General features: G+C 39.8%; 52 protein-coding genes and 2 riboswitches (2 of these 54 cut by a window edge). Of the genes, 15 read left to right on the top strand and 37 right to left on the bottom strand.

The genetic code is table 11. The annotated features are described in order from the left end of the window. The 3 genes from CSV63_RS10595 to CSV63_RS10585 form a co-directional block, all read right to left on the bottom strand. Nucleotides 1-129: the beginning of a DEAD/DEAH box helicase gene (locus CSV63_RS10595; protein WP_099695765.1), read on the bottom strand. 1,404 nt of this gene lie to the left of the window's left edge; only the first 129 of its 1,533 coding nucleotides appear in the window; its start codon is at nt 127-129; its stop codon lies off the left edge, out of view. Between the two features lie 112 nt (nt 130-241). Beyond that, a complete protein-coding gene (locus CSV63_RS10590) occupies nt 242-1,684 on the bottom strand; it encodes a VWA domain-containing protein (RefSeq protein ID WP_099695764.1) in 1,443 nt (480 codons plus the stop codon). Nucleotides 1,685-1,698: 14 nt separating this feature from the next. Then, nucleotides 1,699-2,883 carry an AAA family ATPase gene (locus tag CSV63_RS10585; RefSeq protein WP_099695763.1) on the bottom strand — a complete coding sequence of 395 codons (1,185 nt, stop codon included), beginning with the start codon at nt 2,881-2,883 and terminating at the stop codon, nt 1,699-1,701. A 406-nt stretch (nt 2,884-3,289) separates the two neighbouring features. On the opposite strand from CSV63_RS10585, the gene CSV63_RS10580 reads away from it, so the two are divergent. After that, entirely contained in the window at nt 3,290-3,484 is a 195-nt protein-coding gene (locus tag CSV63_RS10580) for a hypothetical protein (RefSeq protein WP_099695762.1), read from the top strand. A 367-nt stretch (nt 3,485-3,851) separates the two neighbouring features. Here the strand turns inward: CSV63_RS10580 and CSV63_RS10575 are convergent, their stop codons facing one another. Further along, complete coding sequence (locus tag CSV63_RS10575) at nt 3,852-4,130, bottom strand: RNA polymerase alpha subunit C-terminal domain-containing protein (protein ID WP_199203644.1); 279 nt, start codon at nt 4,128-4,130, stop codon at nt 3,852-3,854. 498 nt (nt 4,131-4,628) lie between these two features. Beyond that, complete coding sequence (gene nadX / locus CSV63_RS10565) at nt 4,629-5,411, bottom strand: aspartate dehydrogenase (RefSeq protein ID WP_099695759.1); 783 nt, start codon at nt 5,409-5,411, stop codon at nt 4,629-4,631. 144 nt (nt 5,412-5,555) lie between these two features. On the opposite strand from nadX, the gene CSV63_RS10560 reads away from it, so the two are divergent. Both CSV63_RS10560 and CSV63_RS17035 read left to right on the top strand, forming a co-directional pair. Beyond that, a complete protein-coding gene (locus tag CSV63_RS10560) occupies nt 5,556-6,332 on the top strand; it encodes a DUF2935 domain-containing protein (protein ID WP_099695758.1) in 777 nt (258 codons plus the stop codon). Nucleotides 6,333-6,516: 184 nt separating this feature from the next. Next, the gene (locus CSV63_RS17035; RefSeq protein ID WP_099695757.1) at nt 6,517-6,672 is read left to right on the top strand and encodes a sigma factor; all 156 of its coding nucleotides are present in this window, start codon (nt 6,517-6,519) and stop codon (nt 6,670-6,672) included. A gap of 252 nt (nt 6,673-6,924) precedes the next feature. Here CSV63_RS17035 and CSV63_RS10550 read toward each other — a convergent pair whose 3' ends face one another. Continuing rightward, nucleotides 6,925-7,338, bottom strand: a complete 414-nt coding sequence (locus CSV63_RS10550) for a universal stress protein (RefSeq protein WP_099695756.1) — start codon at nt 7,336-7,338, stop codon at nt 6,925-6,927. A 13-nt stretch (nt 7,339-7,351) separates the two neighbouring features. Further along, entirely contained in the window at nt 7,352-8,761 is a 1,410-nt protein-coding gene (locus CSV63_RS10545) for a SulP family inorganic anion transporter (protein WP_099695755.1), read from the bottom strand. A gap of 570 nt (nt 8,762-9,331) precedes the next feature. Here CSV63_RS10545 and CSV63_RS10540 point away from each other — a divergent pair. Continuing rightward, a complete protein-coding gene (locus CSV63_RS10540; protein WP_099695754.1) occupies nt 9,332-11,017 on the top strand; it encodes a methyl-accepting chemotaxis protein in 1,686 nt (561 codons plus the stop codon). A 116-nt stretch (nt 11,018-11,133) separates the two neighbouring features. On the opposite strand, the gene CSV63_RS10535 is transcribed toward CSV63_RS10540, so the two are convergent. After that, a complete protein-coding gene (locus CSV63_RS10535; protein ID WP_099695753.1) occupies nt 11,134-12,006 on the bottom strand; it encodes a YitT family protein in 873 nt (290 codons plus the stop codon). 228 nt (nt 12,007-12,234) lie between these two features. Further along, complete coding sequence (locus CSV63_RS10530) at nt 12,235-12,807, bottom strand: exonuclease domain-containing protein (protein ID WP_158233948.1); 573 nt, start codon at nt 12,805-12,807, stop codon at nt 12,235-12,237. A gap of 186 nt (nt 12,808-12,993) precedes the next feature. Further along, a riboswitch (TPP riboswitch) is annotated at nt 12,994-13,105 on the top strand. Nucleotides 13,106-13,185: 80 nt separating this feature from the next. Between CSV63_RS10530 and CSV63_RS10525 the strand changes: the two genes are divergently transcribed. From CSV63_RS10525 to CSV63_RS10515, 3 genes are read left to right on the top strand one after another with little or no spacing between them, the layout of a single operon-like run. After that, nucleotides 13,186-13,755: an ECF transporter S component gene (locus CSV63_RS10525; RefSeq protein ID WP_255408931.1), complete on the top strand. Its 570-nt coding sequence runs from the start codon at nt 13,186-13,188 to the stop codon at nt 13,753-13,755. A gap of 21 nt (nt 13,756-13,776) precedes the next feature. Continuing rightward, nucleotides 13,777-15,243 (top strand): ABC transporter ATP-binding protein, encoded by a 1,467-nt coding sequence (locus CSV63_RS10520; RefSeq protein ID WP_099695751.1) that lies wholly within the window; start codon nt 13,777-13,779, stop codon nt 15,241-15,243. Then, on the top strand, nt 15,221-15,991 hold the full coding sequence (locus CSV63_RS10515; protein ID WP_099695750.1) for an energy-coupling factor transporter transmembrane component T family protein: 771 nt from the start codon (nt 15,221-15,223) through the stop codon (nt 15,989-15,991). The genes CSV63_RS10520 and CSV63_RS10515 overlap by 23 nt, the downstream gene beginning before the upstream one ends. 442 nt (nt 15,992-16,433) lie before the next feature. On the opposite strand, the gene CSV63_RS10510 is transcribed toward CSV63_RS10515, so the two are convergent. The 13 genes from CSV63_RS10510 to CSV63_RS10450 form a co-directional block, all read right to left on the bottom strand. Next, nucleotides 16,434-16,844: a universal stress protein gene (locus CSV63_RS10510; protein WP_099695749.1), complete on the bottom strand. Its 411-nt coding sequence runs from the start codon at nt 16,842-16,844 to the stop codon at nt 16,434-16,436. A gap of 251 nt (nt 16,845-17,095) precedes the next feature. After that, a complete protein-coding gene (locus CSV63_RS10505; RefSeq protein WP_099695748.1) occupies nt 17,096-17,509 on the bottom strand; it encodes a universal stress protein in 414 nt (137 codons plus the stop codon). A 165-nt stretch (nt 17,510-17,674) separates the two neighbouring features. After that, nucleotides 17,675-18,226, bottom strand: a complete 552-nt coding sequence (locus tag CSV63_RS10500) for a biotin transporter BioY (protein WP_099695747.1) — start codon at nt 18,224-18,226, stop codon at nt 17,675-17,677. Between the two features lie 135 nt (nt 18,227-18,361). Next, complete coding sequence (acnA, locus tag CSV63_RS10495; RefSeq protein ID WP_099695746.1) at nt 18,362-21,034, bottom strand: aconitate hydratase AcnA; 2,673 nt, start codon at nt 21,032-21,034, stop codon at nt 18,362-18,364. 41 nt (nt 21,035-21,075) lie between these two features. Then, the gene (locus CSV63_RS10490; protein ID WP_099695745.1) at nt 21,076-22,218 is read right to left on the bottom strand and encodes a PrpF domain-containing protein; all 1,143 of its coding nucleotides are present in this window, start codon (nt 22,216-22,218) and stop codon (nt 21,076-21,078) included. Nucleotides 22,219-22,232: 14 nt separating this feature from the next. Further along, the gene (gene prpB, locus CSV63_RS10485; RefSeq protein WP_099695744.1) at nt 22,233-23,135 is read right to left on the bottom strand and encodes a methylisocitrate lyase; all 903 of its coding nucleotides are present in this window, start codon (nt 23,133-23,135) and stop codon (nt 22,233-22,235) included. Nucleotides 23,136-23,154: 19 nt separating this feature from the next. Continuing rightward, on the bottom strand, nt 23,155-24,528 hold the full coding sequence (locus tag CSV63_RS10480; RefSeq protein WP_099695824.1) for an SLC13 family permease: 1,374 nt from the start codon (nt 24,526-24,528) through the stop codon (nt 23,155-23,157). A gap of 26 nt (nt 24,529-24,554) precedes the next feature. Then, nucleotides 24,555-26,069, bottom strand: a complete 1,515-nt coding sequence (locus tag CSV63_RS10475; RefSeq protein WP_099695743.1) for a tripartite tricarboxylate transporter permease — start codon at nt 26,067-26,069, stop codon at nt 24,555-24,557. A 13-nt stretch (nt 26,070-26,082) separates the two neighbouring features. Then, on the bottom strand, nt 26,083-26,526 hold the full coding sequence (locus tag CSV63_RS10470; RefSeq protein WP_099695742.1) for a tripartite tricarboxylate transporter TctB family protein: 444 nt from the start codon (nt 26,524-26,526) through the stop codon (nt 26,083-26,085). Nucleotides 26,527-26,601: 75 nt separating this feature from the next. Beyond that, entirely contained in the window at nt 26,602-27,588 is a 987-nt protein-coding gene (locus CSV63_RS10465; RefSeq protein WP_099695741.1) for a tripartite tricarboxylate transporter substrate binding protein, read from the bottom strand. Between the two features lie 284 nt (nt 27,589-27,872). After that, on the bottom strand, nt 27,873-28,547 hold the full coding sequence (locus tag CSV63_RS10460) for a response regulator (RefSeq protein WP_099695740.1): 675 nt from the start codon (nt 28,545-28,547) through the stop codon (nt 27,873-27,875). Further along, complete coding sequence (locus CSV63_RS10455; protein ID WP_099695739.1) at nt 28,544-30,151, bottom strand: sensor histidine kinase; 1,608 nt, start codon at nt 30,149-30,151, stop codon at nt 28,544-28,546. The genes CSV63_RS10460 and CSV63_RS10455 overlap by 4 nt, the downstream gene beginning before the upstream one ends. 304 nt (nt 30,152-30,455) lie before the next feature. Further along, nucleotides 30,456-31,055, bottom strand: coding sequence for a TetR/AcrR family transcriptional regulator (locus tag CSV63_RS10450; RefSeq protein ID WP_158233947.1), 600 nt, complete (start codon nt 31,053-31,055; stop codon nt 30,456-30,458). Nucleotides 31,056-31,523: 468 nt separating this feature from the next. Here CSV63_RS10450 and CSV63_RS10445 point away from each other — a divergent pair, with 468 nt between their 5' ends. After that, entirely contained in the window at nt 31,524-32,777 is a 1,254-nt protein-coding gene (locus CSV63_RS10445) for a dicarboxylate/amino acid:cation symporter (protein WP_099695737.1), read from the top strand. Between the two features lie 248 nt (nt 32,778-33,025). Next, complete coding sequence (locus CSV63_RS10440) at nt 33,026-33,682, top strand: reverse transcriptase-like protein (protein ID WP_099695736.1); 657 nt, start codon at nt 33,026-33,028, stop codon at nt 33,680-33,682. A 159-nt stretch (nt 33,683-33,841) separates the two neighbouring features. On the opposite strand, the gene CSV63_RS10435 is transcribed toward CSV63_RS10440, so the two are convergent. Next, the gene (locus CSV63_RS10435; protein ID WP_099695735.1) at nt 33,842-34,477 is read right to left on the bottom strand and encodes a GGDEF domain-containing protein; all 636 of its coding nucleotides are present in this window, start codon (nt 34,475-34,477) and stop codon (nt 33,842-33,844) included. A 107-nt stretch (nt 34,478-34,584) separates the two neighbouring features. After that, nucleotides 34,585-35,151, bottom strand: a complete 567-nt coding sequence (locus CSV63_RS10430) for a DUF4256 domain-containing protein (RefSeq protein WP_099695734.1) — start codon at nt 35,149-35,151, stop codon at nt 34,585-34,587. Between the two features lie 298 nt (nt 35,152-35,449). On the opposite strand from CSV63_RS10430, the gene CSV63_RS10425 reads away from it, so the two are divergent. Continuing rightward, complete coding sequence (locus CSV63_RS10425) at nt 35,450-35,887, top strand: universal stress protein (protein WP_099695733.1); 438 nt, start codon at nt 35,450-35,452, stop codon at nt 35,885-35,887. A 56-nt stretch (nt 35,888-35,943) separates the two neighbouring features. On the opposite strand, the gene CSV63_RS10420 is transcribed toward CSV63_RS10425, so the two are convergent. Next, complete coding sequence (locus tag CSV63_RS10420; RefSeq protein WP_099695732.1) at nt 35,944-36,429, bottom strand: STAS domain-containing protein; 486 nt, start codon at nt 36,427-36,429, stop codon at nt 35,944-35,946. A gap of 426 nt (nt 36,430-36,855) precedes the next feature. Here CSV63_RS10420 and sdaAA point away from each other — a divergent pair, with 426 nt between their 5' ends. Continuing rightward, nucleotides 36,856-38,433 carry an L-serine ammonia-lyase, iron-sulfur-dependent, subunit alpha gene (sdaAA, locus tag CSV63_RS10415; RefSeq protein ID WP_099695731.1) on the top strand — a complete coding sequence of 526 codons (1,578 nt, stop codon included), beginning with the start codon at nt 36,856-36,858 and terminating at the stop codon, nt 38,431-38,433. Between the two features lie 83 nt (nt 38,434-38,516). On the opposite strand, the gene CSV63_RS10410 is transcribed toward sdaAA, so the two are convergent. From CSV63_RS10410 to CSV63_RS10400, 3 genes are read right to left on the bottom strand one after another with little or no spacing between them, the layout of a single operon-like run. Continuing rightward, nucleotides 38,517-39,344, bottom strand: coding sequence for a MetQ/NlpA family ABC transporter substrate-binding protein (locus CSV63_RS10410; protein ID WP_099695730.1), 828 nt, complete (start codon nt 39,342-39,344; stop codon nt 38,517-38,519). Between the two features lie 17 nt (nt 39,345-39,361). Continuing rightward, nucleotides 39,362-40,030 carry a methionine ABC transporter permease gene (locus tag CSV63_RS10405; RefSeq protein WP_099695729.1) on the bottom strand — a complete coding sequence of 223 codons (669 nt, stop codon included), beginning with the start codon at nt 40,028-40,030 and terminating at the stop codon, nt 39,362-39,364. Beyond that, nucleotides 40,023-41,036 (bottom strand): methionine ABC transporter ATP-binding protein, encoded by a 1,014-nt coding sequence (locus CSV63_RS10400; RefSeq protein ID WP_099695728.1) that lies wholly within the window; start codon nt 41,034-41,036, stop codon nt 40,023-40,025. Before CSV63_RS10400 ends, CSV63_RS10405 begins: the two co-directional genes overlap by 8 nt. Nucleotides 41,037-41,151: 115 nt before the next feature. Further along, a riboswitch (SAM riboswitch) is annotated at nt 41,152-41,263 on the bottom strand. Between the two features lie 229 nt (nt 41,264-41,492). On the opposite strand from CSV63_RS10400, the gene CSV63_RS10395 reads away from it, so the two are divergent. Beyond that, on the top strand, nt 41,493-42,659 hold the full coding sequence (locus tag CSV63_RS10395; protein WP_099695727.1) for a pyridoxal phosphate-dependent aminotransferase: 1,167 nt from the start codon (nt 41,493-41,495) through the stop codon (nt 42,657-42,659). Between the two features lie 126 nt (nt 42,660-42,785). On the opposite strand, the gene CSV63_RS10390 is transcribed toward CSV63_RS10395, so the two are convergent. From CSV63_RS10390 to CSV63_RS10380, 3 genes are all read right to left on the bottom strand, one after another. Continuing rightward, nucleotides 42,786-43,748 (bottom strand): tRNA dihydrouridine synthase, encoded by a 963-nt coding sequence (locus tag CSV63_RS10390; protein ID WP_099695726.1) that lies wholly within the window; start codon nt 43,746-43,748, stop codon nt 42,786-42,788. Nucleotides 43,749-43,958: 210 nt separating this feature from the next. Further along, nucleotides 43,959-44,606 (bottom strand): 5,6-dimethylbenzimidazole synthase, encoded by a 648-nt coding sequence (gene bluB, locus CSV63_RS10385; RefSeq protein ID WP_099695725.1) that lies wholly within the window; start codon nt 44,604-44,606, stop codon nt 43,959-43,961. Nucleotides 44,607-44,871: 265 nt separating this feature from the next. Then, entirely contained in the window at nt 44,872-45,285 is a 414-nt protein-coding gene (locus tag CSV63_RS10380; protein WP_099631831.1) for a carboxymuconolactone decarboxylase family protein, read from the bottom strand. Between the two features lie 232 nt (nt 45,286-45,517). On the opposite strand from CSV63_RS10380, the gene CSV63_RS10375 reads away from it, so the two are divergent. Beyond that, complete coding sequence (locus CSV63_RS10375) at nt 45,518-45,814, top strand: hypothetical protein (RefSeq protein ID WP_099695724.1); 297 nt, start codon at nt 45,518-45,520, stop codon at nt 45,812-45,814. A 64-nt stretch (nt 45,815-45,878) separates the two neighbouring features. Here CSV63_RS10375 and CSV63_RS10370 read toward each other — a convergent pair whose 3' ends face one another. Next, complete coding sequence (locus CSV63_RS10370; RefSeq protein ID WP_099695723.1) at nt 45,879-46,817, bottom strand: DMT family transporter; 939 nt, start codon at nt 46,815-46,817, stop codon at nt 45,879-45,881. Between the two features lie 439 nt (nt 46,818-47,256). Here CSV63_RS10370 and CSV63_RS10365 point away from each other — a divergent pair, with 439 nt between their 5' ends. Both CSV63_RS10365 and CSV63_RS10360 read left to right on the top strand, forming a co-directional pair. Continuing rightward, nucleotides 47,257-48,576 (top strand): LLM class flavin-dependent oxidoreductase, encoded by a 1,320-nt coding sequence (locus CSV63_RS10365; protein ID WP_199203643.1) that lies wholly within the window; start codon nt 47,257-47,259, stop codon nt 48,574-48,576. Nucleotides 48,577-48,694: 118 nt separating this feature from the next. Further along, the gene (locus tag CSV63_RS10360; protein WP_099695722.1) at nt 48,695-49,426 is read left to right on the top strand and encodes a hypothetical protein; all 732 of its coding nucleotides are present in this window, start codon (nt 48,695-48,697) and stop codon (nt 49,424-49,426) included. A 49-nt stretch (nt 49,427-49,475) separates the two neighbouring features. Here CSV63_RS10360 and CSV63_RS10355 read toward each other — a convergent pair whose 3' ends face one another. The 5 genes from CSV63_RS10355 to hutH form a co-directional block, all read right to left on the bottom strand. Further along, nucleotides 49,476-51,113, bottom strand: coding sequence for a thiamine pyrophosphate-binding protein (locus CSV63_RS10355; RefSeq protein ID WP_099695721.1), 1,638 nt, complete (start codon nt 51,111-51,113; stop codon nt 49,476-49,478). After that, the gene (locus CSV63_RS10350; RefSeq protein ID WP_099695720.1) at nt 51,110-53,869 is read right to left on the bottom strand and encodes an EAL domain-containing protein; all 2,760 of its coding nucleotides are present in this window, start codon (nt 53,867-53,869) and stop codon (nt 51,110-51,112) included. Before CSV63_RS10350 ends, CSV63_RS10355 begins: the two co-directional genes overlap by 4 nt. Nucleotides 53,870-54,287: 418 nt before the next feature. Next, complete coding sequence (locus CSV63_RS10345; protein WP_085427290.1) at nt 54,288-55,085, bottom strand: histidine racemase CntK family protein; 798 nt, start codon at nt 55,083-55,085, stop codon at nt 54,288-54,290. Nucleotides 55,086-55,182: 97 nt separating this feature from the next. Beyond that, entirely contained in the window at nt 55,183-56,493 is a 1,311-nt protein-coding gene (locus CSV63_RS10340) for a Na+/H+ antiporter family protein (RefSeq protein WP_099695719.1), read from the bottom strand. Nucleotides 56,494-56,640: 147 nt separating this feature from the next. Continuing rightward, nucleotides 56,641-57,671, bottom strand: the 3' portion of a protein-coding gene (hutH, locus tag CSV63_RS10335) for a histidine ammonia-lyase (RefSeq protein ID WP_085427292.1). The gene runs 478 nt beyond the window's last position; only the last 1,031 of its 1,509 coding nucleotides appear in the window; its start codon lies off the right edge, out of view — the gene reads right to left on this strand; it ends in the stop codon at nt 56,641-56,643.

The raw sequence follows: 57,671 nt of genomic DNA, 5'->3' as shown, positions 1-57,671 counted from the left end.
GTCAGTAATTAAGTTGTTTTTCGTGATGTCATAACTCATGTTATACAGCACTGCATTATTCCATGGTTCTTGGTTTTCAAGTCGTTGAATAAATCCTTCTTTCCAAGAAGACGATCTTTCAATTAGCATTCCAATCACCTCAACTAGCTTGTATGTTTTGATTAGAATACCCTGAAAAAATATTATTATGATAAACAAAAAAGACCCTTCGCGTACTGAAGGGCTTTAGGACTTGCATCGATTAGACTTCAAAAGCGATAAAACTTCCTTCGTCATCAAAATCGGTTATATGAAGGACACGGTCTGAGAATAATTCGGCGACAGCTGTATCTTTCCCTATGGTTAAGGTAAGTACTTTGAACTCCTTTTGTTTTTTCCTATCGTTAAATTCCTTTAGAAAACTTTCGCTAATCTCATCTTCTCCGTCGCTAACAAAAATAATATCTGCATGGTTAAATGTACTGTCTTCTATTACTTCAAGGGCGCCTTGCAGTGAAAGTGTAAAATCTGTTCCCCCACCCAAAAAAGTTCTGGCCAGTCGTGCAAGTTCAGTTGATGTGATCTTCCCTTTAGTGAATACTTCTTTTTGAATAGTCGTAGAAAATAATAGAACACATAAATCCCGACGTTGTCTCTTGGCGATGGATAGAAGTGCCAAGACGAATCCTTTTGACTGAGTGTCAAGCAATTTCATACTTCCCGATTGGTCAAGACAAAATACAATTGGACCTTTGCCAAGATCCTCACGCTTCTTCTGTTCAAACTGCATGGTGTTTCCTTCAGCAAAACGCCGCAGAAAATCTTTTCTCGTCGAGTCACTTGAATAGAGTCCTAATTCCATCGGCACAAGACGTTCTATTTCACTTCCAATAGTTACACCACGCCTCTCTATTGCCTCCACATAGTTCGTTTTCTGCTTTTCCCGCGCCACTTTTTGAAAACGCCCCGCCCACTCTGCAATTTCCTGAATTTTGGGATCCATCGCTAGTTGATCTGCTATTGCCAGTTGTTCACGTAATGGCACTTTCTTTAACTCAGCGTCTCCTTTACCCGCACTGCTGCCCCCCATAAGGGAAATCAGGCTGTCTTTTACTTTAATCGATTCTTTAACCGCTTCATCGATCGCTTGCAAAAATCGTTCGCCATTTGTTTCGAGTGTAAATTCAAGCTGATCATTTAATTTATCAGTAGCATCAGCTAGTTCTTGGACAGGTCCATCTTCTATTTCTTCCGGTTGTTGATCCAAATGTTCAATCGGCACATCATCTTGTAGCGCTTCTACAGCTTCCATTTTCTTTAGCAATTCTTCATCCATCGCTTTTGCTTCTGCGAGCCATAGATTAATTTTCTCAACCAACTTTACCGTACAGACAGTTGCGGCCAGATCGTCCAATCGAGTGAAATTCCTATATTCCTCAAAATTTCCATCTTTCATTAGCTTTTCTATAATGGTCTTATTTGTTTTCAGTGCTGAATCCATTTGCTCATGTAAAATTCGTGGTTTCATTTTATATAACGATGCCCAGACATCGCCAAGCAACGCTTCCGTAGTAGGTAATTGTCCTTCTTCCCTGACCTTTTGCAAACCGTCTGACATCTCAAATAGTTCTTTAAAGCGTCTTTTATCAAATGTATCTGTATTCACTACGGAGCGATCATCTCGAATTATTTTACTTCTTTTCATAGAATATCACTCCTTTACATTCTGAAGAAGACACCACGCTGCTCACCATTTCCATCTTTCTTTTCGTTCGTTTCACCGTAGTAAGCAGTATCCATCCGACTACTTTCAATTTCATTTTTCAATAAAATCATTTGTTTTTGTAAATGATCTACTTCAGTGGTACGGCTACTATTTTGCTCTTTTAAAGTATTTAACTCTGTTGATAAAGCAGATATTTTCTGAACTGCTTCCATACCCGCCTCTGTTGACTGGTCACGCACTGCACAATCATAGATCTCATTCGCTTCCTGTTCAATTGCCGAAAGCCTTTGTGCTAAACTATCTTGCGAATGTCTACGTACAATGTGGCAAACAGTCTCTTTTTGATCCAAAGTCTCCCAGAGTGCATTCTCAAGAATCACCATATCCTCCACCTGGACGGATTCTCTTTGATGGATCAAAGCTCTCGCTTGCAAGATACTCAACGATTGTTTGAATCGACGATCCGACGGCTGTATTCCTTCGTCATGGAGTTCTCTTCGAATTGTAGACAATGTATCATATACTTCATCTGAAATATGGACCATATTCGTCATGTTTTGAAGTTCTACTAAGTCATCCAAATGCAGAGTCGGAATTTCGACATGTTCGCCTTCATCTTTCATCATCGATACAAAGTTAGATTCATCCTCGATAAAATTAATTTCAAAACGTAATAGGAAGCGGTCAAATAAAGCTTCAAGTCCTTCGCCTTCTTCAGGATATTCGTTGGAAGCACCAATGACTGACATTAATGGTACTTCAATAGGTTGTCCATCATTATAAAATAGTCTTTCGTTGATTAAAGTCAATAAACTGTTTAATATGGCAGAGTTTGCTTTAAAAATCTCATCCAAAAACACCAAATGTGCTTCCGGCATTTTACCAGCAGTATTACGCTTATATACACCTTCTTCTAAATCTTTTAATGACAATGGTCCAAATACTTCTTCGGGAGTACTGAATCTTGTCAGTAACCATTGAAAATAAGATGTACCGTTCACGATTTTTGCTAGCTCTATTGAAAGTGCAGATTTCGCTGTTCCAGCTGGCCCAATCATTAACATATGTTGTTTGGATAGGAGAGCTACTAAAATTCCTTCTACTTCGTTTTCACGTTCAAAGAACTTTGTATTCAATGCCTTTTTTATTTCATGTAACTTCGTTATATTCGTATCCATATAGACATCTCCTCAATTCTTAATAACGAATCATTGTTTTCTTTATGTAACAGTGTGACTGTAATAGCATGATTTTAATCGCTCAATCCATAATTCCTTCATGAATTATAGTCTGATCCACCTTAATTTCTTGTCCAACCTTTAATATATGGTTAGAGTTCTGAACTACTCATTTTACAGTAGCCTGTCTACATCTATTACCCCTTTTATCTCCTATCAACTCGTCCCGTAAGTACTTTTCTAAATATATTTTCTTGATACTATACAAGGGTTAGACGACTACTAACGTACTTAGGGTATTGCAGATAGTACACGATCGGGTGATGCAATATTTCCTTTCTTAGAGTTTTTTAATCTTGGAAACGTGTATAATAACGGTTGATAATAACTAGAATGGATGAGCAACATGAACACAAAAACAGTACCATTAAAAGTTGGTATCATTCTCTTGAGTGCCTTTCAAGTTTATACAATCTTTACTAGATGGGGAGAAGATACACTTGGAACAATTATTGCCGGTGTAATTTTAGTAGGATGTATAGTATTACTGATGGCAGGCATGTTCTTTAGAAGCGATAAACACAGCAACCATTTAAAATAATCGCAACGCTCCTCACGCAGTGTAAAAAACACCTCTTAAGCTAGACTCTATGAAAAAGTCTAGCTTAAGGGGTGTTAATTTTTAGTAAGATTTATCTCATGAAATTCTTTGATAAAATGCCTCAAAGCCTTCCTTAGATTGGTGTACAGCAAAGGCGTTCTGCATTACACGTCCTCATTCGTCGACAATACATTAGTCATGGATGCTTTTAGCGATCCATGATTAATGTGTTTTCAATGACTCAATCAAGTTTCTCATTCCATTTAGAATTCATAGATAGAGTCCTCCTGCTGGTTGATGGATCAATTCAACGTTGACATCCAGCATTATCTATCCAACCAAGTATAATTTATAAGAAAATACAGTATTATTCTTTAAATGATAAACTCTCTTCCTCTAAAAATGTTCTCATAATTGGTAAGGAAGCGGGACCAATGCCATGGATTTTCAGAATTTCTTTTTCGGTGTATTTTGATAGTTTTTGTAAAGTATCAATACCATTATGGACTAAGGCATTTCTGGCAGGTGAGCTTAATTTCGATAGGAATCCACTTGTTGGTTTATTCTCTTTATCACAAGTAGGGCAACTTGTGCAGTCACTACTTTTGTAAAAAGTATGCCCTTTTTCACAAACCTTTACATTCATTTTTGCTTTCAATAGTAACACTCCCGCTAATTTCTAAATTCAATATAACACACTTCCAATAATTGCTTTTTACATTTTCGATATGACAATACAAACCAAAATAAAGAATGCTTTCAAAACGTAGTAGGGACTATTTGTTAACAAAGCAACAAATAGCTCACCTATTATAGTCCCATCCCCTGAACTTGTTTTTTTACTATTCTTTTCATGGTATTCCTTTGAGTAAAGAATTCCAAATATCAGTGTAAATATTGCTATAGATCCTGCAAGAAATTCTCCCCATCCCCAAATCAAAACGTTTTCCTGCTTTCTTAATTTTAATTACCCCTACTCAACTAACCTATCACTTTAATTGAACTAGAAAAAAGAGTCGTTTAATTAGCTCAATGTTCCAATCAACTAAAACAGATATTCTACCAAGCGACAGGGTGTCATCTGTTGATTTCACATAGAACTTCTTATTTTTGTCTCCATACATATGAAACATCTCCACTTCAATCAGCTTCCTACAGTAATCGCGTTCCCTTTATTTTGTAAAGTAGAAACTATACTTAATGCTGCCAGATAGCTTGTTTTAGGATTGTTTGGCATTGGCTCATTTTCGATTAGTAAATTCATTTTGCCAAAATCACCTTTCGCTTCAATAAGATGGGTGTTTCGCTGAATTTTCGGATCTGCTATAACGCGTACAATCGTTTTATCCGCACCCAGTCCTGCAATGGATAATAGTAATGCAACATTGACGTTTTTAGGGAATTTTTCAATTGCCTCCAATGCCACGCCATCAAATATGCATTCTTCTACAGGCTTCACATCTAGTCCTAGTGACGGATAGGACTTTCTAGTCGTAATGCGTACTTCCTTTAATCCACCTAGTGAATTTGCTGATTGTAGGAGGTCCAGTCCACCAATTGCTCCTGAAGGCAGATAAATATGTTGCTGATTCTTCCGCGCCACTTCTTTCATTTCATTCAAATATGCAACATCTTTAAATGCACCGATACTACTCAGTATCATGTCTTTCTTATTCACCAGCACTACTTCCATATGCTCCATCGCTACTTCAATCGTTGCAGCTTCCACGACTACGTCCATAGGAGATTGAATAAACTCCTGAAAGTCTGTATAGAACGTGGCACTGTACTGTGATTCTAGTACTGGCCCCACCTCTTGGTTTCGACCAAATATAGAAATAATTTCACCGTCCACTTTGCTGTTCCCGTTAATACTTTCTAAAAGATACTGCGCAATATTGCCAGTCCCAATTATGCCGATTTTCATTTTACAACACCTCTTCCTTCAGTATATACACTTCTTCCAGAAATAGATTACTTTCTATTTCAATACCCTCTCTATACATAAACAACACAAGGTACGAATAGGATGATATGGATAACAGATAGATAAATTAGGGGGTATGTATGAGTGGCTGGTTATACAGATAATTATGAACGGGATACGTATGGCATTATCGACTTTTGGGTGCGCAATAATTTTGAACATGGTGAGTTTTTCGATAGAGAAATCAGTCACCATGAGTTAGAGTTAGCACGTGCCAATCAGCAAATGATCGACCGCATGGGGAAAATTTTTAAAAAGACTGAATCCAAAACCGGCGACATCGGATTAATTATCGATGAAGCAAAGAGCTCTACAAAAGAGTTTGCTGATTTACTGCTGCATACGATGGATCGTGCGTTACATTGTGATGTAATTATTTCTACCCCTACTTCCCTTCTTGATCATATGATTCGAGAAGCTGAGGAAGCAGAGCGTGTGTTCAAATTAATTGAAACGAATTCTTACATCACACCAGCGGATGCAACACTACATGAGAGCAACTTCTGGCTTCGTCAAATGCTTGACCACTTACTATTCATCAGCCATTACGTGGATCCTTCTAACTACGAATTACACGATCAAGTGCGCGCGATGACTAGGAAGTTTGAAAACCTTCTACTTCAAGCGCAAGCATTGAAGACAATCATTCGCAGACCACGCAATGAAGTATCACCTGTGTTGAATACATTCAATCAAATGGTGATAAAGGAAGCAAAAGCACTCGAAGCTTTCAAGCTAGAATTAAGTGACCTAATCAAAGCCTGTGCCGCAGTTACGACGGCTCCGCCTGATTTGCTAGAACATATTGCGAGAGAAGCCCACCATCTGTGGAAGAACCTCGAAGATCAGGTTGTAAACTAATTTTCATGAAAACATGACGGGAATTTCCCCGTCGTGTTTTTTTATATATTTAAGCTTCGCTACAGTAGTAGAGGGACGGTAATGGCAATGACTTTGGCAGAACTGGAGCACTTTGTAGATAAGTAGGGAAAACATTTAATGAAGATGGCATACTGTTTTACGTGACCATGAAATGGCGTAGGATATCGTTCAGGAAGTCCTTATTTCTTTTTATGTGAAGTTGAACTACAAAGAACAAGGAAAGTTACGTACTTACTTAACCCAACTAACTGTCGATCTTTGTAAAGATCATTTACGAAGATGGTCATTTCGTGCTCTGGGTCCTAAAAAGATCAGATAGAAATCATACACACTGAACAGGATCAATTGATCATACAAGAAGAACAATCCATCATTGCTATCGCTGTATAAACATTACCTGTGAAGTATCGCAAAATTATTTTCTTCTATTTGCACATACTCGCAGATATACCAACGAATCCAACAAGCTACAACTTAATGCTATAGAAGATAAAACAACTCTTAGTAAAACCGCCTTCCTTTGAATCAATTCATAGGAAGGCGGTTTATTATTTGTTAATGAAGTATACCTTTATTTCACAACGGTCACAGGGCACACAACATGCTTCATTACCTTATGGCTGACGCTACCTAAAACCATTTCTTGAAATGAATTTAACCCACGGCTACCAATGACTAGTTTGTCAATTTTCTTTTCGTTTACATAGTTGATGATTTCCTCGCTAGGATTCCCTCTGAGTATAATCACTTTCGCTTCCACCGCCGCTTCCTTTGCCATAGCTAAAATCGGCTGCATTTTTTGTTCGCGTTTCAGTGCTAAGCTTTCAGAGCTTTGCTCTAACAGTCTTTCATCCTTTGCCTTGCTAAAATCCTGCACATAGATAATTTCTAACGTAACTCTAGGCAAATATTCTGCTAGCATAATCGCATGTTTTGCGGCACGCATCGCATTTTCAGACCCATCAATCGCTACAGCAATTTTCATATGGTTCACTCCCTCACAATAATTTTTCATATAATTGTTCACTTGAAGTATTTAGTCCACGAATCGTGACCGTCGTCCCTTTACTTTCCAGTTTAGTCACCACTTTTAGAATGGCACCCACTGCAGATTCATCCCATAGCTGACTATTTTCAAAATCAATAACAATCTGTTTTTCATTAATATTATCAAATGCCTGGATAAATCTCGTCGTAGAAGCAAAAAACAATGGACCTTGCACTTTATAGATACCCGCTTTATTCGTTACCGAGACACGCGATATCTTCGCAACAAAGAATAACGCACTTAGAACAACCCCGATCACTACGCCAATTGCCAAGTTGTGCGTGTATAAAATAATCGCCACTGTAATCAGCATAACAATAGATTCTGATCGCGGTGCAGACCGAAGAAACTTAAACGATCCCCAGTTGAAAGTCGTAGCCGCCACCATAACCATGACACCTGCAAGAACAGGCATCGGAATTTTGACGACCAAATCTCCTAATACAATAATCAAAAACATTAAAAATGCTCCAGCAGTCAATGTCGATAATCGACCCCTGCCACCTGATTTGACATTTATGACGGATTGCCCAATCAATGCGCAGCCTGCCATTCCACCAAAGAATCCAGTGATGAAGTTAGCAATACCCTGTCCGCGTGCTTCACGGTTTTTATTGCTCGGTGTATCTGTCATGTCATCAAGTACCTGCGAAGTCAGTAACGACTCTAGTAACCCGACAATCGATAGTGCCAATGAATATGGTAAAATAATTTTCAAGGTTTCAACGTTCAATGGAATATTAGGAAAAAAGAATGTTGGCAATGAACTCGGCATCGTACCCAAATCCCCGATTGATTGTAATCTAACCCCACTGAACAGCGCAATGGCTGTCATAACCACAATCGCAATCAGCGGAGCCGGTATCAAAGTGAAGAAACGCGGAACTGCATATACCAAAATCAATGTAACGACCGCAAAAACATATGTCATCGTACCCGAACCAATCAAATAAGGTAGCTGTGTCATAAAAATCATAATTCCTAGCGCGTTTACGAATCCTAACATCACGGAGTTCGGTATAAAGCGCATTAAATTCGCGACTCCTAGTGAACCTAAAATTAATTGAATAATACCCGTTAAAATAGTGGCTGCCAGTACGTATTCAAGACCATGATCAGCCATTAAACTGACAAGTACTAGTGCCATGGCACCCGTAGCAGCCGATATCAATCCAGGTCTGCCCCCGACAAACGCAGTAATGACGGCAATAGTAAATGATGCATATAGCGCAACACGCGGATCCACCCCGACGATAAACGCAAAAGCCAATGCTTCTGGAATGAGCGCTAGTCCTACGACTATACCTGCCAATATATCGGCGCGCACATTACCAAACCATTGCTGTTGTAAAGTTTGCATATTGTTCCCCCTCGTAATGGAAAAGTTCATACTATGTTAGAAGACCAACAGCATATCATTTCTAGTCCTAAAATTGAATCATTTTAGCAAACAATCAGGAAATATAGGATATGGATATATTCATCCGATTGTAAGTGAACAGCCGACTAATCAAACCATACCTAACTCCTTACACTATATACCATATCATTGAAGAAACTGGTATTAGTAAGTCAACATTTTATCTCTATTGAGAGAATCGATTTTCATTAACTATAAATAATAGCTAACTATTTACATATGACTATTTTTGTCTATCATAATAGACCTACTAAAATAGCCTCCTTCTCTATTTACAACAAATTATATACTGAGTCTTCAGAACCCCGTATTACTTCTTTCATTCAATGAACTATCTTGTACATTAAAGATACACATTATATTTTAACCGCTTGATGTCATAAGAGACTAGACCTATATAAAAATTAATATTATTAATAGACTTTTAACCCATTTTGTAGATTTAAAACTTTCCCGTATGTATAATGAAATCAACAACTAAATAATAACAGACAGGAGTTGGGATTTCTGATGATTAGATTCAATAGTATTAAGGCGAAACTACTGACAGGCTTCTCTATTGTGCTTTTATTGATAGTTTTACTAGGCATATTCATTTTCTCTACCCTCCAAGCAAATAATGCAGCTACGGAAAATATTCTAGAAAAAGAGTTACCCTTATTAATTGCTGACGAGCAGTTGGCACTTGGTATGGCGAATCGAATTGCCACCTCAAGGGGATATATTATGACAGGAGAATCTAGCTACAAAGATTTATTTGATACATATACAGAAGATAGTGTAAAGCATCAAACCACTGTTAGTGAGCTGGGAAATTCGAAGGAAATACAGGATTTGATTCAAAGAACCGTCGAATGGCGGGAGTACATCACCGAAAATGTATTTGCTGAATATGAACGTGGTAACAAAGAGTTGGCTGAACGTAATTTGTTGGCCTCGAATGACGATGCACGCAGTTTAATGCACTCATACGAAAAAGCAGCTGAGGATCGTGAAGTCATCATCACTGATATTGAAAAGAATTTACTTGCAGGTGGCAAAAATACTTTGATTTTAGTTACCAGTATAATAGCGTTAGTTATTCTTTTAAGCATAGTAGTTGCTATAACTACTGCTAATTCCATTTCTAAGCCTCTTCAAGTGGTAATGGAACGAATGAAACGCATCGCTAACGGCAATTTAAGCAGTCCGCCTTTAGAAACAAATTTACGAGATGAAATTGGACAACTGTTCGCATCTACGAATGAGATGAGTAATAATACGCACGAACTATTGAATGAGATACATACTGTGGCTCAAACGGTTTCATCCCAAAGTGAAGAACTAACTCAATCTGCTGGAGAAATAAAAATAGGTACTGCTCAGATCGCCACTACAATGGAAGACTTGGCTTACGGCACTGAATCCCAAGCTACTAACGCGAGTAGTTTATCAACTTCAATGGAAGTCTTCGTTTCTAAAGTAATGGATGCCAATGAAAACGGAGTCCACATTCACCAGTCATCAAATGAAGTACTGAAGATGACAAGTACCGGCAGCGAAGTGATGAATTCTTCATTGGAACAGATGCAGATTATCGATCAAATCGTCCATAATGCAGTGACAAATGTAGAAGGATTAGACAAGCATACACAACAAATTTCCCAACTTGTTTTGGTTATACAAGGAATTGCTGCACAAACCAATTTGTTAGCGTTAAATGCAGCGATCGAAGCAGCTCGAGCTGGTGAACACGGTAAAGGATTTGCTGTGGTGGCCGATGAAGTACGTACTCTGGCAGAACAATCTTCCGCATCCGTTACCAATATCACTGAAATCGTCAATCGGATTCAAACTGAGTCCACTATGGTTACCAATTCATTACAAGAAGGATATAAGCAAGTGGAGGAAGGGACAAACCAAATAAAACGTACTAATGAAACATTTGATAATATAAGTGACGCCGTAACAGACATGGTCAATCGGATTCAAAGCATTTCGAACGACCTTCAGGATATTTCGGAAAGCAGTCAGGAAATGAGTGGGTCAATCGAAGAGATTGCGGCAATTACTGAAGAGTCTGCGGCTGGCGTGGAGCAAACTTCAGCATCCTCACAACAAGCAAGCAGCGCAATGGAAGAAATAGCAAGTAACTCTGATGATTTAGCCCGATTGGCTGAAGAACTCAATGCGCTTGTGCGAAAATTTACTTTATAATTGGAAAAGCGTCTGCTACTATGCAGACGCTTTTACGTGATTCGTTATATTTTTTATAGAGTGTGAAATAAATATTCTACCCGCAACCATTCTCGACAATTACAATCCACACCCATTCAACGTACTTGACTTCCGCCAAAATTCCCGCGCTTAATCTCTACAACTTCATATACCGTTACAAATGCATGTTGATCTACGTCACGAATGATTTCTTTCATCTTACTATCTTCCAAATGATAAATATTACAAGTGATTTCTATGAATTCCTGATTTGTAAAACTCCCTTGGACCACTTGATAAGTAGCACTTCGACCTAAACGTCCATGAATCTCTTCTATCATCATTTCAGGTTTATCTGTTACAATCTTATATGTTTTAGAACCACTAAATCCAATTTCCATGATAGATATGACTTTCGATGCGATGAAATAAGCAATCGCTGACATAATCGCACCAGTCAGCCCAAAGACAGTTGAAACAACAAGAAAGACAAAAATATTTAAGAATAAAATTAGATCACTTGTCCCAAATGGAAGTTTTCTTGAAAGTAATACTGCGAGCATATCAATACCGTCGAGTGCTCCACCATTACGCAAAGCTATTCCGATTCCGACTCCAATAATGATCCCGCCAACGACAGTTATCAATAATGTATCATCTTGAACAATGACGGGAACATGATGCATTAAACTTGTACTGGCGCTTAAGGATACGATGCCCACGATAGAAAGTGCTGCAAAGCGCCTACCTACCTGTTTGTAACCAAGGAAGATAAACGGTATATTTAACATCGTAATTAATACGCCTAACGGAAGTCCAAAAACCTTAGAACCTACAATACTTAGTCCTGTAACCCCACCATCCGATACATTGTTTGGAATAAGGACTGACTCAAGTCCATACGCTGTAATCACTGCACCTATCATGACGAAAAAGGCTTGAAATAGAAGACGTAATGTCTTATGTGACTTCTTTGTAATTACTTTCATTTTCTCATTCCTTTCAGTTATTTAGTAAGTCACATACTTCTCTTTACCATACCCTTTTATCGATATAAACTATTCCATGAAAAGTAGATTTTTGTAGTTTTTTGTATAAATGGCATGACGCGCGACTAAATATAGTAGTAGCATACAAACCACATGGCCGCAGTAACCCAAGAGTCGTATCGAAAGGGAAAAGACCAGTCATCCCATGATGTCTGGTCTTTCTACTAGTTAAAATCTTGATTTTGTTGGTTTCTTCATTGGCGCTTTATTCATCAAATATGAGATGAATGTATCATCCGCCAAGTTGGGATTGGATGAGTTCAGCAACACAGCTAGATTCTTCGCATCATCGAGCGCTCTATGGGCGTTATGCACTTGAATTCGGTGCGCTCTCAATAACTGCTGCAGTTTGCCGTTTTCAAATCCATAATTTTTCCATTTGATTTGCCTGACGGAGCAATACCAGTCCATGTCGAGCGTTTCAGGTAATAGTCGACTAACGAAGCCCCTGTCAAATGATGCATTATGTGCTACTATACCATCTGCTTGATCTAGTATTTTTAGTATTCTATCCATATCAAGCGACTTCCCTCTGACCATCTGATCGGTAATGCCGGTGAGCTGGGTAATTACCGGAGAGATAGAATAGAACGGGTCTTGAAACTCGCAATACTCATCAGCCACTCGAACAATACGGTTGCCTTCATACTCTCCAAGCATAACGCCTAACTCAATCACTTCACTCGTCTCGGCACGCATGCCTGTTGTCTCCACGTCAATAAAAGCTATATGTTTTGTCATGTGAAGTCTCCTTTTACACTCTGTTTGCATATATCGAGAATATAATTATGAACAGTTCTATCCTTTTAGTATATCAGGATTTCAATACAATATGTTCCATTTGAACTGTCAGCATTTAATTGAACGTCTAGTAATTTCATAAGTTGCCACACAATTCAACGTGCTGTATACTAGGATTGCTTACATGATTGTCCGTCCGGGTGCTTGAGAGAATCAGGCTGAGATAGCAGATGAATCCTCTGCTGACCGTTAATCTGATCTGGGTAATGCCAGCGTAGAGAGCGTGATCGATGGAATTATACAGGAATCTCTTTCCTTCCTCGGCCGTCTGCTCTTCAGACGGCTTTTTTGTATAAAAATAACGAGGAGTGGAAGAGTTTGAAAAAGTTAAAGTTTACCGATTTATTGATTACTATCATGATTGGTGTTGTATTTGGCGTGCTCATGAAGTTTTGGGATGATTTATACACTGTCGTCAAACCAATCATGCCTGTTGCGCGTCAACTGCTTTACGGTATGTGGTTCATGGTGGGGCCGTTTGCCTTCCTATTATTACGAAAGCCCGGCACTGCATTCATCGCAAGTATTGCGGGGGCTTCATTGTCTGCATTTGCCGGTCATGGTATTGAAGTATTGATGTATGGATTCGTACAAGGACTTGCTGCTGAATTATTGTTCGCTGCATTCCGTTATAGACGCTATTCTATTGTAATTGCTGGGTTAGCAGGAGTCGCGTCATGTCTTGCAAGTTTCGGACTCGATTTGATTTATGGTTACGCAGCACTCGAAACATGGGCGCTCATTGTAAAATATGGATTACGTGCAATTAGCGCATTCATCTTCACAGGTATTTTTGCTGTGTTTATTGTAAAAGCGCTAGAAGCAACAGGTGTGACGTCGCTAATTCGACCTGTTGATAAGAAAGAATATACGATGCTTGATCAGTAAAAGCGGAGGTATGATCCAACTATGAATAACATCAGCGTTACCGATTTACGACTAAAGTTTCCTGGAGAAGATGCTTTGGTCTTTAAGGACCTCTCCTTCTCTGTTCAGCCCGGTGAAAAAGTTCTCATGCTCGGTCCTAGCGGTTGTGGGAAATCTACTTTACTTCAAGTGCTGAGTGGCATTATCCCGAACTCCATCGAACTGCCAATGAAAGCAACAAGCATTCAGTTACCCGACTCGTGGGGGTTCGTTTTCCAAGATCCAGATACACAGTTCTGTATGACATACGTCGATGAAGAACTCGCATTTGTCTTGGAGAACCTTCATGTGCCGCGTGAAAAAATGGCATCTCTTATTGCAGAGGTGTTGAAGCGTGTAGACTTGCACTTGAAAGATGTTCATACGCCCATCAATGAAATGTCTCAAGGCATGAAACAACGATTAGCATTGGCTTCTGTTTTATTATTGGAACCTAATGTACTATTTCTGGACGAACCTTCCGCTTTACTGGATCCGGAAGGCACGCAACAGATTTGGACTTCTATTAAAGAAGCAACCGCTGATAAAACCGTGATTATCGTGGAGCATAAAATTGATTTGATTGCTGACTGGGTAGATCGTGTTGTGTTGTTTAATGATCATGGTGTCATACTAGCAGACGGTTCACCTGCAGATATTTTTGCAAACTTCCAAGAAGAACTGAAACGTTATGGCATTTGGTATCCAGGGGTATGGGAAGAATATAAAACTTCTGATGGATTTCAATTGATGATGCTAAATCGTCAAGCGGTTTCATCACAAGAGAAAATTCATATCGAGGATTTTCACGGTTATCGTGGTCAAGTGGAGAAGATTTCTGCCAAGCATGCGACTGTACAGGCCGGTGACTGGATTACAATTGTTGGGGAAAATGGTTCAGGTAAAAGTACATTGCTTTTATCTCTTATGCAATTGCTACGGACTAACGGCGTCTACGAAGTGAACGGCGTAGCCATTGGTTGGAAAAAGAAGAAACGGCAACTCCCGAAAGGTCTATCGCTCGTCTTTCAAAATCCCGAACTACAATTTGTAACGAACTCGATTACGGAAGAATTAACAGTATCTTTGCACGGTATGCCAAAAGCTGATGCAGACATGTATGCAAAGGAATTGATGCGCTTATTTAACTTACCCGATTCCGTTTCACGCCATCCTTATCAACTATCTACGGGCCAAAAGCGTCGCTTGAGTGTAGCAACTGCCCTTACACCTAGTACAGATATCTTGTTACTTGATGAACCTACCTTCGGACAGGATGCACGAAACACATTCGCCATTCTAGAGAAGCTGGAGCAGTTGCGCACGAAAGGCATGACAATTTTGATGGTTACGCATGATACGGAAATTGTAGAGAACTTCGCTACTGCTGTTTGGAATGTAGTCGATGGCGTTGTGCAAACGGACAGTGGCGTAGGGGGTGCGATGAATGTTCAATTGGTTCACACCTAAACGCGAGACTTGGCTATTCCGAGTCAATCCCGCGCTAAAATTCATCGTATTTTTTGCGTTCTTGATTATTACGCTTGTGAATCAAAGTTTACCTTTTGCTCTCTCACAGGCTATTTTATACGGAATCTTGTTTTATGGATTCAGCGGTTATTCAATGAAGAAACTTTTATTACTTTCCATTCCGTTAGTCATTTCATTCCTATCCACTGGATTGACGATGTTATTATTCGGTAAGGGTGAAACGGTGTTGTGGCAATGGGGACTATTTAAGATTTCCGAAGAAAGTATTCGACACGCGCTATTGCTCGGGAGTAAATCACTTTCATTTGGCTTCGTCGGTTTTACGTTTATCTTAACAATCCAACCCGTACTATTCTTTTATGCTATGATGCAGCAGTTTCGTCTGCCGTCCAAATATGCGTATAGCTTTATTGCAGCTTTTCGTTTAATTCCTGCTGTCACTGAAGAGCTGCAAATTCGCAGGAACGCGTTGAAAGTACGGAATATACAGTTTTCCAAAGGGGTTAAAGGGTTGTATGAGCGATTGCAATCCTATACCGTTCCTCTATTTGCCCAAAGTATACGTCGTGCGCAACGCATTGCTGTTGCGATGGAAGCGAAACAGTATCAGATGGGTGCTGCAAGGACGTATTATTATCCTACACGGTATAATAGAATAGACGTGGTTTTTGTACTGATCATGATAGGTAGTTTAACTCTAGCCTTTTTATTATCTGTTTATCAGTAGTTACTTGAAAACGAACGCATATACTGTATAACCAAATTAAAAGAGAACACAGATCTAGTTCAGATCCTGTGCTCTCTTTTTACATTCCATGCGCTAATGATTTTACGGCTTTCTTTATCTCATGGGTTTACAGCTTCCCAAATACTGCCTGATCCATAAACTCCACGTAACTTTCTATCTGAAACAAATCGCAATGCAATCCATTGTGCTCTCATCAATTTTGTAGGTAAACGGTTTTCCTCGTTCTCTCAGATCACTAGCTTGCGCACAAATCCTAGCGATTAGTATTCCTCAAATTATTGTGTCTTTTGTTTAAGCAGATGTATCTGTGACTAATATTATGCTGATGTCCCCGATACTGGAAGACGGTTAAAGAATTTTAAAAAGCAAAACTATCTAAGCAATCTTAACGACTGGCCGTGGTAGTTCTGCTTTATATCGTTTATTTAATTATCGTAACGGAGCTATTCACATGTTTAATTACTTTTTGACTGACACTACCCATAACTAGCTTTTTAAGTAATTTTAAACCGCGACTGCTTAGGATGAGATGATCAATTTCATTCGTGTTTACGTGTTTAATGATTTGCTGATGCGGATTTCCCCGGAGCATTGTAACTTCTGCTACGATTCCACTATCATTGACTAACTTCAATGCCGATTGCATCTTCTTCTTCTGGTACATAGCAAGACTGTTAGGACTTTGTTTTAACAATCGCTCATCCTCTTTATTAAAGTCGATCACATGGATCAATTCCAGTTTCGCTTCAGAAAATTGTTGCATTAACATGATCGCATAATCTGTCGCTCGTAATGCATTATCTGAACCATCTACCGCCACAGCAATCTTCATGATAAAACCTCCTCAAACTACTTTCTACGTTTGTACAATTGAGATCTTCTCTCAGCTTCCGTCACCGACATAACATTCCATTCTCATACTCTATACCCTTTTCACGGATCGTATAGTCCAGCAATAAGTCCCTGTTCTATCAATCCAAAATCATTCTACCAATTACTTAATAAAAATCCAATAATCAGCTTCCCACAAAACCATAAATCTACTATAAAGGCCCTGTAAACAAGACTATATGACAACTCCATTTACTTAACAATTGTGACTGGACAATTTGCTTGTTCCATTACACTGCGACTTACACTGCCAAGCACAACTTCTTGCATTATGTTCATTCCACGACTACCCAGTACCAATTGCTCAACATTTGCTGTCTGCAGATATTTAATGATTTCGAGATCGGGTTTTCCTCGTAACAGCGTAATACTCGTTTTAACTCCGACTTTATCTGCCAATTCCACTACTGGCCTCACAATTCGATCTTGATACAAGGATAAGCTTTTTAGATTTTGCAACAGGAGTTGTTCATCTTCCACTTTGTTATAGTCGGTTACAGAAATCACTTCAAGCTCCGCGTCTTGTGCATCTTTTAAAAGTGTCAGCGCATATTTCGCTGCACGGAAAGCGTGTTCAGAACCATCTATAGCTACAGCAATTTTCATACTAACCACCCTCCACTGTTTTGAATAATAATTATTGTTAGCATATAACAGAAAACGATAATATTCAGTAATCCAATCAATGTGGAATACGAATGGACTAACGTATCTGAAAAAAACGTTAACTCATATACTATGAATTAACGTTTTTTATAATGTGAGATTAAATTAAGCAAGCAATAATCGATTAGCGAGCAATCTTCCGCGAACTGTAATACCCGCCCATGCTGCAAGAAATGCTTTGATGAAACCACCGATTAAAAATGGAACAAAGCCCGCCATGACAGCAGCTGTCCAAGAAAGTTCTGCGATAAACTTTAGCCATACTGTACCAAACGCTAAGGCGATGAACATTCCAATGATATTTGCAATAATTGCATTTGATAGTTTGAAACTCGTGCGCTCCATATAATAACCCGTAATGAATGCGGTTGGGATAAAGCCAATTAGAAATCCGCCCGTAGGTCCAAAAATTACACCGAACCCCGAAGACATACCTGAAAATACAGGCATCCCTACTGCGCCCATAGCTAAATATATTAATACAGAGATCGTTCCATAACGTGATCCTAAAATAGTTGCTGCTAAACCAACTGCAAGTGTTTGTCCTGTAATCGGAACTAATGGAAGTGGTATCGTTAGCTGTGCCATAATACCGATAATGGCCGCGAATAATGCGGTTACAATCATCATTTTCAATTTATTTCGTGAGTCTATCATTTCTCTAATCCCCTTTGAGTAAACCATTCCCTAAGTAGCGTTGACATGTATTTTATAGTATATAAATATATGTGTCAATCGTTTCTAGTGATTTGTTTACTCTAGGGGTTTAGATGGACTACGCTTTTTCAGATTTTATACTTCCATCATCCTTTTAGCCACTGAAGGTAATAAACCACCTTGCAAATACGCGTCTTTTTCCATTATGTTATCTATTCTAAGCAATACGGAAAATTGAATGATTTCACCGTTTGATCTCACTGCCGTCATACCACAGCGCTGTCCAGGAATGAATGCATTATCTCCCATATCGAGCGTATAAGTTTCCGTTCCATCCAAGCGGAGCACGGATACCGACTCACCTTCGATAAATTGAAGAGGTAGCACACCCATGCCCGACAGATTACTACGGTGAATACGCTCAAAGCTTTCAGCAAGTACCACTTTTACACCAAGCAACGATGTACCTTTTGCCGCCCAATCCCGCGAACTTCCCGTTCCGTACTCTTTCCCTGCCAGTATAATTAAATTACGCTGTTCTTTTTCATATCGCTGTGCTGCTTTAAATACTGTTACTTGTTCTCCTGTCCCCCTGTGTATCGTATAGCCACCTTCTACACCAGGTATAAGTTGGTTGCGAAGGCGTATATTCGCGAACGTACCGCGCATCATCACATGGTGATTTCCCCTGCGGGCACCATAGGTATTGTAAGAACGCGGACTGATTCCCTGCTCTGATAAAAACCTTCCCGCCTCACTATTCAATGGTATATGTCCTGCCGGTGATATGTGATCTGTTGTAATAGAATCTCCCAACATGAGTAGTGGAATCATCTTCTCTGTGCTTTTTTTGATTGATATATTATGAACCTTATTAAAATAAGGTGCACGCTGAATATATGTGGAGTTTTGATCCCAATCATAGAGTATACCTTCCTTGGCCGGTATTGAATCCCAAGTTTCATTTGAATAAATACCTGCGTATTCTTCACGAAAAAGTGACGCGTCTACATATTTTGCAATCATTTTTTGCACCATTTCCGTGGAAGGCCATAAGTCCGCTAAATAAACGGGTTGTCCTTCTATTCCTACACCAATTGGTTCGTTATCAAAGTCTATATCGATACGCCCAGCGAGTGCATAGGCAACAACTAGCGGGGGTGAAGCTAAATAATTTGCACGAATCAGTGGATGTACACGCCCTTCGAAATTCCGGTTCCCACTTAAAATAGACGCAACAACCAAATCATTTTCTGCTATCGCTTCTTCCGCTTCGGTCATAAGTGAGCCGCTATTGCCGCAGCATGTAGCACAACCATATCCATCTATGAAAAATCCGAGTTGCTCAAGCGATATCAGTAAATCTGCTTTTTCCAAATAACGTTTGACGACTCGAGAACCGGGGGTCAAAGTGGTTTTGACATACGAAGGTATTTGCATGCCCTTTTCCACTGCAGCTGCAGCTAGTAAACCTGCTGCCAACATGACAGATGGATTGGACGTATTAGTGCAACTCGTAATAGAAGCCAATACAATAGACCCGTCCTGTATACCCTTTGCATTTTTCACACGTTGCTTTCCATACCCGCCGTCAGCAACTGATCTCGCCAATACATTAGTAAACGACTGCTTCATGTCAATTAGTGCTACTGTATCTTGGGGTCTTTTCGGTCCACTTACTGTCGGTATAATGGTAGTCAAATCCAACTCTACAGTTTCTGAAAAACATGGGGTAATAGATGTTTCATCCATAAACAAGCCTTGGGCACGTAAATATCCTTCCACTAATGGAATGGCATCCTCACGTCCTGTTTGACGAAAGTATTCCAATGTCTGCTCATCCGTCGGGAAGAAACTCATAGTAGCACCATATTCAGGTGCCATATTAGCTATCGTTGCGCGATCTGTTACAGGAATATGCCGTAGGCCTTCACCGAAAAATTCCACGAACTTTCCAACTACCCCTTTTCTTCGTAAGTTATGTGTAACTATCAACGCAATGTCAGTTGCCGTTACACCTTTAGCTAAGGAACCCGTCAACTTCACTCCTACTACATCTGGAATCGTAAAGTATAATGGCTGTCCTAGCATTGCAGACTCCGCTTCGATTCCTCCTACACCCCAACCTACTATTCCAATTCCATTAATCATTGGGGTATGCGAATCCGTGCCAACTAAAGAATCCGGATATAGCCACTTTCTGTCATTATATGTTTCCGTTCTAACACCAGTAGCCAAGTACTCTAAATTTACTTGATGGACTATACCGTTTGACGGTGGTACAACACGGAAGTTTTCAAAGCTATCCTGCGCCCAACGAACAAACGAATAGCGCTCTGCATTTCGTTCATATTCAATGGTCAGGTTTTGTTCGAACGCGGCCTTATCTCCTGAGCGTTCGATAATGACTGAATGATCAATTACCAAATCGACAGGAATTTGCGGATTGACTAGTAAAGGATTGCCACCACATGCTGCTACGGCATCACGCATAGAGGCCAGATCCACAATAGCGGGGATTCCCGTGAAATCTTGAAATACAATACGTGCTGGTTTAAAAGGTACTTCCTGACCTACAGCCTCACCCGACCAATTTGCCAGTGCAGCGATATGTTCATCAGTTATGTATAGTCCATCAGCATGGCGAACTGCAGATTCTAGTAGCAATCTGATTGTATGAGGCAAGCTATTTATTCTGCCGAAACCAAACCTTTCTAATTTCTTCAATGAAACATAGCTGAATTGCTTACCTTCAATCGTTATTTCTTCGCGCAATATATCGCGATGCAATTTGGAATGCTCCTTCATACCGAACTCCCCCCTCGTCACTTATTAAGAATCAGTGGAAATTACCGCCAACTTTGTACAAAACATCGTCCCTCTAGTATTCTTCTTGCCGTTCGATCTAAGCCAACCGCAGATACGTCTTTTCTGTCACTCGTTAATTCCACTGTCACTTCCGCTATACCATCTGGGTGACCTATTCGTATGTTTTGAAGTTCTCTTTTCTCGCTTATTGCGCAGCAATCATTTGGTATGGTACCATCAATCAGTAGTGTAGAGGCCAAATTGTATAGACCGCTCCCGGCAAATGTACGATGAAATTTCCCCATTGAAACCATTCTAGCTATGATGTCGATTTCGTCTGCTTTGACCTCAACACCTGATGTAGTAAAATAACTACGGGGCGGTGCAACTAGGGCGATCTTCGGTATCGATGGTACTTCCTTGGCCGCATCAATTGTTTCAGACATACCTGCAACAACAGCACCTTGGATACGTAATGTTTCAAGCTTCGTGAGTAAGAGCTGATTTTGACTGAGTATTTCATTTGACTCTGAACCATCCAGTCCAAAATCTTGTGCGCTCATAAAAATGAACGGATTGACGATATCACTAATTGTTACTGAAACTTTTTGTTCATCCAACACCAACTCTGTTCGCGTATCAACAGGAAATGTAGTGCCCGTTTTACCACCACCTGGTGACAAAATCGAGACGCTGATTCTTGCACCTGCGTGCACAACCCCTGCCATTAAATAGTCTCCGTCCACTTGGGCTGCACCGTCTACTACAGGAACTTTAAGTCGTACCAACCGATTAATATTTTCATTCAGTACTATCACTTCACAAATACCGTCAGTTAAAGGAACTTTCGCAAATCCCTCATCTATTGCATAAGCACCAACTGCTGCCATTAAGTTCCCACACGTTCCTGCTGAATCTACGATAGCCTTCCCAATTCCTACTTGATAGAATGTGTACGCAAGACACGCTTGTTCGCTGTCAGTTTCACGAATGACGATCACTTTGCTCGTATGAGAGGTGCCGCTCCCAAGTCCATTTACTTGGGAGGGATTATATGCATCAATTGCAGACATAAATATTTGATTTTGCGCACTCTTCGATTTTGGCAAATCACTTTCCTTAAAGAACACACCTCTACTCGTACCGCCGCGATAGATTATACACGGCACAGCTCTTTGTTGCATGGCTAGTTCCTCCTTCATTCAGGAATGATTGTCTTGGCAATTTTCCCATCCAGTGACTCGTATTTTTCCAACTCTATTGTTTCGTATAATTCACGTCGTGTCTGCATCTGATCAAGCACATCCACTTGCGTCCCTTTATTAAAGATTTCATGAAATACTGTTTCAAATGCTTTTGCAGCGGCACGTAAAGAAGTAACAGGATAAATAACCATTGAAAAACCAAAATTTTGAAATTCCTCCGCTGTATAGTAATCCGTCCGTCCAAACTCTGTCATATTAGCTAGTAGCGGCACATTAAACGCAGCCCCCACTTTCTCGAATTCTTCTTTTGTTGTCAACGCTTCCGGGAATAACGCATCTGCTCCTGCTTCAACATATAATTTCATCCGTTCAATAGCTGCATCGAGTCCTTCAACAGACAGTGCATCCGTTCTTGCCACCACCACTAATGAAGGTGCCACCTCTTTAATAGCACGAATCTTCGCTGACATCTCATCAGCTGGAATTAACTTCTTACCATTTAAATGTCCACACTTTTTCGGCAAATCTTGGTCTTCAATTTGTATAGCCGCTACATTTGCTTCAACCATTTCTTTGGCTGTTCGTGCAACATTCAGCACACCACCAAATCCAGTATCAACATCTACTAAAATAGGTAAATTCGTTGCACGTACTAATTCTCTCGCACGCTCCGCCACTTCCTGCGAATGTAAAATCCCAAGATCCGGCAAACCACGGCTGGCGGTAAAAGCCGCACCCGATAAATATAATGCTTCAAAACCAACTTTTTTCGCAGTCAAGGCTGCCATTCCATCATGCGCACCCATGATTTTCAAAATTTCAGTATTTCGAATAGCAGTTAAAAACTCTCTTGACAGTTCCTTCTGTGTCTTTTGTTCTTGAACTAACCATGTCATATATAATTCCCCTTTTCCCTTAAGAATAAATTACCATCCAGTATCCATAAATTGAAGCGAGAATGACGAGAAGCCAAATGACAAATGCGCCTGCGCCTAGTTGCAATAAATCACGCTTCGTAAAATAACCATATTCATAACTGATTAAATGTATTGGTGATTGTGTTATCAATACAAAACCTGGTATTCCCATTAAAAATACCCCCATTGATAAATACAGTGGATCGTGCACGGGGAATGCTTCGCCTATCGCTAACGTCACAGGTAGCATAATCGTCAAAAATCCAAGAACATTGACGAAAAACAGTCTTAGTAAAGCCGTAACCAGCAATAGTGACAAGACCACCAGAAAATAAGAATCTATCGACAGCAAATTGATTAGCTGTGAAGCGAACCATTTTACTGCACCTGTTTTAATCAACATACTTGATAACATCAAAGTCGCTGCAAAAAACAGTAGCAAATCCCAACCAATCTTTTTCTTTGCCGTCTCCCATTGCCAGATCCCTGTAAACGGAAGTACTGTCAATATCGCGCCAAACAGTGCAACCAGGGAAACAGAAAACCCATGCATACTTCCTGTCATCCACAACATAACCGTCAATACAAGAATCGCAAGAACTTTCCATTCGTTGCATGTTATATGTCCAAGTGCTACTATTTTTTGAGCAATGACTCTCTCAAGTTCTGCACCTTCGATCTGTTCAGGTGGGAATACTAAAAGAAAAAGTAGGAATAATAACAATAAAAATACGATAATAGGAGGGCCCATATATAAAATCCAATGAACATAATCGAGCCCCTCCATTACATCTCCCAGCAATCCATAAGCATATAACGTCGAGCTAGCACCCGTTGCCACTACCGCCCCAGATATCGGCACAATAAGCGTCAAGCCAACGAACAGTGACTTCGCTAACCTTTCTACGGAACCCATCATCTTTAAATGCTTGACAATGCTATCCAGTACCGATGACACTAAGCTCGCTTTCCCTACATTAGACGGAATAAACAGCGACAAGATAAACATCAGAACAAACGAGAAAAACAGTAGCCATCGACTTGAACCTTTTGATAAGGAAAGAAGCTTTAAAGACAAGCGGCTAGCAAGTCCAGATTCGATGAATGCACCTGCTAAAATGAATGTCGAAAATAGCAGCCAAACAATCTCTGAAGCAAAATAGCTCAATGTTTCTTCGTATGTAAAGAAGTGCACAGAAAGCAATAACATTAGTAGCAACGAACTGAATGCCAAAGGAAAGACCCCACCAATCCACAGTACTTGGATAATGATGAGGCATGCAATAGCACGTACTACTTCTGTTGTCTCCACCAAGGGAGACAACGTCATGATATATAGCAAAACAGTAAAGCTAAATAGCAGTTTTTTCATTTTTGTCATAGCCGCCATATAATCAATTACATTGCTTCGCTATTGTTTTTTCCCGCTTTACGCTTCATTAACCAAGAGGATAAGAACGGGAAGCCTAGCGAAACAATTGTCATGATAACAAGTGCGATAGTAATTGGCGAAGCCGTAAGAATCCCAATAGCGTTTGGATATGAGATCAAACTCATTCGGAAGTTTTGTTCCATGTCTGACCCGACAATAACCGCCAAAATTAGTGGAGCTACCGGGAAGTTCAGCATCTTCATGAACAAACCAACGAAACCGAATACAATCAAAATTAAGAAGTCTACAGTGCTGTAACCAAGTGTATAGGTACCTATAAACGCCAGCATCATAATAACAGGATAGAGTACGCGCGGCGGTGTATCTAGAATCTTCACGAGGATTCCAACAAGTGCAATATTTAGTATAACTAGGAATAAGTTACCGATAAACATACTATTAACGAACGTCCACACCATATCGGGGTTATTCTCGAATAATAGCGGGCCGGGCTTTAAACCGAGCATGACAATCGCGCCAAGGATAACAGCAGTTGTTCCTGATCCCGGTATACCCATAGCAAGCATAGGGATAAATGCTCCAACTGCCGCTGCGTTGTTAGAAGACTCTGGTGCAGCCAAACCTTCAATTGCACCTTCCCCGAATTCTTCTGGTTGCTTCGATATTTGTTTCTCCAGTGAGTAACTCAACATCGATGCAATCGCACCGCCTGCCCCAGGAAGTACACCGATTAAGAAACCGACCGGACCATTACGAATAATTGGCCATTTTGATCGTTTCCATTGTTCTTTTGTGATCCAAATCTTGCCAACGGACTTTTTCTCTCCCACCGGCTTATTGATTGATAAGAAGTTGTATAGTACTTCACCAACTGCATAAATACCGATGATCACGACAAGAAAATCAATACCTTCGCTCAAGTGAACATTACCCATCGTGAAACGGTAGACTCCAGTCTGCAAATCAATTCCTACTGTACTGATCATCAATCCGATACACATCGAAATGAAACCTTTGACCATCTGTCCTTTTGCTAATGCCACAATTGCGGATAATGTGAATATCATTAATAAAAAGTACTCGGCCGGACCGAATCGTAATGCAAAACTGGCGAGTGGCTTCGCCAAGACAATAAAACCAACAACTGCAATTAGTCCCCCAATTAACGAAGCAATAGCAGATATCGCAAGTGCTTGTCCCGCCTGACCTTTCTGTGCCATGGGATAGCCGTCAAAAGTAGCGGCAATAGCTGATCCGTCACCTGGTGTATTCAGCAAGATTGAACTTCTCGATCCGCCATACATAGCACCGTAATAAATAGCAGCCATTAAAATTAATGCACTTGTTGGCTCCATTCCAAATGTGATTGGAATTAGCAAGGCAATTGCGGTTGCTGGCCCAAGACCAGGCAGCATTCCGACGACTGTTCCGAGGAACCCACCGAGTGCGATCCAAAATAAGTTCATTGGTTGAATTGTAGTGAAAAATCCATCTAAGATAGTTTGTACATCTATTCCCATATCGGTTCCTCCTTTAAGGTAAACTAACCTGCAACAGCGTTCCAAATGCATACCATGTTACGAACGAAAATGCGACCGCAATAATAATATTAGACATCCATTTCTTGCGTCCATTCAATAAGAACAATAATCCAGCAAGGAACAGGATAGTCGAATACAAGAAACCAATCCGATCAAATAATACTGTATAAATTAGCATCAACATGAGCGATACAAGCAAATATGCTGGTGACTTGCCAATTCGCAAGGCACGGAAATCAGCGAAGTCATTAACTCGTGCCTTGAATTCCTGGAGGAAATAGACAATTCCTGAGATAATTAAAATAATAGCGATTAAAAGCGGGAAATACATCGGACCGTTCGGGTTTCCGAGATTTGATTTAGGCAAGTTGATTGCATTGATTAGCATAATGACACCAACTAAAGTTGCCAGGATTGGGGTTATGTAACGAACCATACAGTGTTCCTCCTCCTAATTGAATAATTTAAAAAGCGAGCCCGCTTGAGCGGGACTCAACCTTTTTATGAGTACTTATTTCTGTAAACCAGACTCGTCAATCAGTTCTGTATACATTTCATTTTGCTCTTTCAAGAACTGCGTTGTTTCAGCACTGTCTTGATAGAAATCTTCCCAACCATTGTTCTCTAGCAATTGTTTCCAAGAGTCCGTCTCAACCATTTCACTGAACGCTTCGTTCCAATATGTGATCTCATCTTCTGTCATATCCGGTGGTCCGAGAATACCGCGCCAGTGAGGAAACACTATATCTACGCCTTCTTCTGTCCACGTTGGTACGTCAGGCAATTCTTCCAGACGTTCGTCAGCTGAAATTGCTACAATCTTAAATTTTCCCGCAAGATGTTGTTCTGCCGATTCAGACACTGCCATGGTCGCTGCATCTACATGACCGCCAAGCAAGCTTGTCATTACATCACCGCCGCTTTCATATACGAGGAAGTTTAATTTTGTAATATCTACGCCAAATGTTTTGGCTGCTTTTACGAAAGACAAATGATCATTATTCCCAAGGCCAGGCGCAATGCCGATCTTCACGGACGCAGGATCTTTTTTGAGTTGTTCCATTAAATCTGTTGCCGTTTCATAGGGAGAACCATTTTTAACCGCTACCGAAATCCACTCTGTTGTTAATGTAGCAAGCGGCGTGAACTCCTCATATGTAAGATCACTTTGACCAAGCAAATTATTTGTAATTAGTAAACTGGAGTCAATTGCCAATGTATGTGCGTCTTTCTTGGATAGATACTGCCAACCTACTTCACCGTTACCGCCTGGTTTATTGATGACTGTCATACTCTGATCTATAATTTCTTCCTCTTTCATAATCTTTTGTATTGCACGGGCTGTAGCATCCCAGCCGCCTCCTGGTGTTGCTGGTGCAATGAACTCAAGATTCTTCTTTGGGTAAGCCGAATCGTCTTTTTCACCTGCATTACCTGATGAACAAGCCCCTAGAATAAGTGCAAATGATAGTGCTGCTACGCCTACTATTTTTTTCATACTGTTCTCCTCTTTTCTATCTGATTTATCATCTATAGATAGTGTACTTTATCAACTCTAAATTGTAACCGTTTACAATATTAACAATTCAAAATACTTTAACGGCATTTTGTTCATTATGTTTACACGAAAAAGCATCCCTCGAAAGGATGCTAATGAGTGTCTATAAAATGGTTATCACCACCATTGAATGAATGAGTTGTATTGAAATATATCTCAACAAGATAATGCTTTCAATTGATCTATTGATTTATGACATACATCAATAATCTATCAACATGAATTTATAATCCAAAATATTTTCGTTCCGGCCTTCCAATAATTCCGTATTCGAGTTCAGCCCTCATCTTTCCTTCTGCAATTAAATATTCTAAATACCTTCTTGCTGTCGTACGCGAAGCGCCTAGTTTTTCACCTACTTCCTCTGCTGTCGTTCCTTCTGTTAAAGGGTTAACGATATCTAGCACTTTTTGCAACGTTAAAGGATGAATGCCCTTAGGAAGATTTGTTCCATTTTCTCGTGTTGCTACCGCATGAACGAATAGTTTATCAATCTCTTCTTGATCTACATGTGGGCTTTCCTGAAGAAATAGGCACCGCTGTTGATAGCGATCAATAACTTCTCGCAACTTGGTTAATTCAACAGGTTTCACTAAGTAATGAAACGCACCTGCCGCTAAACTTTGCGCTACCAATTCACGATCTGTAGCTGCAGTAATGATGATGAAATCCAAAGACGGATAGTGAATTTTCAGCTCACGTACCAAGTCAATACCTGACTGGTCTGGCATGTAAACATCCACCAACAGTAAATCCGCTGGCTGTTTTTTAAGCATTCCCCACGTATCTTTCGCACGTAACGCTTGCCAGACTACTTCCACTCCATCTACACTTTCTAAAAAATGCTGATGTATAGAAGCAATACGAAAATCATCTTCAACAATTCCCACATGAATCATTTTATTTCACGCTCCTTATTTTCTATATGTTTTGGAATATAGACAGAAAAGATTGTTCCTTCTTTTGTACTCGACACTTGAATTGTCCCACCAAGCGAACTAACAGCTTGATGAACATTCGCCAAGCCAAAACCTCTTCCCGTCGTAGATTTTGTTGAATAACCTTTTTGATAAAGCGTATCCATTTGATTTTTCTGAATACCACGTCCATTATCTGACACTTCAAATATAATATCTTCTCCAAAGTCCAGAGTGAAAAAGGAAACTTGTCCTCCTAAATTTTTCGCAGTTTCTTCCAGTGCATTATCGATTAGATTCCCTAGAATAACAGTCAATGCACCTGTTCCGAACCATTTCGGTAACGATTCCAAACTGCTATTGTCATCGATTTCGAATCCTACTTTCATTTCAGATGCCTTACCTATCTTTCCAAAGAGAATAGCCTGTACATGGGGGTCTCTAATGTTTTCGAGAATGAACTGATTCGTGTTATCACTAATATTAATTTCCGTTTGAATTGTACAAACAGCTTCCTCATACTTACCGAGTTGTAATAAACCCGAGATTAAATAAAGTTTATTTGTAAATTCATGCGTCTGTGCTCTCAAGTCATCCGAGTACTTCCTAACTTCATAGAGCGTATTCACAACTTCAGCCATTTCTGTTGTATCACGAAATGTAATCAAGGCACCTTTTAGCACACCTTCAAGTCGCAATGGCATCGCACTGACAACTAGTCTTTTTGCAGAATAGACGATTTCAAAAGATTGAATTACAGATTCATTTAATTCCGCTACAGTAGGTAAGTTAGGAAAGATAGTATCCAAGTCATCTCCAATACGATTCCTTTTTATATTAAGAATGGAACGAGCGGCAGTATTAATTAGTGTAATCTTACCTGATTGGCTTACTGCAATAATGCCTTCATCGATTGATGACAGTATCGCTTTTCTTTCCATATAAAATTTTGCAATTTGTTCTGGATCTAATCCAAAAGTATCTTTTCTGATCGATTTCGCCAGACGGAAACTGATGTAAATTCCAAGGGCTAGAATAAGCAATGATATATATATCAGTTTTTCTACGCGGTTATATACAATGTTTCGTAAATCTGAAATGAGGTATCCTACTGTTACAACTCCAATAATTTGATTTTCTTCCTTATTATAAATGGGCGCTTTACTGCTAACAGAAGGCCCGATTATTTCGTTCGACAGCATTGAATAATTTGCTCCAAACACAATCGCTTTGTAACCATCTTTATATGGAATCACTTTGCCTATTTGGTTACTATCCGGTGAAGCAAGTACTTGTCCTGCTTTGTCTTGAATCACAATAAACGTGGCATCTACTTGATTTGAATAATGTTCGATTACCGCTTCCAAATCGCCTATTTTTTCTACGTCCGTTTTTTCTTCCAGTCCTACTTTAACTGTATCCATATACGAAAGCATCTTTGCAGTTTGTAGTCCGACTGTATGGCTACGATCAAATAAATTCAGATAATCTGTGATGACAAAGACGATAAGCATAAGTGACATTAAAAATAAAACAAGTGAAGTGACCATTAACAGTATTTTATTTTGTAGTTTTGATTTCAGCACTATTCGTCACTTCCGAAGACACATTTTTTATACATCATTTGAACTTCTACTTTATCAAACATAAGTATGTGTAATATTAAAACATTGCTTTATAGAATCTATGTAAGTAGAACGACGTGAGAGCGAGTGGTTTTCATGCAATTCTTCGTCGCCTTGTCTAATATAGTTCTTTTTACATTTCTCCATGGATTATACCTTCCCATCTGGAGTCCCATCTCTCATGTGCTTAACAAATATTTTGATACGTTTTTAGAAGTAAAAAGCATAAACCCTATATTTGAGCTTATGCTTATGTATTCAATTTTTATTTTTTCAACCCTTGTAAAAATAAGTATGTCATCTCTTCTGCCAATTCTTCTGGTGTATGTGTGCCCGTCCATAGTTTGGTGATCGCTAGATATTCAATAGCTCCAACCATTGCTGCAGCGACAACGCCAAAGTTTATATTGGTATGAAAATATCCAAGCTCTGCTTCTTCTTTAAGATTACGTTCTAATTGTGCGGTCATTTGTTCTTTAATGTTAACGGCTTCTTCTGATACAACAAAACCAATCCGTGCAACTTCTTCATTCTGCTGGAATAGTTCAAAAACAGCACATAAACCATAAGCAATTCGCTCCATTAGCCCTTCTTCTGCTATATCTGCGGGAAGTTTGCTTTGTGCTACAAGATGATATAATTTTTCTTTAAATATATCGACTAATTCCTGAAATACAGCTTCTTTACTTTTAAAATATAAGTAGAACGTTGGCTGTGTGACATTTGCTTCCTTCACAATATCACTGATCTTCGTTTTATAAAAACCATGAATAGCGAATTGTGTGGCGGAAATCTCCAAAAGTGTTTGACGACTTTTTTCGCCATCCGCTCCAACTCGTCGGCCTCTTTTTTTCAGTTGATACACTTCCTTTTCTAAAATAACAATTATCCATTGATACCCTAATTGTACAGCGGTACACTAAAAAAACCAAATAATACTTTGAATTTTGTAAGATATCAATCTATTTCTATGGATTAATTTAGAAATGACAACAATTAACACTTGCCCTTTTGCTTTTCATGCAGCATTATTAAATCACAACATGACTGAAGATGATTTTATAATAGCCATACTTGGAGTTGGACGTCTTCTATTTATATGTCCTCTTTAGAAATCTATCTTAGATCCAATCTATTTCTTCTCCGAAATGCATAGTTGGGAATGGTACCACTTCGTCTATACACACTTTTATTGTTTCTCTTTAACTATTTACTAATCCGTTAAGTATTTAATAGATTAAGTTGACATTCTGCAAGTTCTATCGAATAATGTAAGTAAGCGCTTTCATTATTAACTTACTAATTGAATAGATTATGTTAAGGAGGGATATTTATGAAGTTAGCCAGAAATATTATTATTGCCCTAATCGCAGGGGTAGTCGTCGGTTTACTATTGAATATCTTCACGCCTAGTCTTTTTACAAAAGCTGACGCATTTCTTTTTAAACCACTTGGTATAATCTTCTTGAATCTGATGAAGATGCTAGTCGTGCCCGTGGTATTCATTTCTATCGTCCTAGGAACGGTTGGAATTGGTGATCCAAAGAAATTAGGTAGAATTGGCGGGAAGACCATCGGCTATTTCTTGATAACTACAGCCATTGCCCTAGTTATTGCCATTTCAATCGGACTATTACTAAAGCCTGGTGAAGGAGGTAATTTCGAAACAGCCAATGCCACTTACGAAGCACAAGAAGCTCCACCAGTTGCGGAAACCCTATTAGGAATTATTCCTACAAATCCCGTGAGTGCTATGGCAGAAGGTAATATGCTTCAGATTATCTTCTTTGCAGCATTGGTTGGCTTTGGAATGGCCATGTTAGGTAGTAAAGTTGAAAGAGTACAAGAGTTTTTTGAGCAAGCAAATGAACTCATTATGTATCTGATTACATTTGTCATGAAGTTCGCGCCATACGGAGCATTCGGTTTGATTGCATCTGCTGTTGGAAGCCAGGGTATAGATGCATTGAAGGTAATGGGTATGTACATGGGAGTGGTTCTCGGAGCCCTCGTAATCCATACCATTTTCGTCTATGGCGGATCAATCGCATTGATCGGTAAGCGTAGCCCAATTTGGTTCTTCAAAAACTTCTTTCCAGCACAAGTTGTTGCATTCAGTACAGCAAGTTCTGCAGCAACACTACCGATTTCTATGAAAACAGCGCAAGAGAAGTTAAAAGTTCCCGAGTCTATTAGTTCGTTCACTCAATCCCTTGGGGCCACTATTAATATGGACGGTACCGCAATCATGCAAGGGGCAGCAGTAATCTTTATCGCACAGGCTTATGGCGTTGAATTAACTATGGGTCAGTTACTCACTGTTGTGTTAACTGCAGTACTTGCTAGTATTGGAACGGCTGCGGTTCCAGGTGCAGGCCTCATCATGTTAGCAATGGTTCTGACGTCAGTGGGCTTGCCGGTTGAAGGTATTGCACTCGTCCTCGGAGTAGATCGCCTACTTGATATGGTGCGTACAGCCGTCAACATTACCGGTGACGCTGCATGTGCTGTTATCGTTGCACAAACTGAAGGTGTGTTAGGGGAGCCAGATGTTGAAGAGGTTCAGAGAAATACGGAAATTGCATAACTTTCATTAATTCCTGTACGGAAAACTCTCGTGTGTTCAAACCATGACAGCTTTCCGTGCAGGATTTTTTATGTTGGAGACTGATGCGTGCTTCTAAAATTTCATCTTCAGAAATAGTAATGTACGTACCTTTGCAAAAGTATGGTTCAACGTCCTATTCATTATCTCCCTTATGTCGATATCATTTTCTTATTAATAGGTTTTTATATGTCTTTATCGGATAAACTGAATATATGGGAGGGATCACGTTGAATGTATTGATTGAATGGCACTATAAATCAAAAAAAGGAACACCAACCGTTTTCAAGTCCGGAGAATTACCTGCAGACCAAGCGCTGCTGATTGCTGAGGACTTAGAGAAAACAGGTCGCACAAAGCAAATCATGTTTACAGATCAATTTGATAGTTCCTGGACTATCAAGGAATTAAAAGGCTATTTGAAGGGCATCGAAACAGAGCCACATAATATCGTTGTATACTTCGATGGTGGTTTCGATTGGAATACAAAGTTGGCCGGTCTCGGTTGTGTCCTCTATTATAACCAAAATGGTAAATCTTATAGACTACGAAAAAACGCCACCGCTACACACTTATCTTCAAACAACGAAGCAGAATATGCAGCTCTTCATCTGTGCTTGCAAGAACTTGAAACGCTTGGAGCGCATCATTTACCCATTGAGATTATGGGTGACTCACGGGTAGTAATCAATCATTTAAGCGAAGAATGGCCTGTAATTGAAGAAGAACTGTACAGTTGGGCGAATAAAGTTGAAGAAAAGATGGAATCTTTAGGATTTCAACCACGGTATGAACTCATTTCACGCAAGAAGAACAGCGAAGCTGACCGTCTAGCTACACAGGCTTTGACGGGTGTGGAAATTACAGCGACCATTGAAAGAACATGAGAAGTTTAAGCATAACTACTAGCTATCCTATATATGAGTGGCATCATTCATTAAACTCTTACCGAAGTGCATATCACATTTAATACATCACCAACATTTTTTCGTTTCAAAAATCCTAGTTCAGACTGTCATGCAGACTGAACTAGGATTAGAAACGAATTATGCTTTTTTCATTTCGTACATGGATGTATCTGCCTTCTGAATCAGCGATTCAAAAGTCTCTCCATCATCTGGATAAACTGCGATTCCGATTGAAGCACTAACAACGTTGACCGATTCTATGTCTAAATTAGATAATTTACTTCTTAAACTCCGAACATAGTCTGAAAGAGTATCCTCTTTTAGATCAAGAATTACATGCACAAACTCGTCGCCACCCCATCGCACGACATAATCTTCTTTTTTCGCAATACTCATAATTAGTTCGGCAACGTGACGTAATAATTCATCACCTGTTTGATGACCGAATGTATCATTTATATTCTTAAAATCATCAAGATCGATCAATACTACGCCAATTTTCTTCCCTGTATTACTATATTGGGAAATCTGTTTCCTGAACACTTTATCTATTGTCCGTCGATTATATGCATTAGTTAGCGGATCTTTCTCTGCGTAAAACTTGGCTACGTCGTATTGTCTACCACCTATCCAGGCTACTAGCAAAAAAATCCCTGTCAAAATAAAGAAACTTTTTTCAAACCGATAACCTAAATAGACATGGTAATAGCCATAACGTAATATATTGAACAATATAACAATACACACTGCCACTACTCTACCTCTATACCCCATACTATATCCCCATATCAAACTACTCTTTTCTTTATCTTACCACAAATGAAATACACTAGAAAAGAGAATGGTTAATCGAAACTGCACAGACTATAGTGCTTTCTAGTTCACAGTCTGAGTGAGCCTCGGAATCCCCTTGCAGCATAATACGACTCTGCTCCATTGTGATACAAAAATACTTGATTGTATCGACGATCACAAAAAAGAGCTCCACCACGTTTCCTGATTTCTTCTGGCGTCTGCACCCAGCTCGATGTTTTTCTATCAAACTCCCCAAACTGTTGGAGCCAACGGTATTGTTCCTCTGTCAATAATTCAATTCCCATCCCATTCGCTAGATCCATCGCGTTGTTCTCGGGCTTGTTCTTCTTTCTAGACTCTAATGCTTCTCGATCATAGCAAACACTTCGGCGACCGACAGGGCTCTCTGCCGAACAATCAAAAAAAATATATTGATCCGTGATTTCATCATAATCCACTACGTCTGGTTCCCCTCCCGTAACTTCCATTTCATTGAGGGACCATAGCTTTTCCCCGTTTTCTAAAAGCTTGGCATGTACTGAAGACCAATCCATATCCGCGTGGCGAACCATATTATTTACAAAACGTAATTGAAGTGTTTCGAGGACTTTTTCCTGTTCTTCAGTTGATAACCTGTTATTTACATTTGTCATGTTCTCTTCCTCCTTATTCACTATAACGCCCTGGTTACTAGGTGTAGTATGTTCATGTTAAATGTTTATACAAGTAGTTCAGCTATTTTTTCTAACTATCATACGAAAATGAATTGTCAAACTGTGCTCGGTGACTGGAAAACGTAAAAGCACTACCTCACAGATCTCTCGGTTTTTTCTATGGATTAACAGATATTACTTACAAACATGGTATAATAATAAGCAGATTATTACCATACTATCGTTAGTACATCGGACGAATGAAAGATGACCCTGATTTTCGGGAGGAGATTGTAAGATGAATGAATATATGAATATTCTTGTCGCGGTAGATGGTTCAAGTGAAGCAAAACAGGCTTTTTATAAATCGCTAGAAGTTGTAAAGCATGAAGAAAATGCGAGATTGCACATCGTCAGCGTCATTGATATCTTTTCGATTGACGAAGATGACACTTCCTATTTAGAAAGAGAAGAGCAACGCATAGGGGATTTGCTGAATAGCTATATAACCCTTGCTAAAGAAAAAGGTATTGACGATGTGGAAACATACATCAAACATGGTGATCCGAAAGTAAGTATTTCCAAAGAACTTGCTCAAGTAATAGAAGCCGACTTAATCGTCTGCGGTGCTCAAGGTGTGAAGAACGTAGAGCATTTTTTTCTAGGCTCTGTCTCTGAGGCAATTGTTTTGACTGCATCATGTGACGTATTAGTCGTCCGAGGTAGTGTAAAATAATACATGAATGCCTGCATAACAGTAGACTGAAAATCCGCTGTTACACAAGCATTCGTTTATTTTTTATAAACAATTTTCATTCCCTTTTGATCCAATAAGTATCGAAGACCTTCACGGAAATTCGTAAACGCACGAAGTTGATTAAATTTCGATACATTGGATAGAATTAAATTTTGAGCAAACTCCGGTGAAAAACCTACAAAAATGGTTTCTGTACCCATTAATTGCAACACACTGACCAATTCATTAATTTTTTCACTCAATAACTCATACCCCATATTTTCTTCTACTGCCAAATTGCTAATATCGGTAAAATCAAAGACTACTGTAAGTATGTTGTTAGCAGATATTCTTTGCACAATCTTTTCTTGGATATGCATAAAGCGTCCTACTGAAAGAACTCCTGTTAGCGGAACTAAAATGGTTTCTGGTACAATAGAAGGAATAATTGGCGCTGATAAATCCTCTATAATTTTCTCATACTTAATAATTTGTTTTCTAAGTTCAGTAATTTCTTGTGCTGAATTTATTTCTCCATTCATGTAAGAATCCCCCACCTAGCAAGTAGTATTGTATATTGACATACTTATATTCTCATGGATTAATCATACCATAAGATGATCGTATTGGACTTATCCAGTTCATTGCAAATCATTGAAATTTTACGTCTAACACTATAGACTAACTTAGTAACACCCCCAATTAAAAGGGTTTAAATATATGACCTATCGACCGGATACAAAGGTGCCTCCAGGCTCATTCAACAACTCGGATCTTCAAAGTTAGTAAACATATACACAACTGAGCATCAGGTGCTTCGGTATCTTTTCGATTGATTGACATTTCACGTAAAGTAACAAATAATTATAGGTAAGCGCTTTCAAAAATACGATATTTTTTGTCAAATACAACGAGAATGGTTCTTGAATCTTTCTATCCGAACGGTTCTCTTTAAGGAGCAAACACATATGGCATTCACGAGCTTACACCAACTGATCGAGCATGCGGAACAGAGTCATAAGCCAATTTACGAGTTAATGATTCAATCCGAAATTAAGCAAAAAAGCATGCAAAGAGAAACTATCATCAAGAAAATGTCAGAACAGTTTACGGTGATGGAAGAAGCTGTTCGTAAAGGGACAACTACATCTGTGATGTCACGCACAGGACTAACTGGCGGTGATGGACAGCGCTTATATGACTATGCCGAAAAGGGGAATTCTTTCGTTCATCCTTCTACTCTACACACCGCTGCAAATGCGCTAGCTGTCTCAGAGGTAAATGCGAATATGGGACGAATCGTCGCAACCCCTACTGCGGGATCAGCAGGAATATTGCCTGCCGTTCTCGTACATGCGCTAGATAGTGGCAAGTATACACGCGAACAAATTGTCTTATCCATGTTCACGGCTTCCGCGCTAGGCTTAGTCATCGCCAATCGCGCTTCCATTTCTGGAGCTGCAGGAGGATGCCAAGCAGAAGTCGGCTCCGCTACTGCAATGGCGGCAGGAACATTAGTGGAACTTGCCGGCGGCACACCCGAACAAGTCGGTCATGCAATAGGTATTGCGCTGAAAAACTCATTGGGACTTGTTTGTGATCCTGTGGCGGGTCTTGTAGAAATCCCTTGTATCATTCGAAATGGACTACATGCTATCACAGCTGAAGCGGCTGCAGATATGGCGATGGCAGGAGTGGTGAGCATCATCCCTCCTGACGAAGTGATCCATGTCATGCACGAAGTCGGACAAAATATGCCAGAGTCACTGCGCGAAACGGGTATAGGTGGCCTAGCTGGTACACCCACAGGGCAAAAACTGAAAAACCAAGTATTCGGGAAAGAAAAAGAGTCAAAAGAAAAAAGCAGTGGTGCGCCTGCTAAATACCAAAGTGCCTATGAAATCATTGGTCCTGTCATGATTGGCCCATCAAGCTCCCACACTGCTGGAGCCGTACGAATTGGAAACGTTGCGCATCAGCTATTGAACGAGCAACCCATTCATGCAAAGTTTTCACTAATGGGTTCTTTCGCAACGACCTATCAAGGACACGGTACCGACTTGGCACTTCTTGCCGGTGTCATGGGGTACAATACGACAGATGACAGAATTCCGCATGCGAAAGAACTTGCGATGGAGATAGGATTAGAATATGAATTTACGAAACGTGTGCTGGGGAGCTATCATCCAAATACCGTACTCATCGAGTTGACAGGACCAACCAACAAAGTAAAAGTCCTCGCCAGTTCACTTGGTGGAGGTAAAATCGAAGTCCAAGAACTTGATGATTATCCGTTAAAATTCTCAGGCGAACGTCCAGCACTATTGATCCGCCACACCGATCAAAAAGGCGTTATTGCAGATCTTTTAGGTATTCTCTCGAGAAAAGGAATCAATATTGCCCGTATGGCGAATGAACGATTTGCAATTGACGGTCCCGCTATTACGATTTGTGAAATCGATAGCTCTGTAGATGAAGAAATGCTTACGGAGTTAAAACGCGACGTACCTATTATTGATGATATTGTATTGGTGGAGACAGAATAAACAGCAGTAAAATACCAGACTTGAAGACACTTTCCATTGTCTTCGAGTCTGGTATATTTTTCATCGTATTACTTTACGTCCAACTAGTTCTTTTCCATCCAAGCTGGTTTACCGAAACCTTTAAATTCGGATTCAATCACTTCTAAAAACTGCTCAGATTCTACTACTTCAATAATGTCTTTCGCAAATTGCTTATCTACGTTTTCTGTTTTCACGGCTACAACATTACGGAACCGATCAGGCATATTTTCTAAAGCTAATGCGTCTAATAAATCCATATTTGCTGCAATTGCAAAGTTACCAGGCACTGCAGCCAAGTCAGACCCCTCTACCGAACGGGGCAATTGCCCTGCTTCAACCGGCTGAATTACTAAGTTTTTTGGGTTCTCTGTGATATCTTTTTCAGATGCCGTTAATTGGTCAATGCCTTCATCCATTTTCACTAACCCTACATCTTCCAATACATATAACGTTCTTGCAGCATTCACTGGATCATTTGGAATAGTGATAGTTGATCCCTCTTCAATTTCATCGAGAGATGTATATTTGTTTGAATAGATACCTAATGGCGCGGTCGGTACGATAATCAATTCAGAGAGTTCCATTTTATTTTCTTTCTCGAAGTTTTCCAAGTACGTGATATTTTGGAACAAGTTCGCATCTATATCTCCGCTATCCAACGAAATATTGGGTTGTATATAATCACTAAATTCCGTGATTTCGACAGTATATCCTTTTTCCTCAAGTGCAGGTTGTATTGCTTTTTTTAGCATGTCACTATAAGGACCTGCAGTTGCACCAAAGTGTATATTTTTATCATCATCCGACTTTTCAGTAGACTTTTCTTCTCCACAAGCCGCTAAAGCCGCAACTAACGCAGTAAGAATGAATGCAAGTACCAGTTTCTTCATAATCCATCTCTCCCCTATTATCTTTTATCTATCATTTTTGAAAAACGATCTCCACTAAATTGAATCAACTGCACTAGTATTATTAGAATGGCGACGGTGACGAGCATAATACTGTCATCATATCGGTAATAGCCAAAACGAATTGCGAGGTCCCCAATTCCACCTCCGCCAACAAATCCAGCCATTGCTGAATAGGCAACTAAGTTGATTAACGTCAGTGTAAGTCCTTGGATAATACTCGACTTTGATTCAGGCAATAACACATTCCAAATAATCATCCAGGGCGAAGCACCCGTTGAAATCGCTGCTTCTATAACTCCTTTATCAATTTCACGCATGGATGTTTCAACAATCCTTGCAAAGAAAGGAATGGCTGCAACGGAAAGCGATACACTTGCAGCTGCTGGTCCAATCGTACTTCCGACAATCAGTTTCGTCAAAGGTATTAGAGCTACAAGCAGTATGATAAATGGGATAGAGCGAATGATGTTGACGAGAAACCCAATAACCGAATTAATTGCACGGTTCTCTAAAAATAATCCTCTATCCGTTGTAAATAACAGAACGCCAAGCGGCAATCCAATAATCAGCGCAATCGTAAGTGAGATGCCGATCATGTACAATGTTTCACCAAATGCTTTTGTAATATCCGGCATGAGTTCCAAGATGTGAGATAGATCAAACATGTTGTCGGATCACCTCCACTTGTGCGTTTTGTTTCAGTATGTATGCAATCGCTTGCTCTACTTCTTCACGCTCACCTTGTAATTCCATCAAGAAAATCCCAAGTGCTCGTTCTTGAATATATTCAATCGAACCATGCAAGAAGTTTCCTTTGACCTTATATTTCTGCATCGTATCGGAAATTACACCCTCCATCGCTACTTCACCTTTAAATGTGATTTTTATCAATGTACCGACCAAATTGGACATGACGGCTTCAGGAATGTCGTAAGACACCACACTGCTGATAAACTCCTTTGTTAATGGTTGAACTGGTTGAGAAAAGATGTCATATACTGGCCCTTCTTCGATCACTTTTCCGTCTTGCATAATCGCCATGCGATCACAAATCTCTTTTACCACATTCATCTCGTGCGTAATTAAAACAATCGTGATATTCAATTCTTGATTGATCTTTTTCAACAATCGTAAAATGGACGTGGTCGTGTTAGGGTCCAGTGCGGATGTCGCTTCATCACAAAGCAAAACGGATGGATTATTGGCTAGCGCTCTCGCAATACCGACGCGTTGTTTCTGTCCCCCACTTAGCTGGGCAGGATATACATTGCGTTTATCCGACAGACCCACCATTTCGAGAAGTTCCATTACCCGTGTCTCTATTTTATCTGAAGGCATTTTCGCTGCCTGTAAAGCGAATGCGATATTTTCGAAAATAGTCTTTTGACTAATTAAATAAAAGTGCTGAAAAATCATTCCGATCTTCAAGCGTGCCTGTCGAAGCTCAATCCCTGAAAGTTTCGTTAAGTTTACACCATCTATTAAAATAGTGCCGCTCGTTGGCCTTTCCAACAAATTCAAACAACGTATAAGTGAACTTTTCCCGGCCCCTGAATAACCGACAATGCCAAATATTTCTCCTGTCTCGATGTCTAGTGATACGTCATCTACACCTTTTACCACTTTTTCTTTTGTCTGATATTCCTTAGACAAATGTTGAATTTGGATCATAGTCTCACTTCTTTCTACATTCAAGTAAATAATCATAAACAGTTGGCTAGAAAATTTCTTTCTAAATAAAAAAATCTTTCATTTTTCTAAATGAAAGAGGGACTGAAATATTCTCAGCTTATCTCTCAGATGGAAAACCATACTGTAGGATTTGGCACCTTCCTTGGATTATTCAAGGGGTTGCTGGACATCATCGGGCCATTTCCCTCCGTCGCTCTTGATAAGAGATTGCTATTAAATTATATGCATAAAACATATACTAATCTGAATTAATACAACTGTCAAGGAGAATAACGCCAATTTATCGGAATATCCGACTTATTCTATCAGCTTTAATTTCTATCGACTAATTTTCGCAATGTTCTAGAATCGAATCACAATCCTTCTATTGAAAAATCTTGTATGATCTATGTATACTTAACGCACATACCCTATCAAAGAAAGAAGGAATAGACTATGGCATTATCCAACCGATTACAACAACTCCCTCCGCATTTCTTTACATTATTATTAAATAAAATAGAAAAGGCTATGGATGAAGGCAGAGATGTGATTAACCTAGGACGTGGAAATCCTGATCAGCCAACACCTCCTCATATTATTAAAGCATTGCAAGAAGCCGTTGAAGATCCTGCTACACACGGTTACTCTCCATTTCGGGGGACACTTGCTTTAAAACAAGCAGTTGCTGAATATTATCAGCGTGAATACAATGTCACGATTGATCCCGAAACAGAAGTAGCGGTACTTGGCGGTACAAAAATAGGTGTCGTGGAACTACCTCTTGCTATTATGAATGAAGGTGACTTATTATTGCTGCCAGACCCGGGTTACCCTGATTACTTATCCGGCGTCAGCTTAGCAGGTATTCGATATGATACGATGCCGCTACGTAAGGAGAATGGATTTCTTCCTGATTACGATAATTTAACGGATTATCAGAAAAAAGATGCCAAACTCATGTACTTAAACTATCCAAGTAATCCAACGGGTGTTACAGCCACACCCGAGTTTTATGAAAAAACGGTGGAATTTGCCAAAGAACATCAGATTGCGGTCTTACAAGATTTTGCGTATGGCGGTATTGGTTTTGAAGGTAAGAAACCGATTAGTTTTTTACAAACTGAAGGAGCAAAGGAAGTCGGCATTGAAATGCTATCTCTTTCCAAAATGTATAATATGGCAGGCTGGCGAGTCGGTTTTGCAGTCGGCAACTCCGAGATAATAGAAGCGTTAAACGTATTGCAAGACCATTTATTCACTAGCATCTTCCCAGCGGTTCAACGTGCGGCAATTGAAGCATTGACGGGTCCGCAACAATGCGTTGAAGAGTTAGTGGCGCTCTATGAAGGCCGTCTGACGGTATTGCTGACGGAATGTGAACGCATCGGTTGGGACGTTACAGCACCTACTGGCTCGTTTTTCGCTTGGCTACCTGTCCCAGAAGGCTTTACAAGTGAAACCTTCGCTAACTTATTACTGGATAAAGCAGATGTCGCAGTATCGCCAGGGAACGGATTTGGTGTATACGGCGAAGGATATATTCGAGTCGGGTTGTTAGAAAGTGAAGAACGATTGCAAGAAGCGGTTCGCCGTATTGAAAAGCTTGGTTTATTTAAGTAACAAGATACACTTCCACTTTGCCTCTTGATGCAAAAAGCCTCCTTACTCATACCAGTATTCCTGGTATGGCAAGGAGGCTTTCGCTTGTATAAACAGATCATGTCCGCTAAAGGTTATCAAAATGTATTAATCGAGTTCCACACTATCCAGTAATGCACGCACTTCATCTGTCGTATTCGTATTCATTAATTCATGTCTAAGTTCAGCCGCTCCACGGAACCCTTTAATGTAAATCTTAAAAAAACGACGTAACGGTTTAAATAGCCGCGGTTCTAGTTCTGTTGAATATTTATCAAATAGATCCAGATGAAGACGCAGTAGATCCAGTAACTCTTTATGATCATGCTCTCTCTTCTCTATTTCGAATGCAAATGGATTATTAAAAATTCCGCGACCAATCATAACCCCATCGACACCGTATTTTTCCACCAGCTCCAGACCCATTTGACGGTCAAGAATATCTCCATTGATCGTCAGCAGTGTATCAGGCGCTATTTCATCACGAAGTTTCTTGATCTCCGGAATCAATTCCCAATGTGCATTCCCATTACTCATCTCCTTACGGGTACGAAGATGTATCGACAAGTTCGCAATATCTTGCTCCAGTACATGTCTGAGCCATGTATGCCACTCTTCTATATCTGTGTAGCCAAGACGAGTCTTTACACTCACAGGCAATCCGCCAGCTTTTGCTGCCTGAATAATTGCCGCGGCTGTTTCCGGACGGTTGATCAGACCGCTGCCTTTACCTTTTGTTGCTACATTTGGCACAGGGCATCCCATATTAATATCCAATCCCTTAAAACCAAGTTCCGCCATCCCAATACTCATATCGCGGAAATGTTCAGGCTTATCTCCCCAAATATGTGCAACGATTGGCTGTTCGTCTTCTGTAAATGCCAAACGTCCGCGCACGCTGAAAATTCCTTCTGGATGACAAAAACTTTCCGTATTTGTGAATTCAGTAAAGAATACATCTGGACGTGCAGCTTCGCTTACTACGTGACGAAAAACCACATCCGTCACATCCTCCATCGGTGCTAATATAAAAAATGGCCGTGGTAGATCAAGCCAAAAATTAGTACTCATCGTTATGTTCAAATCCTCTCTTCATAACTTGCATCTGCATGTGCAAAAATGGTTTTATTACATATACTTATCCCTTACAGATGCCAGTCTTACTATTATACAAAAAATGCATCGATGAATTCCACTTCTTTGAGCTATCACCAAAAATTATGATTAAACTACTCCTATCCGTCATGGCCACGTCAACTGTAGTCCCTAACCACTTTACAATTATCGCTTATTCCACTGATCTGAAAAAATTAAATCATCTACACTTCGTCGTTTTTCCCAATTCGCTGTTTCTAATATAGGCGCAGTAGGATAATGCTCCGTATAACCAATAGATAGAAGAGCAATCGGTTCAATATGAGGGGGGATGTTCAAAATATCGCGGACATCATTTTTTTTATAAAAACTCACCCAGCCCATTGCCAATCCTTCTGCACATGCTGCTAGCCACATATTTTGTATGGCGCAAGCAGTCGATAACATGTCTGTTTCAGGAATGGAATTACGTCCTAAGACATGTGACCCGCCACGAGTCGGATCACATGTTACGCAAATAGTGATGGGTGCTTCTTTCAATCCTTGTATTTTTAAGCCAAGGAACTTTGTCTCTTTTTCTGCCTCGTCTTCATAATGAATAGCTAGCGCACGTCTTTCCTTATCAGCTGCCCAGGCTAACTTTTCTTTCGTTTCTTCAGACGAAACGATCACGAAGTTCCAAGGTTGCATGAAGCCGACGGAAGGTGCTTGGTGAGCGGCTTTTAATATGTTATGTATCGCCTCTTCAGGAATGGCTGTTGGTAAAAAACTTCGCACATCTCTTCTAGTATAAATTACCTTGTAAATTGCATCTTTTTCTTCTTTCGAAAACATGTGATATCTCTCCCCTAGTCGTTTACGCAATATAGTATACTATTTGTAATTAATCAACACGCGTTTATTATAATGAATTTATATAATGAATGACAGATTTGACTAAGTATCACTTACATATACTGAAGTTCCTATTCAGGCTATTATGTCTTTAGTTGATCAGCGAAGTAGTTAGTCCATCTTAAAAATTAGAAAAGTGGCTTCAACCGTTTTACACGTCACCGGTTAAAGCCACTTTACGATATACCATTCGAATTAAATATGCTCAGGTCTCGTCCGTTTTCGTAATGGATACTCCACGTTCCGCAAATACTGTTTGAGCGACAGATAGAGCATTCAGCACGCTCGGGAATCCTGTGTACGGTATGAGGTGCATAATACAACCGATAATCTCGTCTGGTGTCAAGCCTACATCAAGTCCTGTTTTGATATGCATCTGAATCTGCGGCTTACCTTGTGCCACAAGTGCCGTAATCGTCGTTAGGACCTTCTGTTTATTATCTAATCCAGGTCGCGAATAAATATCTCCAAACGCAAATTCTACAACATACTTAGTCAAATCTGGTGCTACATCTTTGAAACTCTCTCCAATTTCCATCTCACCTGCTGGGTTATCTTCACCCGATAACGTAAGTTCCATTAACTTTTCCAAACCACGTTGATAGCGATCTTCCGCCATTTCCAAAACCTCCTTGGTTATACTATCCGCTATTTCACCAAAACTGTGCGTAAACTTTCTTTCATATCATTGAATAACGGTGACACTATGAGTGTAGCAAACTTTGTTAGAAAACGAAATTTTTCGTCTATTCGACATTCTATAGGGCAGCAATTTTTATGTGCATTTATTACTAGAAAGTCTTCCTATCGTTTATACTTAAAAGAAACAATCGACCCTGGAGGTTTGCATAATGGAATTTAAAAGTATCGAAGAACAAATCATTCAAAAGTATAAAGATGATGAAAACTTGATGATCCGCCTATTTGTCCAATGGTGCGCGAATCATAAACTGAATCCGCAAGCCCTTTATCAGCAAGCATACCCTGAACAACAGACAAATCCCGCCCTAAAAGAAGTCATGGAAAACGATGATGAATTTGAGGAATTTCATATAGATAACGAAACTATGTTGGATGTGCTTCAACTATTCGGGAATGATGATTTGGCATTTGTAGTCGCAGATGAGATAGGGAAATTCAAATCATAATAGGCACTTGTCAGAGTTATTCCGTTCGTTTATGCCATCAAACGGGACCAATTTTTATACAGTCCTATTGTTCAAAGGTCTGATTACTTTTATTAATACTTCTTATTTTACTTTTTTCCTGCTTGCCTACTATGAGTATTGCTGAATACAACACAAGTGCGATGCCTAATATCTGTAACGGAAGCAGTTGATCACTAAGAAACCATACACCAACTAAAACTGCAACAATTGGTTCAATGGTAGCAAGAATCGACGCTTTCCCAGCTTCCAAATACTTTAGACCCGATGTATATAACACATACGCTACCACAGTGGAAATCAGCGCTAGTAGTAAGGCGGCAATCCAAACGTCAGCATATCCGAATGTATCCACCTTACGCCATATATCACTTGTCAGCGACATGAATAATGCCATATAAAAGAATGCGTACAGAGTAATTGTCAGGGCCGAATATCGTTTCGTTATTGGCTTGGTGAAAATACTGTACAGCGCATAACAAAACCCCGAAAGAATCCCCATGAACAGCGTCTTACTAGGAATACTCTCCGATCCTAGCGGCAATAGTCCGACCACAAATGCACAACCGACAATAGCAAATACTAACGCTAAACCTTTGCGGACAGTGAGTAATTCCTTAAAGAAGATCCTCGATAGAATCATCACGAATAACGGGCCGGTATATAATAACGTCACGGCAAGTGACAAGCTCGATCGTGAAAACACTTCAAAGTAAAAGTAGTTAAATAGCGCAAGACTGAAAATACCTGCACTCGCAAAAAATACATGATCTTTTATTCGTGTCCGTAACTGATCACGAAAAAACAGCAGCATAATGATAAATAAAAACACAAAGCTGAAGATTCCCCGAATCGCTACCACATCCCAAGCCGTGAATCCTCGTGCATATAGTGGCGCTATGAATAAACCGATCAATCCCCAACAGACGGCTCCTGCAATTGTGATTACATATGTCTTCGCACTCGGCTGAGTTTCCAACCTCATCGCCTCCCATTCTAATAGATCTACTGACGATTTTATATAAAATACGTATAGTTATATACTGAATTATAATGCATACCTGTAGACAAAACCATTCCAATTGGTACAACGCATGTCTAGTAAATTATTTCATGTTATTCTTCAGATGAAAAAATACGTGGTAGCCTTGTCTCCCCCCTGACAGTGCTTTCAAAAGAATTACAGGCATAAAATCGATGTTTCGTTCTAATCTTATTCATTAATATATTCACAAAAGAGACGACATGAAAACTGGCGTTAATGTTAAGGACTTACCTTTCACCATCTTCAGTACTTGAACGTCTGATCGTAATACATCACGTACAGATATATAAACCAGTGTCTTGACACCAGGCATGACACACGTGATAATTTAAAATAATGGATGATATATATAACAATCCAAATGACTAGGGAGAGGACGATGCATGTGAGGAAGAAGTTAAAAATAGGAACGATGATCCACGGTGTCGGTGAGAAGATTTCAGACTGGCGGCACCCTACTATGCCATCGGATGCAAGTGTAAGCTTTGAATTTTATAAACAACAGGCCCTAGCGTCAGAACGCGGGAAATTTGATTTTGTTTTCATCGCAGATGCTTTATACATTAATGAACAATCGAATCCACATTACCTGAATCGATTCGAACCTCTCACGATACTTTCTGCATTGGCAGCGGTGACGTCGAATATCGGATTAGTCGGCACATTATCGACTACCTATTGCGAACCGTTTTCTGCAGCACGACAGTTTGCGTCACTTGATATGTTGAGCGGGGGACGAGCAGGATGGAATGCGGTGACGTCCGGATTGGAAAAGACAGCATTAAATTTTAATAAAGAGGTTACAGATCATCCAAATCATGCCACACGTTACCGGATGGCTGCCGAGTTCGTGAACGTCATGAAAGGCTTATGGAATTCTTGGGAAGAAGATGCTTTTATACGCAATAAACAGACCGGGCAATTTTTCGACCCGAATAAATTACATACATTGAATCATGAAGGCGAGTTCTTTTCTGTACTTGGGCCTCTAAATATTGGCCGATCACCGCAGGGGCAACCGGTAATATTTCAGGCTGGTTCATCAAAAGCAGGTATTGCATTCTCCGCACAACAAGCAGATGTAGTTTTCGCCATTATGCCTACTTTAGACGAAGCACAGCGCTATTACATAGATGTGAAAGAGCAAACAGCCGCTGTTGGACGTAAGCCCGATGACTTGTTGGTTCTACAAGGCATCAGTCCGATTATTGGAGATACGATAGAGGAAGCGGAGCGGAAATTCGAAGAACTTGCCGGTTTGGTAACGATTGAACAAGCACTTGCTTTTTTAGGCCGTCTTTTTGAACATCATGATTTTTCACAATATCCATTGGATGGACCTTTTCCCGACATAGGATGCATTGGCAAAAATAGTTTCAGAAGCGATACTGATCGCATTAAGTCTGAAGCACGTAAGCAAAACTTAACCTTGCGTCAAGTAGCTTTACGAGAAGCCACACCGCGCACACCTTTTATGGGTACACCGGAGCAAGTCGCTAACCTTATTGAAGCCTGGTACGAACAAAATGGAGCGGATGGTTTTATGCTCATTGCAAATTTGCCAAGCGAATTAGAAGCATTTGTTGATAAAGTTGTCCCTATCCTTCAAAAGCGTGGAATTTTCAGGACAGATTATGAAGGGATTACTTTACGCGAAAACATGGAGTTGCCTTATGCGGAAAACTCCTATTCACTTTAATAGATAAAGTTGATCAAACAGATATTTTTCAAACAATTGAGTACTTTGCATATTTCTTTGTTGTATAATTACCTAATAATTATACAGAAGTTCTACAATGAGGAGGTATCAGAGGAACATGAATCCAGTAACGTACTCCTATGAAATTCAGAACGTAGTTAAAAGTTCGCATCAATTAGATACATGCATGTCTAATACAGAATTAATTAATTACATCAGCAAGTTAGCAAAGATTGATGTAATGGATATGTATATTGATCAATATCAGGATAAAATAACCAGTCTAGTCATTTACGAAGCAATTGCACAAGCTTTCAAGTTCCACTTAGAACAAGTTCCCGTGTTGACCACAGAGAAAATCGGTACTTTTGAGATTCCTCCATTAACGGATTTGAAAACTTGCAGCAGTCTTTCTTCACAAGTCATTTTGGATTTATATTTGGCTCATCATAATCATCACGTGACAGGTGACGAAATCCGCACCATGATTAACCACTATTTCGGTATGAATTTAGTTGGGATTGACGGGTTGGGGAAAACTAGGATTTCTTTGTATTCCAAAGGACAGTGGCTCGTGAAAGATGATAAAGACTTATTTGTTATTCATACCGGAACAAAGGATGTAGACGTGAAAATCTACTGCACAGACTACTTTACGGCGCGTACTGGATCGAAAAATCTACCGACTGAATTACTACAATCTTTAGCTAGCATGGGATACAGTTATAACTCGCAAGTAGATGCGTATTATTATTCAAATCCTTCTGGTCTTACAGTTTCCAATGCTTTTAAAGGAAAAACAATAGATGCGATTATTGAAAATACACATGTATTATACAAATCTATTTGATGATACAAAAGCCCGAGAAGAGGCTGATATAGCCTCTTCATCGGGTTATTTATTTTCCAAAGGAGGATAGAAACTTCACACGATCTCCCATTGGAGGTATTGTATTATCAATCAAGGAAATTTCAAGAATGGATGGCCCGTTCACGTTCATCAGCTCATCTATTGCTTCTTCGGTTAGATCCTCCATCGTTTCCATTCGTTTACTCGGTATGTTCATAGCCGCAGCCATAGCTGCAATATTCACCGGTTCTTGTTCAAACGATGGATGGGAACGTTTATATTGCAACGAATGACCATGATAGACCATTCCTAAGCGTGCATTATTCATCACAACAAATAAAATCGGCAATCTATGTTCTTTTGCGGTGAGGATTTCCATACCGTGCATGAAGAAACAACCGTCACCCGTAACGCAAACTACTGGACGTTCAGGCTCAGCAAGCTTCGAACCAATTGCAGAACCTATACCGCTCCCCATCGCCCCAAAATGTACATTAATATCAAATGTATCGGACTCCACCACGTTCATATCATGAATGAAATATGCCATGAACTCACCTATATCGACGGTATATCTTGTATTGCGGGGAGCGTATTTTTGCAGACACATCAAAACATTTTTCGTATTGTACTCTTCACTATCCGTTCTCTCTATTTCTTGCTTCCTAAATGCTTGATCTTTCGTCGGCAAGTTCAAAGTTTTTAATCCATCTAGTAACGCGGTCAAGCTTAAATCTATGTCTCCCAAAACAGCAGCATCCACTTCATATTTACGATTAAAAACGGATGAATCGTAATCCAGTTGAATAGTGTACCGACCTTTAGTGAGATTGACGTTCCAATTATTCGTAGCCGTCTCGCCTAAACTGGAGCCTACTACCAGTAAAGCTTCACCATCACTCCCATTGATCAATGAAGAAGCGGCGTCATGACCGGCAAAGCCGAAGACGCCAGCGTGAAGTGGATGATCTTCTGTAATATAGCCTTTTGCTTGGGGTGTTGTAATAATTGGCCACTTGAGCATCTCCGCTAACTCAAGTAACTGATCGACAGAGTTTCTAATACCTTGTCCTACAAAAATATATCCATCCTGTTTATTAACGAGCTCTCTTGCAACAGACTGTATGACGTTTTGATCCGGAACTATCGGCGTTCTTTTTGGCGGAGCCGGTATTTCAGGAGACTCAATTGGATTGATCTGGATATCTATCGGCATGGCGATATGGACAGGACCCGGTACACCGGAAATCGCTATTTCACAAGCCTTTACCACTTCGCCAAGTAAATCCTTCGAATCCGTTACAGTTACACTATATTTCGTCACTGATTTAAAGAGTGGTTCAGCATCCAATTCTTGAGAGGCATTTAAACCGACAGTATCGACAGGAACTGCACCCGTCAAAAATAATACAGGAAGATGTTCACGCATAGCATTTGCAGCACCTGTTAGTAGATTGGTACCACCAGGCCCACTGCATCCAATACACACACTCATAGTAGCCGTATATTTAGCATAAGCAACTGCCATATAGGAAGCAGCGCCTTCATGTTTCGTCACGATCGGTGTCAGTTCAGGTATTTCATACAACTCATCAAAAAACGCATTGACAGAACCTGCTGGGATACCAAAAACATGTTGTACCCCGCTAGCCATTAAATAATCCAACACTGCTCGAACAGCCTTCATAAAATCTCTCCTTTAGTAGCCAGATACGTGCTTTCGAATTCATTCGCTTTCAGCGGCACATTAAAGTAATACCCTTGCATGATATGACATTCTCTTGAGACTAAAAATTCCGCTTGTTCTAGTGTTTCGACACCTTCAGCAACTACATGCAACCCCAGATTTTCTGCTAACGTGATGATCGTATTCACAATGGCTGAATTGTCGTCATTGCTTTCCAATTCCTGAATAAACGATTTATCTATTTTCAACGCATTGATCGGCAAGTTTTTTAAATAGCCCAAAGATGAATAGCCTGTACCAAAGTCATCAATAGACATCTTGATTCCGATCGCCTGTAACTCTTTCATCGTCTGGATAGTCAACTCTGTATTTTTAATAATTTGGTTCTCTGTAATTTCAAGACATAAAAGCTCTGGTGATACCCCTTCTTCTTCTAATATATCTTTTACCGTTTGGAATAAATTATTTTGTTCAAACTGGCGGGCCGATAGATTTACAGATACTACAATCGGTGGATATCCTTTAGCTTGCCACTTCTTGATTTGGTTACATGCACTTCTAATAACCCACTCTCCGATAGGAACTATTAGCCCCGTCTCTTCCGCCAGTGCGATAAACTTATCGGGTGTGATTAATCCTTCTGTCGAGTGATTCCATCTCAATAACACTTCAGTTCCGATGATAGTATGTGTACTATAATCAATTTGAGGTTGAAAATAAATTTCGAACTCCTCACGATCAAGTGCTTTATATAAAGCATTTTCAAACTTCACATTTTCAAACGTCCTGATATCCATCGCCACTTGATAAAAATGATAGCTGCTGCCGGATACGTTTTTGGATTGATACATGGCGATATCAGCATTTTTAATCAATAACTCCACTGTCTGTCCATCTTGAGGAAATAAACTGATTCCTATACTGCTGTGGATGTGCATTTCATGTCCTTTTAGATTGAATGGCTTGTTGAATTGATCCACAATCTTTTCCGCCACTTCAACAACATCTGCTTCTGATCTAATAGAAGGCAGGTAGATAATGAATTCATCACCACCTTGACGCGACGCTGTGGAACCTTCAGGGAGACATGCGCATATACGTCTTGCTACATGTGCCAATAAAATATCACCATAGCTATGCCCTAATAAGTCATTGACTGATTTGAAACGATCCAAGTCCATGAACAGTACCGCTGCTTTATCTTCATGAGTCCGGGCAAAGCTCAACCCTTGTTCCATGCGATCTTTTAAAAGCACCCGGTTGGGAAGATTGGTCAAGCTATCATAATACGCATGGTACCTGATTTCTTTCTCCATCTTCTTTCTTTCGGAGATATCTTTAAATGTAACGACATCCCCAACGACTCTATCTCCTTCTTTAATGGAAGATCTAACATATTCTACAGGAAAACTGGACTGATCTTGTCTAAAGAATGTAACTTCCTCTTTATTTGTATTATTTTCATTGTAAATAATACTGACAGGTTTACCTATTAACTCATTCTTCATCTTATAACCTAGCATTACGGCTGCGGCTGGATTACAAAACGTAATGACCCCCTGTAAATCTAATCCGAATATCCCTTCACCTGCCGAATGGAGAATCAGTTCCTTCTCCCGGCTAATACGCTGTAATTCTTTCATCGCTGATTCAAGTTCGTTGTTCTTTTCCGTTATCTCTGCAGTACGCTGTTCTATAATTAACTCTTGCTTTTCCATATTCAATAAGTTCAATAAAGTGGATGCTGTTGTATCGACAATAGATTGCGTCAGTTGTTGACTGGTCTCGGAGTAATTCGGATTTTTTTGTTGAAGGTCTGCAATGACTAGTAAACCTAATACTTTCCCCATGGAAACAATAGGAAGAATAAACATCGATTGAATACCAAAGTATCGACATACTTTATGGTTCACACGATCGTCTGCAAAGACATCTGGAATAAGTTGCGCTTTTCTAGATGCAATCACTTCCTGAAACACTTTATCATTTTCATCATCAAATTTTTTCTCGTCATGAGACTTAACCCATTCTTCTGGCGACCAATCACTTTTCTGATTAATTGTTGTAGGCTTAATCTTCATTTGCACCAACGGATCGATTAGATGGACACCTATGTCATTGTTTCCAAGCACTCTTTCTATATAAAGAAAACATGTATCCAGTGCTTCCTGCATCGTAGAACACAGTGATAAATCCCGAGTTATATCCAACAATAATTGCTTTTCTTGAATCAATTCTTCTTTACTTGTCAGCAACTTGGCATTTTGAATTGCAACAGCCGCCATATTGACGTAGGACTGGACGGTTTGAATCTCAAGTTCAGTCAAATTCATCGGAATTCCATAATCGAACAAGAAAACAAGTCCGAATAATTCCGTTTCGCCAGTAATAGGTAAAGCCAATAAAGATTTTATCTTAAATCCTATAACTGCCCTTTGATCAGGTCGATAGTCTTTAGATGTATCCGGTATATAGATCGTTCTTCTTGTTTCAATTACTTCTTTCGCCAGTAAATCGAAGTCGGTATCAATTGTATGCATATCGAGCGTCATGCCGTTGATCACTTCAGGCTTTCCTACGAAGCCCCTGAATGATCCGTCTTGTTGCGGCAAGTAAATTCCGACCGAGTCACATTGAACAATCTCCTCTGATATAGCGGTGATCACGTGATTTAGCACTTCTCTTAACTCTAGCTTTGTATTTATTAGCTTTGTTATATTCGCTAGACGAAGATATCTTGTTTGCTCTTTCACTATTCATACCTCCTATCCTATCCAAGTGAATTCTCTATATATAGTATAGATACCGTCATGTGTATCGATAGATAACATCTTACTATGTTATTCGACAAATTATTAACAATAGCCTTTTAATAGATGTTACAGCTATATTAAATATATAACGAATAGGAAGATATTGTATAAGCAAATAGTATCATTCAAAAATCTAGGGTCAAAATCCCCCTGACAGTAGAGTGGTTACCAGCTGGATATAAAACTCTTCGCTTCTATACCACTACTGCTTATTTCTACGGCTAATTCATTTCCGATTTCTTTCGGTACATGAAAGGCTGCATCACCTACTCCAAAATTAAGGATTTTCACCTATACTTATTTCCAGAAATATAAAAGCGCCAACCTCAATTATGAAGTTGGCACTTTTAAATATATTGGCTTACATATCCAAATACACAAATCCTTCACAAGTAAAACGTACATCTGTAGAAATATAATTTTTACCGCCTGTTTCTACATGTACGATCCCGCCTGGCTGGTGAATTTGCAAGGTCTGATTTTGATTTTCCTTTGACAAATGAACACCCAAGGCTAGAGATCCTGAACCGCAAGCTTGTTCAAAAAATCTGCTCCCGGTTTCCGTCACATAAACAAAAGGCCATATTTCATACTCGCTTTCCTTCAACTGCTTGTATGGAATGATACCGATTGCTTTATCTTCAATCTTATTGGTGACTGCTTCAATCAATTGATTAAACTGATCTTCAGTTGGCCAATAGTCTGTTATGAAATGAGTGATACCATCCAATTTTACGACATTTCCTGTAATACTCCGACCATTCAAATCAATCACTATCTCAGTCGTTGATAATGGAGGCGGCATTTCAGCTTTGGCGACAAAATGAGTGGGTGACTTTACAACGACTTCGCACTCAAGCGGAAAATCCGAACCTGATGTCTCTAACAGAAATGTACGATCTTTGGTGAGCCCTTTATAAGAGCAGTAGGCAGCAGCACTTAACACGGCATTACCGCAAAATTCCCCACCCGACATTTCCAACCTCAGTACGGCATCTTCAGTTTGTGGTTGCACTAAGAAACCCGCCTGTTCTGCATGCAGATGTTCATCGTCCATAATTCTACTAGCGATTTTCGCATAATGCGCAGGTACTACATAGTTAGTTATAAAAACGGTAGTGTTTTTTGATGGACTAGCCTTTACAAAATCCAGTTTCATCTTTAATTCTCCTCCCTTTCCACTCGCTGATTACTTCGAAATACGTGATGCGGTGTGTTGAAAACACACCGCATCACGTAATGTTTCCATGATTTTTTTACAGTACCATAGCCGCAACGACACCAAAGATGAGAAGCGGGATATTATAATGTAAAAATGTTGGTACACACGTATCCCAAATATGATGATGCTTTCCATCCGCATTCAACCCTGCTGTCGGCCCTAGCGTACTATCAGATGCCGGTGATCCTGCATCGCCAAGCGCGCCTGCAGTCCCAATTAAGGCAGCCGTTGCCATTGGAGAGAAACCAACAGCTATACAGATTGGCACGAACAAAGCTGCAATAATTGGAATGGTCCCGAATGATGAACCGATACCCATTGTAATTAATAATCCGATCAATAACATGACGGATGCAATAATCAGTTTGTTATCACCTAAAATTGCTGTAGCTGATTCCACTAAATCATTGACTGCACCTGTCTCTTTTAAAATAGTTGCATATCCGGAAGCAATCAACATAACAAATGCAATCATACCCATCATGCTAATCCCTTCATTGACAACTCTTTCTCCTTCATTAAAGGGAACGACTGTGAATATATACATTAACGCAATACCGGTAAGTGCTCCTAAAACAAGTGAACCTGTAGCTAATTGTACAATCAACGCGCCGATAATTGCTCCAATAGTGAGGACGTGACGTAAGTTGAATTTCAGTTCGATTTCTTCAGGTATTTCTTCCGCAACAATAACTCCCATGTCGCTATGCGGAAGTTCCCTTGGCTTGCGGTACGAGATGAAAACGGCAACTAGTAAACCTACAATCATACCAATTCCAGGAATCAGCATGGAATAGGTGACTGATAAAAGAGGGATCTCCATACCACTTGCTTTCATTTCTTCTGCAATGATTCCATGGAATATTAATCCAAACCCAGCCGGAATCATAATGTAAGGCGCTTTTAATCCAAATGTCAACGCACAAGCAACACCTCGACGGTCAATCTTCATCTTATCAAATAAATGAAGCAAAGGTGGAATTAAAATCGGGATAAATGCTATATGGATAGGAACCACGTTTTGTGAGAAACAAGCAACCCCTGCAATGGTTAGCAATAAAATTGATCGTTTTCCTCTTAAAACTTTCATCAATCTCTTCACGAGAAAGCCTGTAATTCCTGAAAAACTAATCATAACGGCGAACATTCCCAGCAAAATATAACTTAATGCGGTATTTGCTTGTCCACCCATTCCGGAGACTAGCATTGTTGTTGCTTCCGTCAGTGACAGACCTTCCATTAACCCAGCCACACCTGCTGCGATAATAATGGCAAACATTACGTTAACCCGCAGAAGACTCAACACAGACATGACGATAACTGAAATCACTACCGTACTAAACATAGATTCACCTCTTCCTTTTAAACTAGAATAGAATTTCGAACATTCAGTTATTCATGGGCGAAGAGGAAGGAAACTCTCCCTCTTAATTCCACTAGTATTCATGAAAACAGATCCAACCATTGTACCAAATACCATCTTACATCCTATTTATTTTTTTGTGTATGCATCGAAATGAAAATCACTATTTTTCAACCATTCACTCATTGCTTCAATATCTTTTGAAAATACGCGATCTTCTTCAATATATGACACGATACTTCTTCCATTTTCTAAAAACTCTCTTGTGGACGTCGACATCTTTTCTTTTCCACGAATCTCCACTGCTTGCATACTACAAATTGCTTCTATTGCTAGCACACGACGTGTATTTTTAATTACTTCATATGCATGACGAGATCCAATTGTGCCCATACTGACATGATCTTCTTGATTTGCTGATGAAGGAATCGAATCGACACTTGCTGGATGAGCAAATGTTTTATTTTCAGAAACAAGTGACGCTGCGACATATTGCATAATCATGGCACCAGATTGTAACCCTGGCTCCGGGCTTAAAAATGGCGGCAAATCATTTAATTGAGGATTTACTAAACGCTCAATTCGGCGTTCTGAGATATTTGCCAATTCTGCTATTGCAATTGCCAAGAAATCCATAGCAAAAGCAATTGGCTGTCCGTGGAAGTTGCCACCGGATAATACTTTTTCACCATTATCAAAAATGAGCGGATTATCTGTAGCTGCATTCATCTCAATCAGCAATTTTTCTTTTACATAATTCATTGCCTGCCACGTTGCTCCATGAACTTGAGGAATACATCTAATTGAATACGCATCTTGTACACGTATTTCTCCTTGCTTTGTCGTTAACTCACTGTCAACTAAAATATTCCGAATTCGTTCTGCTACTTCGACCTGCTCATTATAACCACGTGCAAGGTGGATATCTTCGTCAAACGCATCAATGATTCCGCGTAAACCTTCAATTGTCATGGAAGCAATGCGTTCTGTCTGATAAGCCAATTTTTCAGCTTCCAAATACGCAACGACTCCCATTGCAGTCATTGCCTGGGTTCCGTTAATAAGAGCTAGACCTTCTTTTGCCGTTAATACAATCGGCGTAATTCCCTCTTTCGTTAAAGCTTCCTTGGCAGGAGTTCTTTCCCCTTTATAAAACACTT

The organism is Sporosarcina sp. P34 (assembly GCF_002743375.1).
Taxonomy (GTDB): domain Bacteria; phylum Bacillota; class Bacilli; order Bacillales_A; family Planococcaceae; genus Sporosarcina.
This window is presented reverse-complemented; position numbering and strand designations above follow the sequence as displayed.

Coding starts and splice junctions, on each gene's coding strand:
- CSV63_RS10590 (WP_099695764.1), bottom strand. CDS start 1,684: ATGAAAAGAAGTAAAATAATTCGAGATGATCGCTCCGTAGTGAATACA.
- CSV63_RS10585 (WP_099695763.1), bottom strand. CDS start 2,883: ATGGATACGAATATAACGAAGTTACATGAAATAAAAAAGGCATTGAAT.
- CSV63_RS10580 (WP_099695762.1), top strand. CDS start 3,290: ATGAACACAAAAACAGTACCATTAAAAGTTGGTATCATTCTCTTGAGT.
- CSV63_RS10575 (WP_199203644.1), bottom strand. CDS start 4,130: ATGAATGTAAAGGTTTGTGAAAAAGGGCATACTTTTTACAAAAGTAGT.
- nadX (WP_099695759.1), bottom strand. CDS start 5,411: ATGAAAATCGGCATAATTGGGACTGGCAATATTGCGCAGTATCTTTTA.
- CSV63_RS10550 (WP_099695756.1), bottom strand. CDS start 7,338: ATGAAAATTGCTGTAGCGATTGATGGGTCTGAAAATGCGATGCGTGCC.
- CSV63_RS10545 (WP_099695755.1), bottom strand. CDS start 8,761: ATGCAAACTTTACAACAGCAATGGTTTGGTAATGTGCGCGCCGATATA.
- CSV63_RS10540 (WP_099695754.1), top strand. CDS start 9,332: ATGATTAGATTCAATAGTATTAAGGCGAAACTACTGACAGGCTTCTCT.
- CSV63_RS10535 (WP_099695753.1), bottom strand. CDS start 12,006: ATGAAAGTAATTACAAAGAAGTCACATAAGACATTACGTCTTCTATTT.
- CSV63_RS10530 (WP_158233948.1), bottom strand. CDS start 12,807: ATGACAAAACATATAGCTTTTATTGACGTGGAGACAACAGGCATGCGT.
- CSV63_RS10520 (WP_099695751.1), top strand. CDS start 13,777: ATGAATAACATCAGCGTTACCGATTTACGACTAAAGTTTCCTGGAGAA.
- CSV63_RS10515 (WP_099695750.1), top strand. CDS start 15,221: ATGTTCAATTGGTTCACACCTAAACGCGAGACTTGGCTATTCCGAGTC.
- CSV63_RS10510 (WP_099695749.1), bottom strand. CDS start 16,844: ATGAAGATTGCTGTGGCGGTAGATGGTTCAGATAATGCATTACGAGCG.
- CSV63_RS10505 (WP_099695748.1), bottom strand. CDS start 17,509: ATGAAAATTGCTGTAGCTATAGATGGTTCTGAACACGCTTTCCGTGCA.
- CSV63_RS10500 (WP_099695747.1), bottom strand. CDS start 18,226: ATGATAGACTCACGAAATAAATTGAAAATGATGATTGTAACCGCATTA.
- acnA (WP_099695746.1), bottom strand. CDS start 21,034: ATGAAGGAGCATTCCAAATTGCATCGCGATATATTGCGCGAAGAAATA.
- CSV63_RS10490 (WP_099695745.1), bottom strand. CDS start 22,218: ATGCAACAAAGAGCTGTGCCGTGTATAATCTATCGCGGCGGTACGAGT.
- prpB (WP_099695744.1), bottom strand. CDS start 23,135: ATGACATGGTTAGTTCAAGAACAAAAGACACAGAAGGAACTGTCAAGA.
- CSV63_RS10480 (WP_099695824.1), bottom strand. CDS start 24,528: ATGAAAAAACTGCTATTTAGCTTTACTGTTTTGCTATATATCATGACG.
- CSV63_RS10475 (WP_099695743.1), bottom strand. CDS start 26,069: ATGGGAATAGATGTACAAACTATCTTAGATGGATTTTTCACTACAATT.
- CSV63_RS10470 (WP_099695742.1), bottom strand. CDS start 26,526: ATGGTTCGTTACATAACCCCAATCCTGGCAACTTTAGTTGGTGTCATT.
- CSV63_RS10465 (WP_099695741.1), bottom strand. CDS start 27,588: ATGAAAAAAATAGTAGGCGTAGCAGCACTATCATTTGCACTTATTCTA.
- CSV63_RS10460 (WP_099695740.1), bottom strand. CDS start 28,547: ATGATTCATGTGGGAATTGTTGAAGATGATTTTCGTATTGCTTCTATA.
- CSV63_RS10445 (WP_099695737.1), top strand. CDS start 31,524: ATGAAGTTAGCCAGAAATATTATTATTGCCCTAATCGCAGGGGTAGTC.
- CSV63_RS10435 (WP_099695735.1), bottom strand. CDS start 34,477: ATGGGGTATAGAGGTAGAGTAGTGGCAGTGTGTATTGTTATATTGTTC.
- CSV63_RS10430 (WP_099695734.1), bottom strand. CDS start 35,151: ATGACAAATGTAAATAACAGGTTATCAACTGAAGAACAGGAAAAAGTC.
- CSV63_RS10425 (WP_099695733.1), top strand. CDS start 35,450: ATGAATGAATATATGAATATTCTTGTCGCGGTAGATGGTTCAAGTGAA.
- CSV63_RS10420 (WP_099695732.1), bottom strand. CDS start 36,429: ATGAATGGAGAAATAAATTCAGCACAAGAAATTACTGAACTTAGAAAA.
- sdaAA (WP_099695731.1), top strand. CDS start 36,856: ATGGCATTCACGAGCTTACACCAACTGATCGAGCATGCGGAACAGAGT.
- CSV63_RS10410 (WP_099695730.1), bottom strand. CDS start 39,344: ATGAAGAAACTGGTACTTGCATTCATTCTTACTGCGTTAGTTGCGGCT.
- CSV63_RS10405 (WP_099695729.1), bottom strand. CDS start 40,030: ATGTTTGATCTATCTCACATCTTGGAACTCATGCCGGATATTACAAAA.
- CSV63_RS10400 (WP_099695728.1), bottom strand. CDS start 41,036: ATGATCCAAATTCAACATTTGTCTAAGGAATATCAGACAAAAGAAAAA.
- CSV63_RS10395 (WP_099695727.1), top strand. CDS start 41,493: ATGGCATTATCCAACCGATTACAACAACTCCCTCCGCATTTCTTTACA.
- CSV63_RS10390 (WP_099695726.1), bottom strand. CDS start 43,748: ATGAGTACTAATTTTTGGCTTGATCTACCACGGCCATTTTTTATATTA.
- bluB (WP_099695725.1), bottom strand. CDS start 44,606: ATGTTTTCGAAAGAAGAAAAAGATGCAATTTACAAGGTAATTTATACT.
- CSV63_RS10380 (WP_099631831.1), bottom strand. CDS start 45,285: ATGGCGGAAGATCGCTATCAACGTGGTTTGGAAAAGTTAATGGAACTT.
- CSV63_RS10375 (WP_099695724.1), top strand. CDS start 45,518: ATGGAATTTAAAAGTATCGAAGAACAAATCATTCAAAAGTATAAAGAT.
- CSV63_RS10370 (WP_099695723.1), bottom strand. CDS start 46,817: ATGAGGTTGGAAACTCAGCCGAGTGCGAAGACATATGTAATCACAATT.
- CSV63_RS10365 (WP_199203643.1), top strand. CDS start 47,257: ATGCATGTGAGGAAGAAGTTAAAAATAGGAACGATGATCCACGGTGTC.
- CSV63_RS10360 (WP_099695722.1), top strand. CDS start 48,695: ATGAATCCAGTAACGTACTCCTATGAAATTCAGAACGTAGTTAAAAGT.
- CSV63_RS10355 (WP_099695721.1), bottom strand. CDS start 51,113: ATGAAGGCTGTTCGAGCAGTGTTGGATTATTTAATGGCTAGCGGGGTA.
- CSV63_RS10345 (WP_085427290.1), bottom strand. CDS start 55,085: ATGAAACTGGATTTTGTAAAGGCTAGTCCATCAAAAAACACTACCGTT.
- CSV63_RS10340 (WP_099695719.1), bottom strand. CDS start 56,493: ATGTTTAGTACGGTAGTGATTTCAGTTATCGTCATGTCTGTGTTGAGT.